This window comes from Micromonospora sp. WMMD967, assembly GCF_029626165.1.
GTDB classification, from domain to species: domain Bacteria; phylum Actinomycetota; class Actinomycetes; order Mycobacteriales; family Micromonosporaceae; genus Micromonospora; species Micromonospora taraxaci.
In genome coordinates this window covers 5914828-5972498 of record NZ_JARUBK010000001.1, presented here as the reverse complement: position 1 = coordinate 5972498, position 57671 = coordinate 5914828, and the positions used below count along the sequence as shown (strand labels likewise).

Here is a 57671-nt window from a genome sequence, read left to right as displayed (position 1 = left end):
ATCAGGGTGCTCCGGGGCGGTGCTGGTCATGATGTGGTCGCACAGTGCCTCGGCCGGCTCGGACCGCACGGCGGTGGCGAGGCGTTCGATGCCGGTGTCGATCAGTTCGGTGCGGCGTTCGATGAGCCCGTCGGTGTAGAAGACGAGCGCCGCGCCGGGCGGTAGGTCGAGAACCGTGGTGCGGCGACTGGTCGTCGGGCGGCCCACACCGAGTGGCCGGTCCACACTCACGTCGACGGGCTGGGCGGGTTGGCCGGGGGCGATCAGGAGCGGTGGCAGGTGACCTGCGCAGGATAGGTGGACCGTCGTACGGTCGGGTGCGATGAGGGCGTAGACGGCGGTGGTCAGGGTGCCGGCCTCGAAGTGGTGAATCTTGCGGTCGAGGGACGTCAACGCCTCGGCGGGGTCGTCGGCGTCGAGCGCGTAGGCGCGTAGCGCGCTGCGGATACGTCCCATGACGACGGCGGACGGCAGACCGTGGCCGGAGACGTCGCCGATGACGGCGCCCAGCCAACCTGAGGGCAACTCGAACACGTCGTACCAGTCGCCGCCGATGCCCAGGTCGTGGCCGGGTGCGTACCGGGCGGCCAGGTCCAGACCGGGAATGTCGGGTAGCCGGGGAGGCAGAAGGCTGCGTTGCAGGGCAAGCGCGGCTTGCCGGTCGAGGACCTGCGCTCGGGCTTGACCTGCCGAGCTGGCCCGATCGGCGACGAGTTGCAGCAGCCGCACATCGTCGGGACCGAACCGCCGCAGGGTCAACGAGCCGACGTGCAACACGCCGACGAGGTTTCCGTTGGAGAGCATGGGCACGCCCAGCAGGGCACGTACACCCTTGGCGAGCAGGATGGGATTGACCACGTCGTCGGGTGTGACGTCATAGATCGTGACCGGCGCACGTGTCGCCGCGACCCGGCCGGCGAAGCCGCGCCCGACCCGGACGCGGAAGCCCCGGCGCACTTCCTCCTCCAGGCCTTTCGCCGCCGTCGCGACGAGTTCGCCGGTGTGGCCTTCCAGTAGCAGGATGGTGGCGGTGTCGACGGTGAGCAGGTCCCGGACCCGTTCGAGAAGCTCGTCGAGCAACTCGGCGATGTCCAGCCCCGACAACGCGGCGTCCGTGATCGCGTCGATACGGCGCAGCCGCTCCTCGTTCGTCACCATCTCGGCACCGCTCACCACGGCAGCCTAGACGTTGGCATGCCGCCGACGGCGCGCCAGGAACGAGATCGACGGTGTCGCGTCCGCACCGTGCGGTACCTTCCCATGTCACATTGATGCCTTCGTCGTCCGGTGCACAGGTCTCGGAGGGCGCACTCCGAGGCGCGACCAGCAGGTCGTCGGAGTTGACGTCCGGACAGAGAGGGGGAGTGGTGGCGGTCCCACCTCGCGACCATGTGCCGAGCGCTGGGAAGCCCCTCTTCTCGACGTCGTTCGCCCTCACGGACCTCGCCCGCGTTCGCAACGAGGTCGAGGCCGTCAGTCGGCGGTGCGGGCTCGACCAGGACGAGATCGAGGACTGGGTGACAGCGGTCAACGAATTGTTGATCAACGTGATTCGACACGGGGGCGGCAAGGGTGCCATTCGCCTGCTCCTGGACGGCCAGCTCACCTGTGAAGTGACCGACCAGGGGCCGGGGTTCGATGCCGCCCACTACGTTGCGCGCGTCGAGCGACCGCCTCTGTCCGGCACCGGAGGGATGGGCCTGTGGGTCGTCGGGCAGATGACCGACTACCTGTTCGTCGGCAGCGGACCTCAGGGCACCACCATCCGCATCGCGGTACGCGCCCGCGACGACGGCTAGCCCGCTGTCCCTTTCCCGCCCAGCCCACGGTGTCATGGGTGTCACCTGGTACCGGACTCCCGAGTCCGGTACCGTCGACGCTATCCGGACTCGGAAGTCCGGATAATCGAAGGGACAACCCGATGACACCGGTACGCATCAGCGACGCCATCCGCGACGTGGCCTTCGAGCCGCGACTCACTCTCGAGGAGGCTCTGGACAAGTACTACGCGCCTGACCTCATCCACATCGCCGACGGTCAGACGCGCGACCGCGCCGCGTTCGGGCAGATGGTTGCCGGCATCCGCAGCAAGGTCGTCGAGGGCACTGTGACGGTGCTCGACGAGCTGTACGACGGGCTGAACTACGCCGAGCGGCACCGCTACAAGATGACCATGACGGACGGGACGGTCGTCCACCGGGAGATGTACTACTTCGCCAAGCTTGCCGAGGACGGTCGGTTCCAGCAGGTCCACGAGAGCGGCTTCGACGTCGACCTGGAACCGGACCTGCCTCAGCCCGAAGCCGACCGGCAGTGACTCCGCACCGGCGTGCGGACGCGCTGCGAAACCACGAGCGGGTGGTGGCGGCAGCCCGTGAACTGTTCGCCGAGCGCGGTCTGGATGTGACTGTGCCCGAGGTGGCGGCGCGCGCCGGAGTCGGGCGGGCGACGGTCTACCGGAGCTACCCGAGCAAAGACGACCTGGTGCTGGCGGTCGCACAGGAGGGCTTCCGCTCGCTGCGGGCGCGTACGCTGGCCGCCGTTGCCGCCGACGACGCCTACCGGGCGTTGCTCGACTACGTGCCGGACCTGCTCGACCATCTCGCCCGCGACCGCGGCCTCGCGGCGGTGTTCTTCGAAGGTCGTCTGCTGCCCGCCGCGGACCTCGTCGACCTGATCGGCCGACTCCTTGAGGCGGCGAAAGCATCCGGACCGGTCCGGCCGGACGTCGGTGTCCTCGACGTCCGCGTCGTGCTGTGCGGCGTGGTCCGCCAGCTGATCGCGTTGGACGAACGCGATCCGACCGTGTGGCGTCGCTACGCGGATCTGATCCTCGCCGCCTTCCGTCTCTGACCAGGGTCCTGGCCGCCGACAGCCCGAGCTGCGGCGAGGACACCGTCTGCTCGGCGAGCGCTACCGGTGCCAGTCGGCCGGCACGGTCTCGTCAGCTGGGGCTGATCGCACCGGGTGCGGCATCGTCGCCGTTGGTGGCCGGCGGTGCGTTGACGAGGACCACCATCAGCTCGTGCAGGTGACGCGTAAGAGTGCCCTCATCGATCCCCGCGAGGGCCGGAGTCGCGATGACCTTTCGCATCAGCCACACTCCGGCGATCAGGGCGAGAAGCAGTTCCGCGCGTGGGGCGGCATCGGGCCCGGGCAACCTGTCGGTCAGATGCCGTCCCACGTGCTTCTCGATGCCCGCACGAATGATCTCGGCTGCCCGTGGATTGGCTGCCGACCGCAACATCAGCACGAACGGGTCCAGGCTGTCCGCCTCGGGTGAGGTCCGCGCGGCCAACCTGGCCGCCGTCCGTTCGCTCAGCACGCCCGGGTCGTCGCCCACGACGGTTCGGGGAGCGAACGAGCGGTCGACCGCCTCGGCGAACAGCTGTTCCTTCGAGCCGAAGTAGCGGTTCACCAGCATTGCGGTCACTCCGGCGCCGCCGGCGACCTCGCGTACGCCGGCTCCGTCGTATCCCAGGCGGGTGAACGCCTCGATCGCTGAGTTGAGGATCGCCTCGCGGGTGGCGCTGGCGTCGCGTCGTCGCGGGCTACCACCGGATCCGTCTGTGTCTGCCGTCACGTCTACGAGTGTAGACTACTTCGTTCAGCCAAGTCTACAGTCGTAGACATAGCAGCCTGCCGCTTTGAGACGAGGGGAAGACGATGGACCTGCAACTGACCGGCAAGCGTGCCCTGGTGACCGGCTCAAGCTCCGGCCTCGGTGAGGCGATGGCGCGACTGCTCGCCGCCGAAGGCGCCCAGGTGGTCGTACACGGGCGGAGCGAGAAGCGGGCCGCAGCGGTGGCCGAAGCGATTCGCGCAGGCGGCGGGAAGGCCGACATCGCGCTCGGTGATCTCACCATGGACGAGGGTGCGGACGCGGTGGCCGCTGCCGCTCTCGCCGGAGGCCCGGTCGACATCCTGGTCAACAACGCCGGTGCCTACAAGCATCTGTCGTGGACCGACGCCACACCGGACTCCTGGCGCGAGACTTACGAGGGCAACGTCATCTCCGGCGTACGGATGATCCAGCGACTTGTGCCTTCGATGCGTGAGCGTGGCTGGGGGCGCGTCATCACCATTGGTGGCGGCCTTGCGACGCAGCCGTTGTTCCAGCACCCGCAGTACAACGCCACCCTCGCCGCCCGGCACAACCTGGCGGTGTCGCTCGCCCGGGAATTGAAGGGCACCGGTGTGACGTCCAATATCGTCGCGCCCGGAGCGATCCTCGTCGAGGCCGTCAAGGACCTGCTGATCGAGATTGCCCCCGAACGCGGGTGGGGCGAGACCTGGGAGCAGATCGAGCAGGACGCGACGAACGAGTTGGTGCCCAACGACATCGGACGACTCGGTCGGCCGGATGAGATTGCCGCGGCGGTCGCCTTTCTCGCCAGCCCGTTGGCCGGGTACATCAGTGGCGCCAACATTCGCGTCGACGGTGGCCACATCCGCAACGTCACCTGACCCCGCACCATCGCTGCCACGACGTGAGGACGTGTGGCGGTGCCGGTGGGCGTACGAAGCGTCCACGCGGCAGTTGACAACGCTGTGGGTCTGGGCTGACAGCGGCCGATCCCACAGTGGCCCCCTCGGGTCGGTGTTTGGGGTTCTGCGTGCTCCCGCAGGGCCTCCGGTAGCGGACACACTCCGGCCGCACCGACCTGCCAAAGAGCAGACCTGAAGGAAAGACGATGAGCGACGATGTCCGAGTGATCGCCGACAAGGCGTACGACGCCCTGATCGAAGGGTTCCAGACCGGTTCGTGGGAGGGCTTCTTCGACCTCTTCGACGATGAGGTCGACGTGATCCTCCCGGCCCCGCAGACCGGTCACTTCACCGGGACCGAGGGGCGCGAGAAGCTGGTTGGATTCTTCGGTGTGTTTGCACCTGGTGCCAGCCGGTTCGACCAGGTGGAGGTCATTTCCAAGACCGTTGCCGAGGATCGCGTCGTCGTCGAGGACTGGGCTCGGGGTGTCTTCTTCGGCGAGCCGTACGCGGCCCGGCACTGCATTCACCTCATGGTTCGCAACGGCAAGGTCGTCGGCTTCCACGAATACAACCGACCGCTCGACTGAGCGCGGCCGGCGGCTGCCTGTGGTCCAGTCGGGCACGTAGCCCGCTGGCGCTGGTTGAGCAGCCTTTGGGCCTGGTGCGGGTGGCCCGGCCGGGAGTTGCCGGCCCGGGCCACCCGGTCGACACGGACCGGTCGGCGGCCTTGCCCAAATCATCTTAGTCATTAAGATAAATGCATGACCATATCGATGGACTTCTCGGTGGCGATCGCCGGGGCCGGCCTCTCCGGCCTCTGCCTCGCCCAGTACCTGATGCGGGCCGGCATCGACGTGCACGTCTACGAGCGGGACCCCGGCCCCTTCGTCCGGCGGCAGGGCTACCGGATCATCCTCGACCGGTACGGGCTGGAGGCGCTGCGCGAGAGCCTGCCCCGCCAGCTGTACAACCTGGCGCTGACCACCGGCGACGAGCCCGGCGGCCACCTGCGCTTCACCGACAGCCGGCTGCGGGACGCGTTCACCATCACCTTCAAGGACGAGCCACACGCGACCCGCCAGGTCGACCGGCTGACCCTGCGGTCGATCCTGCAGTCCGGGCTCAACGGGCGCATCCACTACGGCAAGGACGCCGTCGCGGTGGAGAGCGGCGGGCCGGCAGGGCTGCGGCTGCGGTTCTCCGACGGCGGGGCCGCCGGGGCGACAGTCGTCGTGGGCGCGGACGGCGTCGGCTCGGCCCTGCGCGCGCAGCTCATGCCGGACGCGGACCCGACGAACACCCCGATGGCGGGCATCTACGGTCGCTCGCCCCTGCTGCGGAACGGCGAGAGCATCATCCCGGACGCTCTGCGTACCAGTGGGGTCCTGGCCATCGCCGACCGACCAGGCCGCGCCTTCTTCTTCACCTCCATGCGGTTCGGTGAGAGCCCGCCGGAGGCGTTCGCGCGCCTGGCCCCGGGCAGCTATGCGCCCACCGGCTACGACTACGTCATGTGGGGACTGCTGCTCCGGCAGGAGGAGGTGCCCCTCGGTGTACGCGGGGACCTGCTGGCGCTGTGGAGACTCGCCTCCCGGATGAGTGCGGACTTCCACCCCGTCATCCGGCGGTTGGTCGCCACGGCCGAGCTGGACGCCACTGTGCTCAACCTCTTCGCCACCGGCCGGCGCCCGCGACGGTGGGCGGTGCCCCGGGCGACGATGATGGGCGACGCCGTACACGTCATGCCGCCGTTCGGCGCTCATGGTGGCAACACGGCGCTCCGCGACGCCGCCCTGCTCGGCCGCAGGCTGGTCCAGGCTCGCGCGAGCGGTACGCCGGTGGAGGAGGCGATCGCCAGATATCAGGACGAGATGGTGCCCTACGCCTTCCGCGCCGTCGACACCGCCGCCGGGCTGATGCGCCGCCTGACCGGGGGCGCGACCGCACCACACTGGGTGCTGACCCGCGTGTTACCTCGGCTGCACCGGGTCACCGTGCCGGAGGCATGATTGCGGGCATGCCCCACGAGCCGGCCCGTGCGTCCGCGATCGCCGACCTCATGCGCGCCGGGCGGGAGACGTCGCGGCTGTCCATGGTGTTCCGGTACGCCATCGCGGAGCGGCTGGGCCTCACCGTGAGCGACCTGGAGTGCCTGGACTACCTGGCGGACGCCAGATCTGCCACCGCCGGGCAGGTCGCCGAACGGACCAACCTCACCACCGGGGCGGTGACCAGCATGCTTCGCCGGCTCCAGCAGGCGGGCTACGTGACGGCCGAGCGCGATCCGGCAGACCGACGGCGGGTGATCGTCACTCTGCGGCCGGAGCGGATCGCCGAGTTGAAGCGACCGTACGAGCCGTTCGCCGAGCGGGCGGAGCGGCTCATCGAGGGCTACAGCGCCGAGGAGGTCGCGCTGCTCGTCCGCCACAATGAGCGCCTACAGGCGATGTACCTCGCCGAGTTGGACCGCCTCCGCGGCGACGACACCGTACAGCGGTCTGCCTGAGGGGCGCTGCACGGGCCTGGCACTGCGCTGCTGAGGCGTGTGGGGGCCCGACCCGAGCGTTCGCTAGTGGCTACGTCGGCGCGCGGAGCGACCACCGTAGAGATGGACACGGTGGTCGACAACGCGGTCCGGTTCGCCGCGCAGGAACCGGTCGCCGGCAGCATCGCCGTTGCTGACATGGACCACCCAGTCCTCGAAGTACCAGCTGGGGTCGCACGCGCAGTCGGTGAACCGGAGCCGGAAATTGGCCTCGTACCGGCCGACCTGCCCGTACGCGAGGGTGAACAGGCGGGTCGATACTCCCGCGCGGGGAAAAGCCGCCCTGCCGGGCAGACGCTCGACGGTCACCGCCGAGCCCTCGACGGCGAGCCAGAGACCCAGGTCCCGGGCGATGCTCACGTCACCGGTCAGCACCTCGGTGCGGTGCGAGTAGTTGTCGGCCTCGTCGGCCAGGACGTCGTGAACCACGACATCACCTGTTGGCGGCGGCGCAGGAAGCTCGATCGGGCGGTTGAGTCCCCGACGGGCGTTGGCCTGGTGAGCACCGCGGCTTGCCGCGCTCCACCGCACACGTACCCGCTGGATGACGATCACCCCCAGACCATGGCCCACGGCCACAGGTCGCGCCAGCCGATATCAGCGCCCCGACACGTCGGGTCCGGCAGGTGAGCCGATCGACCGACGCACTGGCTTCCACGAGGTGCGCCGGTACCACGGGCCGACCTGTCCGCGGTGGCCCTCCCGACAAGGAAATACGACTCTCCGGAGGCGGCCGCGCACGCGCGGCGAGTGCCGCGTCGGCAGGCGGGCTCCGTCGGAAAAAGTCGTGTCGAAAGGCGGTAACCAAACTGGCCGGCCAACCCGTCAGGTAGGAGACGGGTTGCCACGCAGGGCACCCGGCCGAGGAGGGGTACGGGACATGGGTGACGTCCGTGGACGTTTCACTGACGATCTGGCCCAGCACCCCGCACCACCGTTGGGTGACCTGATCGAGCGGTCAGTGGCGCAGGGCCGCCGACTGCGCCGCCGGCGCCGCCTGGCGCAGTTCGGTGCCGGCGGATCGGCGATGGTGACGCTGGTCGTGATCGGTCTGGTCGCCGGCCCGCTCGGCGTCGGTGCGGATGACGCCGGTCAGCCCGGCGGGATGAACGTGGGTTCGCAGGGTGGGGCGGTCGACTCGGCCACACCGTCTCCGGGCGGCGCGCCAGACGACGCCCCGGGCGGGTTCGTGGACGGCGGAGACAACCCGAGAGGGGTGCCACATGGGCCCGTGTCGGCGACTCCCTCGACCAGGGTCATCGACACCGTGAGGATCGGGGCGGGGCCCGGCGGCGATCTGCTGACCACCACCCCGCAGGGCGCGCTGGAACTGTTGACCCGGCTTCTGCCCAAGGGGAAGACCGGCGGGTATGCGAACCTGCAGAGCGGCGGCGCAGGTGCCGGCATGCCGTACGTCCAGCTTCACCTCGACCGAGGCGAGGGGCCGGGCATGCTGCGGCTCTCCATCTACCGGGACCGCCTCGGTGACAACCCGGCGCCGGGGACGGTGGAGCTGACCGAGAATCCCGACGACTGCGTGCAGAACGAGATGGTCACCGTCTACCACCGCGATGGCCTCCAGGTCGATGTGATGATCTCCACCTGTGTGTCCTGGGAGGGCAAGGGAACGTTTCCGGCACCGCCCGCCCTCTCCGTGGACGAGGCGATCGCGATCGCCGCGAACCCGACGTGGGGGACGAGACTGCCGTCCGAGCTCGTCAGAAGCGGTGCCAAGAACTTCGCGTCCCTGGCCCGGTCGAATGGCTGACGAGGACTTCGTGGAGTTCGCGCAGGCGGCCGCTGGCCGCCTGCGCGACGCCGCGTTTCTGATGTGCCGCGACTGGCATTTCGCCCAGGACCTCACCCAGACGACGCTGGCCAAGGTGTACGCCAACTGGAGCCGGGTCCGCCGGGCCGACGACCCCCACGCGTACGCCCGCAAGGTACTGCTGCGCTGCATGATCGACCAGCAGCGGCGTCGTTCCAGCCGCGAATTGGCGATGTCGGCGCCGCCGGATCGGGGCGAGGAACATCCGGCCGAGCTGCGTATGACGTTGCTGGACGCGGTCGCCACCCTGCCGTTACGGGATCGGGCGATCATCGTCCTGCGCTACTGGGACGACCTGAGCGTGGAGGCAACTGCCGAGGTGGTGGGCGTCTCCACCGCCGTCGTCAAGAGCCAGAGCATGCGTTCCCTCGACCGCCTGCGTCAGTTGCTCGGCGAGACCCGTTCCGAGTTGTTCGCCGAGGAACGCCATTGACCGGTCCCGTCCGCGGCCGGGGTGCGACGGCTCCGAGGGCTCTGTGGTCGGACGGCACCCGCCGCGTCGGTGAAGCCGCGGCGAGCATGCCAGCCGACGCCGCCCGACGCGTGATCTGCGGTGGCATCTATCTGTGTTGGGGAGGTTCCGTGTCCGTATCGAGCAGCGGGGCGTGCCGGGGCCGGAGTCGCGGTTCGATGGCTGTCGTACCGGTGGTCCTGTCGGCGTTGGTGGTGATGGCCACCGGGTGTCAACGGTCGGAGCCCGGCGTCGGCCCCGATGAGCGACACACCGCGAGCGCTGAGCCGGGCGTGCTGCTGGGGGCGGGGGACCTGGGTTCCAACTGGCACGAGGACGACGTCCGTACCGGTCTGCCGCCCTGGCCGTGGGAGCAGAACGACTGCCCCGCCTACCAGAGCAGCGACTATGCGGCGAAGTCGCACCGGCTTGCCGCCTCGGAGCGCTACTACCGGCCGTCGGACGGCTCGTCGTTGGCCCACCACGTGGTGGAGACGTACGAACCGGGGTGGGCCGAGCGGAATGTGACTGACGTTCGTCGGGTCCTGCAGCGGTGCGCGAGCTACCTGGTGCAGGGGGCACGCGTTTCCTTCGAGGTCGTCGACCCACGTTATCTGGGGGACGCCGGCATCCTCGTCCGAGGCCGCATCGAGCGTGCGGGCATGCCGAACACCGTCACGTACGTCGTGATGCTAAGACGAGGCGAGACGGTCTCGACGGTCCGGGTGCCCGAGCTGGGGAGCCAGGCCGCGCTGGATTCGATCGCGGCGAAGGCGGTGGCCCGTCTTGGCTGAGCGGGGAGGTCGGCAGCTGTCACGCCGCTGGGTCGTCTCCGCGGTCACCATGTCTCTGGCGGGTGTGGCGACGGCTGCCTTCGGTGCCACACGCGCTCGCGACGGTGGGGGAGCCGGCCCGTCGCGCGGTCCTACTCCAGCGAGTCCGGTCCCCACGACACCGGCCGTCGACCGGGTCGCCGAGGCGCGGACGCGTATCGAGGCCTACGTGGAACGGTACGACGGTCACCTGGCGGTGGCGGCACTGGATCGACAGGGCACGGCTGCGGTGGCGGTCGGTGCCAAACGGTTCGAGACGGCCAGCATCGTGAAGGTCGACATCCTCGCGGCCCTGCTGCTGCGTCAGAAGCCGGCGGGCAAGGCCCTCAGTTCCAGCACCAGGCGGTTGGCCGAAGACATGATCATGTCCAGTGACAACGATGCGGCGGTGGCCCTGTGGCAGCGGATCGACGGCTCGCGGGGACTCACCGCCGCGAACCGCGCACTCGGTCTGCGGGAGACCAAGCCCAATTCGCACTGGGGCCTCACCACGACGACGGCTGCCGACCAGCTCCGTCTGCTGACCGCGTTGACATCGCCGACGGGACCGTTGACCCCGCAGGATCGTACCTTCGTCATGGGCCTCATGAAGAAGGTGATCCCGGAGCAGCGATGGGGGGTCACCGCCGCGCGGGAGTCGGGCAGTGCAGCCGTGTACGTCAAGAACGGTTGGGACACCGCCGACGTCGACGGTGGTCGCTGGCTGGTCAACAGCATCGGACGGATCGTCGAGACTCGTCATGACTGGCTGATCGCCGTCCTCTCCGACCACCACGTCAGTCAGAAGGAGGGCATCCGCGCCGTCGAGCAGGCCGCAACCTACGTGCTCAAGGAGTTGCGCGCCGCCACCGCTGGCGACGATTCGTCGCAGGGACAGCTCTCCGCCTCTGGGTAGCGCGCGCCGAGCGGCTTTCGGATTTCGCTGACGGAGGTCTCATCCGTGCTGGATATTGGTGCTGTACCGCCCTCCGAGGCCCGGATCCCAGGCCGGCGCGGGGCTGCGAGTGAGACACCCCGTCGAACGTTCCCGCCGCCGACGTACGTCTGCAGACGTCAGCGGCAGGACTTCCGAAAGGTGATGCCGAATGACCGCAGCTGACTCGCCCGGCCAGAAGGCAGGGCTGCCCACTGTTGTGTTCGTCCACGGGGCGTTCGCCGATTCGTCGAGCTGGAACGGGGTGATCGCCAACCTCAAGCGCCGCGGCTACCCGGCCATTGCCGTCGCCAACCCGCTGCGTGACGTGCAGCAGGACGCCGCCTACGTTCGTTCCGTCGTGGACAACATCGATGGTCCGGTCGTCATGGTCGCTCATTCCTATGGCGGGATCGTGATGACCGAGGCTGCGGACGGTGTCGCGAACGTGAAGGCTCTGGTGTACGTCGCCAGCGTCAGCCCGGACGTCGGCGAGAGTGTGCTCGACCTGATCATGAAATATCCCGGGAGTGAACTCGGTACCTCCATCAAGATGGTTCCGTTCCGTCTCCCCGACGGTTCGATGTCCATGGAGCAGTACATCGATCAGGACAAGTTCCCGGCGGTGTTCGCCGCCGACGTCGACCCCGACCTCGCCGCGCTGATGGCGGTCACTCAGCGGCCCGCCGCGGAAAGCGCCCAGACGGGCTCCGTGACCAAGACCGCTTGGAAGTCCATCCCGTCGTGGACCCTGATCAGCAAGCAGGACAAGGGCATTCCGCCGGACCTGCAACGCTTCCTGGCCGACCGGGCCGGGTCCACCACGATCGAGGTCGACGGGTCCCACGCCGTGGCGGTCTCCCAACCAGGCCCGGTCGCCGACTTCATCGACACCGCCGCCCGCGCGACCGCCGGCTAGGCGCGCTCTGCGCCGTAGTCCAGCCGGACGAGCGGGCGGACCCGGCATCCACGCCGAGTCCGCCCGCCCATGTCGGTCTGCCTGTTCAGGTGATCTCGTCCTCGACTGTGCCGACCCGCATGCGCTCGACCATGGTGTTCGGCGGGCGCGTCATGGTCGTCAGGCGATGGGCGTGAGCCGGAACTGCTGGTTGGTCTGGCCGTGGCAGTCGTAGAGCTGGATCTGGGCGCCGTTGGCGGTGCTCCAGACGTCCAGGCATCGTCCGGACTGCACGCCGCTGATGGTGCCGTTGGAGTTGACGTTCCACTGCTGGTTGGTCTGGCTGTGGCAGCTGTAGATCTGCACCGCCGCCCCGTTGCCGGAGCCTGCCGCGTCGAGGCACATGTTGCCGTACACCTGGAGTTGTTTGTTCGAGGTGTAGGTCCACTGCTGGTTGGTCTGCCTGTTGCAGTCGTAGAGGTGGACCCGGGTGCCGTTGGTGCGTGAGGCGTTGGGGACGTCGATGCACCGGCCGGACTGGGTGCCGACGATCTGGTTGGCCGAGCCAGGTGGGACGGTCGGGGTGGGGGTCGGCGTCGGCGGATCGGTCGGCGGCGGCGTGGTCGGTGTCGAGGGCAGCAGCGGGCACGTGCTGCGGTAGGTGACCACACCACTGTTGTCCAGCAGCGGGCAGAGGAACTGGCTGTACCGGGCGTCGTTGTCGACGAACATCTTGACGAACGGCAGCATGGTGCGGACCATCACCGGGTTCGATCGTCCGACCATGAATCCGTGATCCGCCCCCGCGACCTCCAGGTAGACGCTCTCGGTCGTGGAGGGGAGGCTGTTGTACAGACCGGTGGCGTACGACGGGGTGACCACCGTGTCCGCCTGCCCGGCGAAGATCATTGTGGGCACCCGGTCGTTGGCCAGGTTCGACGACGGCGAGTACGGGGCGATTCCGACCACTGCCTTCAGCGACGAGCGCCGGATGGCAGCGCTCAGCGCGCCACCACCGCCCATGGAGTGACCGGCGACGGCCAACCGGGTGGGGTCGACCCGGTCGCGTACCGGGCTCTGCTGGGTGAGGTAGTCCAGTGCGGCGAGCAACTGGGTGCCTCGGGCGGTGTCGAAGTCGTTGCGGCTGTTGGTCTCGATGCCGATCACGACGAAGCCGTGGGAGGCCAGCCACGGCCCCATCCAGGCCAGCTCGGCGGAGAACAACGCCGTGTATCCCGGCGAGATCGCGATGGCCCCGAAGGTGCCCTGGCTGGTGTCGGTCGGGTAGTAGATCCGGCCGCCGTTGAAGCCGTACCCGGTCGGGACACTGACCGACGTGTTGGCGAACGGGCCGTTCACGGCGGTGACGCTGGTCCGGGTGGGGTCCGGGCCGCGCTGGTACGGGTTGTCGGCGGCGGACGCCGACCCGGTAGCGACGGTGATCGTGAGCAACCCGACCGCGGCGGCGAGCCCGGCCGCGGCGAGCTTGAACAGTCGGCCCCTCAAGCCGGTCGACACTCGGTCGGCCTGGGTGTTTCCCCCTTGCGGGGGGTGGTCCGCAGGTCCTCGCATTGTCGGTACCTCCTGGTGGTGGGAGAGCGAAGGGCGGGAGGGCTCGTCATGTGCCGAGCCCGCCCGCCCCCGGTGATGTCCGAACGTCAGCGTTGCAGCGTCAGCAGACCCGGCCGGTACGGCAGGAGACCGTAGTCGCCGCCGGAGCTGGGAGAGCGACCCTGGTAGAGCAGTTGCAGGTTGCAGGCGTCGACCGTCATGGTCTGGTCGGCGTTGGTCCGCAGCAGTTCACCGTGGCTGATGTCGTTGGTCCAGGTGGCACCGCTGTTGGCCTTGCCCGCGAACGGGTTGCTCTCGGACGTGGCCTGCGGCGTCCACGAACCACCCAGGCTGCTGGCGGTGAACGACCGGAAGTAGCGCCCGTTCGCGCCGATGGCCTCGACGATCATCAGGTACTTGTTCAGGCCCTGGAGCTTGTAGACCTGGACGGCCTCGAAGAGGTTGTTCGTCGTGTCGGTCATGATCGTCGTGTAGTTGGAGCCGAAGCTGCCCGGGAAGTTCCCGATCGGCATGCTCGCCCGGTAGATCCGGCCGTTGTCACCGGCGAAGAACAGGTACATGTTCTGGTCGTCACCGATGACCGCCTGGTCGATCGGGCCGGTGTTGGAGTTGGAGATGCTGCCGGTGAACAGCGTCTGCGCCGACGACCACCCGTTCGGGTTGGTCGGGTCGCTGGAGGTCCGGTACGAGAACGCCGTGCCACCCCACTGGTAGGCCAGCACCCAGATGTTGCGCGGCGCGAAGTAGAACAGCGACGGCGCGACGGTCGCCGAGTTCATCGCGTTCTGGCTGGCCGAGCCCATCTGGTTGTAGTTGCTGAAGAGGCCGAAGTTCATCGAGCCCCACGTGGTGCCGGTGTCGTGCGTGGTGGCGTAGACGAGCTGCTGGCCGTTGTATGGCGCGACGGTGAAGTCCTTCAGCGACACCCACCCCGACCGCGGCTGCGCCAGCGCGCCGGTCGACGACCACCGGTACGACGACGGGAGATCGCACGAGGTGGTGGGCGGCGGCGTCGTCGTGGGCGGCGTCGTGGGCGTCGGGGTGGAGCCGCCGCCCAGGGCGGCGAGCCGGAACTGCTGGTTGGTCTGGCCGTGGCAGTCGTAGAGCTGGATCTGGGCGCCGTTGGCGGTGCTCCAGACGTCCAGGCATCGTCCGGACTGCACGCCGCTGATGGTGCCGTTGGAGTTGACGTTCCACTGCTGGTTGGTCTGGCTGTGGCAGCTGTAGATCTGCACCGCCGCCCCGTTGCCGGAGCCTGCCGCGTCGAGGCACATGTTGCCGTACACCTGGAGTTGTTTGTTCGAGGTGTAGGTCCATGCCTGGTTCGTCTGCTTGTTGCAGTCGTAGAGCTGCACCCTGGTGCCGTTGGTGGTTGCCGCGTTCGGCACGTCGACGCACCGGCCGGACTGCGTGCCGACGATCTCGCTGGCCGAGCCCGGTGGGACGGTGGGGGTGGGGCCCGGCGTGGTGGGCGTGGGGGTGGTGCCGGGGCCCGCGCTGTTCAGCGCGTCCAGGGTGGCCGTGTAGGCGGCCTTCTTGTTGCCGTTGCACTCGAAGAGCAGCGGGGTGCCGCCGGAGCGCCACGAGTCACAGTCCCGCACGCCCCAGACCGTGAGCCCGTTGCAGCGAGCCACGGCGAGACAGTCGTTGACCACGCTGCGGTAGGTGTTGGCCTGCGTCGTGCCCGAGCCCTCGATGTCCAACTCGGTGATCTGCACGTCCACGCCGAGGGCGGCGAAGCTCGACAGCGTCGTGCGGTAGTTGCTGTTGTACGGCGAGTTGGCGTTGAAGTGCGACTGGAACCCGACGCAGTCGATCGGCACGCCACGAGACTTGAAGTCGCGCACCATGTTGTACACCGCCTGGGTCTTGGCCCAGGTCCAGTTGTCGGTGTTGTAGTCGTTGTAGCAGAGCTTCGCGTCCGGGTCCGCCGCGTCGGCGGCACGGAACGCCGCCTCGATCCAGTCGTTGCCGGTGCGCTGGAGGTTCGAGTTACGACGGGCGCCGCTGTTGCCGTCCTCGAACGCCTCGTTCACCACGTCCCACGAGTAGATCTTGCCCTTGTAGTAGCCGGCCACCCGGCTGACGTGGTTGAGCATCGCGCTGCGCAGCGCGGAGCCCTCCATGCTCTGCATCCAGCCGGGCTGCTGCGAATACCAGGCCAGGGTGTGCCCACGCACCTTCCAGCCCCGGGAGAGGGCGTGGTTCACGATCCGGTCCGCGTTGCCGAAGGTGAAGTTGTTCTGCTGCGGCTCGGTCGCGTCGATCTTCATCTCGTTCTCGGGAGTGATGCTGTTGAACTCCCGATTCAGGATCGTGGTGTAGGCGCTGTCGTTGAGCTTGTTCGCTGCGACAGCGGCACCGAAGTACCGGCCGGACTGGGCCGCGGCGGCTCCGAGGGTGGTCTCGGCGGCCTGGGCGAGGTTGGGCAGCAGCGATACGACCAGGGCCGCAACTATCGCCGCAGTTCCGGAAAGTGTGAGCGTTCTTGTTCGGATACGTCGAGTGGGACGGGTCCGGGGAACCATAGTGATCCTCCAGTGGTGGGATGGGGGACCTCTGTCGCTGGTGGGGTGGCGGGGCCTCTCGGGCGTTGGCGGTTCCGATGTCGAGTCGGGCCGAACGGGCCGGACGTGACATTGGACGGTTGCCTCAGCTGAGTCGGCTGGAGCTACGTGACCAGCGGATAGAGGGTTGAAATGAGTGGGCCCGGTCGCCTGGGGGCAATCTGCGGCGGGTGCTGGGCGCGGCTGGAAGGTGGGTGGTTCGGTGGTCGGTGTGGCACCTCCAGCGAGAAGACGATCATGTTAACGTTCACACTCATCGATGGCCTTCAGGCTGGCAGAAAATTCCAGGGATATCAACCGGTAGTTTCGGGCCTGTTGCGAGCAGGCAGCTGTGCTGCGGGTCTCTGGCCACGCAACGACAGGGACGCCTGACCTCGGGACGTGGTCAGGCGTCGGCCCTGCTCGCCGCCGCGACGCCGGATGCGCTCCGGCCCAGGACGCCGAACGCCCTGGGCCGGAGTGGTTCCGCGTCGCTGATCAGGCGATTCTGATGTCGCTGCACCACATGTAGGTCTGGTCCATGTGGGACGCCTTCCAGATCACGAACAGGATGTGGTTCCCGCTGCGTCCGGACGCCGAGACGTTGAACGAGATGTTCTGCGCCGGCGCGTACCGCCCGGTCGTCGCGACCAGGTCGAGGTTGCCCCAGCCGAGCTGCTGCGTGGCCGGGTTGAAGCCCTGCTTGGTGACGTAGACCTGGAAGTAGTCAGCACCGTGGCTGGCCTGGTCGTACAGCTGGACCGTGAAGTTGCTGCTGACGGTCGTCGCCTTCCAGGCTCCCAGCTGGTTGAGGGAGTTGTTCCGGGAGAGGCCGTTGCTGCACAGCTGCCCGTTCGGCGTGCGGGCCTGGAACTGGCCGGCGAGGCCGTCGCGCAGCTGGCTCATCCAGTTCCACATGGTGTCGGGGTTGGACTGGAAAGCCTGGTAACACATCGGGTCCTGCTGCTGCATGGCCGGGTTCATGTGCTGGTTGCCCCAGGTCTTCCAGCACTGATAGGCCCGACTCGCCGGGTTGATGATGGTGCCGTGAGCCTGGGCGGCTCCGGTGAACGGCAGCGTGCCGACCACCATCGCGAACAGCAGGACGAGCGCTTGGAGCGACCGGCGGATGGTGGACCGGGACGGTCCGCCGGATTGACCTGACTGGTGTGAACGCACTGTTCATCCTCCGTTCGTTGGTGCGGGGGGTGGGAACGCTCCCAAGGCCACTGTTGCATCAATAAATGTAAATATCAATGTTGATCTGTCTATAGCCGGATGTGGATCGAGCTGTCCGTAATCGTCTGATCAATGACGGGTCTGCGCATGGTGGTCCGCAGCTGCGGTATCACTCGCGCACGCATCCACCACGGCGCCCGGATGGTCAGCTCGCGGCCGGGCGACTCCCCGTCCGGCGGCCGGTCGTGTGCGGGAGCGATGCCCTGCGCGGCGTGGTCAGAGGCCGGCTGCCGCGTCGTACCGGCGACGCTGGTCGGCCATCTCCGCGGCCGTCAGCGCCTCCTCCTGCGCCACCGTCGCGTACTTGGGCGGGAACATCTGCCGCAGCCGGTCGATGAACCTGACGTCCTCGGTCGCCTCGACCACCTGGATGCCCGGAGGGTCGGAGGACATGTCCATGATCACCGGACCGGCCAGCTTGACGGCCACGTCCCAGGGGCGCTTCTGCTCGGCGACCCCGCAGAGGTGGAAGCCGTAGACCGTCCGCACATCGGCGAGCGTGGTCACGTCGGCCGGCTCGTAGCCGTAGACGCGGACACCGCAGATCACCGGCGGCTTCTCCTCCCCGGCGGCCACCTGCTGAGCACCGTGCCCGGCATGGTTGTGCTGCCCCGGGTCCACCCGTTCGAGCGTCGTACGCATCCGGGCCACGATCTGCGCCTGCAGATCCGCCGGCTCCGCCTTCGAGTCTGAGCGGTTGACCAGTACGGCCACGCCGGCTGACGTCGCCAACAGGATCACCGCGACCCACACCAGGCGGTGTCGGTACCACCCCGCGAAACTCTCTCGGGAAATCATGACTGCTTCTCACCTCGTCGCCGGTTCTGGTGCGCTGGCAGGCCGAATCGGACGCGGCCGGCGGGTGGGACATCGAGCGCGTCGGCCGCCGGGGACACGTGCCGGGGGTGCTGGCGACGGGCGGTGTTGGGTTGCCTGCCGGCAGGACGCCCGTCGTGGGGGAGACGGCCCGGCGGTGCGGCAGGCGAGCGCCTGCCCAAGCGGCGCGCTGCCGGCACTGCGATGCTCCCGTGCATGCCGTTCCCAGCGCGGTTGCCCCCGCGCTGCGGCGATATGAGCCATTCCAACACGTCTGAAGGCGTTCTGGCAACATCGACCAGCATCAGTGTTGCCGTGGCCTGGCCATCCGCGCCGAGGACCGTCCGCGCGACACCGGTTCGTGGGGACCCGGTGGTGGTGGTGGCCACAGCCTCGATGTTCTGGTTGGTCGTTAGCCCGACATGCAATATATTGCATGACGCGTGCTGGGCGCTTGGCGGGGAAGCCGCTCCGGGGAGAGCGGGCGATGCGGCCCGGACCAGGTGTGCGTCGCGATGTGATCCACGTCATGAACAGCCTGTTCAGCCAAGGGTTACGCCCTTCTGATGGGTGCCGCGCCGAACGGCGGGCTCGGCGCGCACCGTCGAGATCGACGCCAGCCGTCGGTGCGCCGGGCGGCCCCGCAAGATCGCACGACATTTCCCAGGTGGACGGACGTAGGAAGGTGGAGATCGTGACCGTCACCCACGACGACGAGACACCACTGCGTTTCGGCGTGCTCGGGCCCGTGCGGGTCTGGCGCCAGGGCGAAGAGGTGGACCTCGGCCCTCGCCAACAACGTCTGATCCTGGGTCTACTGCTGGCCAATGCCGGGCAACCCGTCAGCGTCGGCGAGATCATCGAGGTGGTGTGGGGGCAGCGTCCGCCGCAGAGTGCCGTGAACGTCGTGCACCGGTACGTAGGCGCACTGCGGCGTCTGTTCGAGCCCGGACTTCCGGCGAGATCCGGTGGACGGTGGCTGCTGGGCGACGCCGCCGGATATCGGATGCAGGTCGACGCCGGCAACCTGGACCTGCTGCGACTGCGTTCCCTGGCCGACCAGGCCAGGTCGGACGAGGGCGCCGGACGGTTCGCCGAGGCGATGTCGGTCTACGAGGAGGCGCTCGCCCTGTGGCGTGGTCCGTGCGGCGGGGCGTCGAAGCTCGGCGCCAACGATCACCTCGCGTTCAGCGCCGTCGACCACGAGTGCGCGGACCTGGCCCGTGAGGCCACCTCGCTGGCACTGCGACTGGAACGAGCCCGGTCAGTCCTCCCCGTGCTGCGCTGTGTGGCGGACCACCGTCCGTGGGACGAGGCACTGCAGGCTCAGCTCCTCCTCGCGTTGTCCGCCGACGGGCAGCAGGCCGAGGCCATCGCGCTGTTCCAGAGTGTCCGCCGTCGACTCGCCGAGGAGTTGGGCGTGGACCCGGGGGAGGAGTTCCGCGAGGCGTATCAGGTGGTGCTGCGGCAGAACGCTGCCGGAACCACTGCGTCGGTCACCGGCGAGCCGTCGTCCCCGCGCCCACACCCGGGCCGCATGCAGATCGCCCGTGGGCCGTCGCTCACCGAGGTGCTGCCCGCCCAGTTGCCGGCCGACCTTCCGCACTTCACCGGCCGGGACGACGCGCAGCGCCGCACCCTCAGCCTGGTCAACGGTCACGTGTTGACGCAGACGTCGATGCCGGTGCTCGCCATCGACGGAATCCCCGGCATCGGGAAGACCTCCCTAGCCATCCACCTCGCCCACCAGCTGGCCGACGCGTACCCGGATGGGCAGTTGTACGTCGATCTCCAGGGCTTCGACCCCGACCAGTCCCTGCTGCACCCCGCCGAAGCCCTTCAGGGCTTCCTCAATGCCCTCGGCGTCGCGAACGCCGACATGCCGGCGAGCCAGCACGCCCGGTCCGGCCTGTATCGCAGTGTCCTGGCCAGTCGTCGGATCCTCGTCGTGCTGGACAACGCCCACAGCGTCGAGCAGGTACGTTCCCTGCTGCCCGGCGCTCCCGGCTGCCTGGTGCTGGTGACCAGCCGCAAGCGCCTCACCGGGCTGGCCACGGCGCACGGCGCCCACCTGATGACGCTCGACGTCCTGTCGCAGGAGGACGCGCGAAGTTTCCTGACCGCACGAATCGGGGCGGCGCGAACGTCTGCGGACCTGCCGGCCCTGGACGAGATCGTGGAACGCTGCGGGCGGCTCCCGCTGGCGCTCGCCGTGGTCGCCGGCCGGGCCCTGTCCCATCCGGATCACTCGCTGAGCGCTGTCGCCCGGGAACTACGGGACGCCCAGGGCAGCCTGGACGGCTTCTCCGACATGAGCAACGACATCCGGGCGATCTTCTCGTGGTCGTACCGGATGCTCGGTGCCCGCGCGGCCCGCATGTTCCGGCTGCTGTCGCTCCAGCCCGTTCCGGACGTCACGGTTCCCGCGATGGCCAGTCTCGCCGGTGTGCCGGTGGGCGAGGCGCGGCTGCTCGTCGGCGAACTGGTAGGGACCGGGCTGATCGTCGAACACACACCGGGTCGCTTCAGCACCCACGACCTCGTCTGGGCCTACGCGCGAGAGCTGGTCCACCTGCACGAGGACGACGAGACCAGGGACCAGGCGTCGCGCCGGCTCGTCCAGCACTACCAGCAGACGGCGTACGCGGCCAGCCGGCTGCTGGCCCCTGGGCAGATGCTGGACCCGCCGAGGGCGATGGACGCGGTGGCCGTCGGACAGGTGGACGACGCCACCGAGGCAGTCGCCTGGCTGACCGCCGACCGGCACGTCCTCAAGGCAGTGGTCCACCGCCAGATCGAAGACGGGGACGCGGCGTCGGCCCGGCAGTTGGCGATGAGCCTGCGGACCTTCTACCAGCGCGAGGGCTGGTGGCAGGACTGGGCCACTGTCGCACGGGCGTGTCTGCGGGCGGTCACCACCGCCGGGGACGCCATCGGCAGTGCGCACATGCTGCACAGCCTGGCCGGCGCCGAGCATGCGTTGGGCGACGACGACACCGCCGCGCGTCTCCTGCGGCAGGCGCTGGACCTCTACAACGGGCTGGACTGTCGGTCGGAGCAGGCGTTGGTGTACCACGACCTCGGTCAGGTCAGCTCGACGCAGGAGAACTACCGCGATGCCGTGGCCTATCACGAGCGCGCTCTGCGCCTCGTCGAGTCGTTGGACGATCTGCCCAACCAGGTGTCCGTCCTGTGTGGTCTCGCCACCGCGTACTCCGGTCTCGGCCGGCACGACGCGAGCACGGACCTCGTCGGGCGGGCCCTGTCGATCGCCGAGGCGCTCGGTGACCTCTACGGCCAGGGGTTGTGTCACGAGACCCTGGCCCAGTGCCGCCGGGTCGGAGGTGACCTTCCGGCCGCACTGGTGGGCATGAAGCGCGCGGTTGCCGTCTACCGGCAGGTCGGCTGGCGCATGAACAGGGTCGGGTGTCTGGTGCACCTCGGCGACATCGCGGTGGCGGTGGACGACCGGGTCGGCGCCCGTGAGGCGTGGCAGGAGGCACGTGAACTGGTTCGTCATCTCAGCGTGCCGCAGGTGGCCGACATCCGCGATCGCCTGGACCACCTTGATGCGGATACGGCAGCCCGCGCCCTGGTCGGGCGCTGAACTTCACGGCTGCGGTTCCGTCGTTCGAGGTATGGATGGAAGGGGTGACGGTGATGCTCGACCTTGACGACCTCGATGCCCTCGTCGAGGACGACGACGCCTCGTGGTTCGCCCTGCTGGACGTCCTGTTGCGAAGCTTCGCCGCGCCGCGGGTTCTCGCTGTCGACCGGGAGCAGGCGCGAGCCGGCCTGCGGCAGCTTCAGGTACCGGCGAACTCCTCGCTCGGTGCCATCGCCTGGAACTGCGGCGGCATCCTGCTCTACGACGGGTGGCTGCGCATCTTCGGTGGTTCACCGTCGGCGGAGGTCAGCCTTCCCAGCATCGGTCAGGTCAACGCCTTCCCGGCCGACGTGGACTGGACGTGGACGCCGACCGAGGGTCTGATCGTGGCGAACGACGTGCTGGGTGGTGTCTTCTTCCTCAACGGCCTACGGCCGGCCGCAGGGCGGCCCGGTGTGCCCGGTGAGGTCATCTACTTCGATCCACGGTCCTTGGACTGGACCAGGATGAGGCTGTCCCACCGCGAATGGCTGACCTGGTCGGTGTCCGGAGAACTGCCGCACTTCTACGACGGCCTGTTGTGGCCGCAGTGGCGCAGGGACGTGGCAGCGCTCCGTTCCGACCAGGGGATCGCCGTACTCCCGTCGCTCTGGAACGGCACGGCACCGGCAGCGGGCACGACCCGGACCGTCGTGCCCATGGCGGACATCCTGACCTTCCAGTTCGACGCCGCCCGGCGAAGGGGCCGGAGTCTTGCCGGCGCTTTCGGCCGTTTTTCCGTCGGGCGAGTGGCTGGTCACACGGTCTGAGCATGCCTTGTTGCGATACCCGGCATGCAATATACTGCACATCAGAGCCGGCGACTGCCGGTTCGCACAGGACCCCGCCCGGGGTGAGCCGGCGCGGCGACGGAAGGGGAAACCCCATGAGCACCAACGGTCGAGGAATCGAGAACGTCGTGCTCGTGCACGGCGCGTTCGCCGACGGCTCGGGCTGGCGCGGCGTGTACGACAAGCTGACGACCCTGGGCTACCGGGTCACGATCGTGCAGAACCCGCTCACCTCGCTGGAGGACGACGTCGCGGCGACCACGAGGGTGCTCGACCGGCAGGACGGCCCGACGATTCTCGTCGGCCACTCCTGGGGCGGCACTGTCATCACCGAGGCGGGGGTTCACCCGAACGTCGCCGGACTGGTCTACGTGTCCGCACTGGCACCGGACGCGGGTGAGACCACCGGCCAGCAGTACGAGGGATTCGGCCCGACACCCGACTTCGTCATCGACGTCGCCGAGGACGGTTACGGGTTCCTCAACCCCGACACGTTCAAGGCCGGGTTCGCCGCGGACGCCAGCGACGCCGACGCCGCCTTCCTGCGCGACTCGCAGGTGCCGGTCAACATGGCGGCCTTCGCGACGCCGGTGAAGAACGCCGCCTGGCGCGACAAGCCGAGCTGGGCAGTCATCGCGACCGACGACCGGGCCTTCGACCAGGCGATGCTGCAGCACATGGCCACGCGCATCAACGCGAAGATCACCAACGTCGCCGCCAGCCACGCCCTCTTCGCTACGCAGCCCGGCGTCGTCTCCGACGTGATCGTCACCGCCGCGCAGAGCGCCGGCGGCGCTCGCTGACGCACCACCATCCCCGATCCAGGGCCGGCTCGCACCTACATGGCAGCGCGAGCCGGCCCCGAGCCACCCGGAGCGTGACGCCGCATGTCCAGCACGACGTTCCAGGTGGCACTGTGGATCGAACTCCTCGCCGCGGGACTCGGCGGCCTTCAGGGTGCCCTGTTCGCGGCGGGGGAGAGGCATCGCCGCATCGACCTGCTCGGCGTCATCGTCATCGGGCTCGCCGTCGCGCTCGGAGGAAGCCTCCTGCGTGACGTCGTGCTCAACCAGCCGCCGGTCGTGATCTGGAAGAACTGGTACCTGCTGGTGGCCGGCGCCGCAGCGGTCCTGGGCATGTTGCTCCAGCCGGCGCTGGCGCGAGCCGGCTGGCTGATCACCGTGCTGGACGCGGTCGTCATGGGGCTGTTCGGCGCGATCGGAGCCTCCAAGGCGTTGTCCCTAGGCGTCGGCGAAGCCGGGGCGCTGGTCGTGGGAGTCATCGGAGCCATCGGGGGCGGCATGCTGCGCGACGTCATCCTCAGCCTGCCGATCTCCTTTCTCCAGGTCGGCACGCTCTATGCCGTCGCCGCCGGGGCCGGGGCCGGCTCACTCGTCCTGCTCACCGCGTTCGGCGCACCGATCCTGATCGCTGGTCTCGTCTGCGTGGTCGTGACCACGTCCGTCCGTCTGGCCGCCGTCCGCTTCGGCTGGACGTTCCCTGAGCAGGGCGCGGTACGCCCACGACGCCCGCAACCCGTGAAGACACCAGCTGAGTGACCGACTCACCGGCCACCGACCAGGAGACCGACCTGCCGTGACCAACCAAGACCACGTCAACGTCCTGCGCGAAACCGCACACAGGCTCCAACCCGAGCTGGTCCGTCTGCGCCGGGACCTGCACGCGTACCCCGAGACGGGTCTCCACCTGCCGCGTACGCAGGCGGCCGTCATCGAGTCGATCGACGGCCTGGGGCTGGAGGTGTCCCGCGGCGCCGGGCTGACATCGGTGACGGCGGTCCTGCGCGGCGGCCGACCCGGCCCGGCGGTCCTGCTGCGCGCGGACATGGACGCGCTGCCGCAGACCGAGGCGACCGGCCTGGAGTACGCGAGCCGCACGCCCGGCGCGATGCACGCGTGCGGGCACGACCTGCACACCGCTGCCCTGGTCGGTGCGGCCCGCACCCTCGCTGAGCACCGCGACCTGCTGGCCGGTGACGTCGTGTTCATGTTCCAGCCGGGCGAGGAGGGGTGGGACGGCGCCGCCCGCATGATCGACGAGGGGGTGCTCGACGCCGCCGGTTCCCGGGTGCGGGCCGCATACGGCCTGCACGTGCGCTCCTACGGGCCCCCGGCGGGAGTCTTCCGCAGCAGGCCAGGGACCCTCATGGGCGGCGTCGACTCGCTCACCGTGACGGTGAACGGGAAGGGCGGCCACGCGTCGATGCCGCACCTCGCCAACGATCCGATCCCGGTGGCGGCGCAGATCATCACGTCCATCCCCGCGATGCTCACCCGCACCTTCGACCCGTTCGACCCGGTCGTCGTCACGATCACGACGATGCAGGCGAGTGCCGGGTCGAACATCATTCCCGAACAGGCCGAGCTCACCGGCACGATCCGCACGTTCTCGGAGGCGAACCGCGCGCGGGTCAGAGCCGAAATCAACCGGTTGTGCGAGTCGGTGGCCCAGGCGTACGGGGCGACAGCCGAGGTCGCCTACGAGGACGGGTACCCGGTGACGGTGAACGACGCCGACGAGTACGAGTTCGCCGCCGCGGTGGTGCGGGACGCGCTGGGCGCGGACCGGTGGGCGCCGATGCCCGCGCCGATCGCCGCAGCGGAGGACTTCTCCCGCGTGCTGAACCAGGTGCCGGGGTGCTACCTCCACCTCGGGGCGAGCGCCGCCGCCGACCCGGCGACCGCAGCGACCAACCACAGCCCACACGCCGTCTTCGACGACTCGGTCCTGGCCGACGCGTCGTTCGTCCTAGCCGAACTCGCCCGACGCGCTCTCGACCGTCTCGCCGCGACCTGACCGCGGGTAGTTTGCCGGCTCGTCCGGGTGCCCGCACCCTGGCGAGCCGGCTCACTCGTTGATGAGGGCGTTGCGCAGGTACTGCGTGGCGTAGTGCGCGCGGGACTTGACGGTGCCGACCGGGACGCGCAGCCGGGCGGCGGTCTCATCGAGGGTGTGCCCCTTGACGTACAACTCCGTCAGTACGGACCGGTGGTCGGTGCTGAGTCGACCGATGGCGCGTCGCATCGTGACCGTGGCGATGGCCGTGTTCGCCGCCTCGCTCCCGCAGCCTGCGGGTTCGGTGTCGGGCAGGCTCACCTCGGCGGGTCGGGCCTGTCGCTTGCGGTGCGCGTCGATGGCCAGCCGCCGGGCCACAGCGAACAACCAGCGCCGCTGCGCCTCGGGCTCGGTCGGCATCGTGTCGAGCCTGCGCCAGGCACGCAGCATCGTCTCCTGAAGCAGATCCTCGGCGGTGTGGCCGACGCCGGGGGACACGAATCCGCGCAGAAAGTAGAGCAGGGCACTGCCGTTGTTCCGGTGGATGTCGCGCATGCGTTCCTCGGCGCGGCAGGTCGGATGTGGCGTGGCGGATTCGTCGTGCGCGCGAAGCTCGGAGCCAATGGTGCTCGCCGCTCTGGTCATGATTCTTCCCTGTAGAAATTCGGCAGGTCAGATCAGAGCGTATAGAGAGGGAGTGGAAATCTACTTCATTGCTAGTTACGTTCAAGTGGATGAATTGCGCGACACGATATCCATAGTGGGTGAAGAATGCGGCGCGAAGATATTCTGGTGGTGGGCTGATGTCCCCATTGCCTGGTGACGAGAAGAGTCGACGGGCAGGCCCAGGGGCAGCACCTACTCTCACTACATGATCGGACGTCGTCGTGAGCTCGCCGCCGTCCGACGACTGCTGGACGGTGCGGTCGCCGGTAGGGGCGGGTGCCTGATCGTCGTCGGACCGCCCGGGTCGGGAAAGACCGCGCTCGGCGACGCGGCGGCGGACCTCGCCCGGCAGCGTGGCCTGCCGGTGGACCGGACGACGGCAGCCGACTCCCCGCTGGTCGGCTCGGAGCCGGGGTCCGACGGAACCGGGCCCCGGCTGCTGATCCTGGACGACCTCGACCAGGCCGCGACGGAGGCCGACCTCGACCGGTTGGTACGCGGCGGAGCGGCGGTCCTGGCCACGACGGTCGAAGCGAGGCACCCCTGCCAGCACCTGTATCTCGCCCCACTGACCGAAGCGGAACTCGCTGCCGTCCTGCCGGGGATGCCGATCGGCACCGTGCACGCGGTCTGGTTGCTCACCGCCGGCTGGCCCGGGCCGGCTCTCGACCTCGCGGCTGCCGTGCCGCCCGGAGCCGGCGAGGAGGCTGTCGTCGAGTTTGCTCTCACGTCGCCTTCGCGCGGTCAGTTCCTCTCCCTCGACACGGGGCTGATCCGGCTGCTGGAGGACGCCGCGTCGCGGTCGCTGCCGCCGGCCACCCGGTCTCGCGTGCTGGTGCGGCTTGCCGGAGAGATGCTCGGCGACCCGTCCGCCCCGGCCCGACGGAGAGAACTCGTCGACGAGGCGCTTCGGCTCGCCAAGGACTCCGACGACCCGGGGACCCTCGCCGAGGTGTTGGACGGGCGGTTGCACGCGTTGTGGGATCCGGCCGCCGCCGCCGAGCGTCTGTCCACGGCGTCCCAGATCATCGACCTGTCCCGCCGGGTCGGGGATGCCGTCCTCGAACGACGAGGGTTGTTCTGGCGTTTCGTCGCGCTGGCTGAGGTCGGCGACCTGGACGCGGCCGAAGCCGCTCTGGTGGCGTACGCGCGGGCGGGGGAGCGGGACGGCGACCCGGAGGCCGGTGTCATCGCCCTGTCCCGGCACGCCGTTCTGGCGCTGGTCCGGGGCCGCTTCGAGCTTGCTGAGGCGCTTGCCGTCGAGGTGATCGAGACGGGACGGCGGGTCGGCCTGTCGGACGCGTACCGGCTGACCGCGTCGGTGCGGGGTCGACTGGCTCTGCTGCGCGGCGACGCGGCAGGCGAGGTCGAGACGTTGCGGGTGCTCGCGCGGCGACTGCCCGGACACTTCTTCGAGGTGACCGCCGCCCGCGCTCTGGCAGAGTCAGGCCAGGTCGCCGAGGCCCTGCTGGAGGTGGATCGCCTGCTGCCGTCGGTGCTGGCCGGCGCCGGCCCCCGCTGGTTGGGCGCGGTGGCCGACCTGGCCTTCGTCGCCTCGTTCGGCGCAGCGCCGACGGCCGCTGGGGCCCTCTACGATGCTCTCCTTCCCTACGCTGGTCGCCTGGTGGTCTGGGGCGGGGCGAACACGATCGCGGGGCCGGTCGACGACTATCTGGGTCGTCTGGCCGCCCGGCTGGGGCGGTCCGACGAAGCGCGGGCGCACTTCGACAGGGCTGTCGTCCAGGAGGAGCGGCTCGGTGCCCTGCCGTGGCTGGCAGCCACCCTCGCAGCCCGGGGGGACCGGGCGCAGGCGGCATCGATAGCGGAAGGGCTCGGCCTGCCGGTTCCCGCCGGACTCCCGGTGTCGTCCGACGAGACATCGCCCCCGAAGGCGCCGGCCAGCGCACCGGCGGCCGACGCCGAGCCCGGCGCCGACGTTTGGAGACTGGGACGCGACGGCGACGACTGGATCATCGACGCCGGTGCGGAGCATGCCCGCCTTCGTGACGTGAGGGGTCTCCACTTCCTGCGTACCCTCCTGGCCGCACCCGGTCAGGAGATCGCCGCGCTGGATCTGGCCGCCGGCGGCGCCGGCCTCGTGGCGCCCGCGCCCGAACCGGTGCTCGACACCGCAGCCCGTGCGGCGTACCGCAAACGGCTCGACGACCTCGCGCGTCAGATGGACGTGGCAGACCGCACCGGCGACGTCGAACTCGCCGCGACGTTCGCGGCCGAGCGGAGCGCGCTGCTGGCTGAACTGCGGCGGGCCGCCGGCCTGGGGGGTCGGACCCGCTCGTACAGCGCCGAAGCGGAACGGGCGCGGGTGAACACGACACGTGCCCTGCGGGCGGTGCTCACCAGGCTGGAGCCGGTCGCTCCCATCGTGGCGGCGCACCTCCGCGCGTCGGTGCACACCGGCAACTACTGTCGCTATCAGCCCGCAGCCGGTGGGCCGGTGCGCTGGCAGCTGTGACCGGGGCCACGCACGGTTCGTTCAGCGCGTGGTTACGCCGTACGGGTATGTCATCTCCCATCGTTCTGCTCCACGGACTCACCTTCGACCGGCGACACTGGGGCCCCCTGCGTCGCGAACTCGCGGTCCTCCAACCGGACCGCAAGGTCCTCGCCCTGGACCTGCCGGGCCACGGCGACGCGCCGCCCCGCACGTCGTACGACCTGCGCGAGGTTGCCGAGTTCCTGCACGGTCAGATCACCGCGGCGGGTCTGACCGCGCCGCCGACGGTGGTGGGTCACTCCGTCGGCGGTGTGATCGCCACGATCTACGCCGCTGGCTATCCCACGAGCGCTGTCGTCAACCTCGACCAGTTCCTGCTGCCGGGCCCTTTCGGCGACGTCGTACGGGCGGCGGAGCCGGAGCTGCGGGGCCCCGAATGGCGCGCGGTCTGGGACCGCATGCTGGCCGGCATGGGGATCGAGTCGCTACGAGGCGAGGCACGCGACCTCGCGGAGACCGCTACCGCACCGAGACGCGATCTGCTGCTGGGTTACTGGAACGAGCTTCTGCGGGGCGACGACGGGCAGATCGCCGTCGATCGCGAGGCGGATCTGCGGACGATCGCCGACCGGGGCGTCGGTTACCGGTGGGTGACCGGCGCGCAGCCGCCACCTCCCTATGTCGAGTGGTTGACCGCGGCCCTGCCGACGACCGTCGTCACGGTGCTGCCCGGTGGCCACCTGCCACACCTGGAACACCCGGCCCAGGTCGCCCAACTGCTGTACCAGGACGATCGGTCCTGAGCCCCACTGGTATCCCGAGACGCGCGGCGCTCTCCCTCATCGGTGACGAACCACTCGGCGGCTCGTCACGACCCCGGGGAGAGCTGACCGGCACATATGCGATGCGCGAGTGGCACGGGTGCGATCGCGCTCGGCGGGGTATGGCGTGTGACTCGTTGACACTGATGTCGACGCGGTGTGTAATATGTTGCATGCCAATCCCCGAACGTCAGGGTGTCATCCCGCGAGCCCTGCTGAGGGAAAACGCATACCTCTCGATCCGTGACGCAATTGTCGACGGCACTCTCGCGCCGGGGGAACGACTCAACGACGCGGATCTGGCTCAGTGGCTTGGTGTGAGCCGCACCCCGGTGCGCGAGGCGCTGGCCCGGCTCGAGGAAGCCGGCCTCGTCCAGACCAAGCCCGGCCGCTACACCATGGTCACACCGTTGGACGTCCAGGCCGCGAGGGCGGCCCAGTCAGTCACCGCGGCGATGCACGAGCTGGCCGTACGCCAGGCGGTGCCCCATCTGTCCGCCGACGAGATCGAAGCCATGCGCGCGGCCAACGGACGGTTCGCGGCAGCTCTACACGCCGGCGATGTCGACGCCGCTATCGCCTCGGATGACGAATTCCACGGGGTCGCGGTAACGGCCGCCGCCAATTCGGCCATCCGCTCGGTGCTGGAGCAGTTCACGCCGATGCTGCGACGGCTCGAACGTCTCCGCTTCGCGTCACTGCACGGGCGCGATTCCGTGGCACAGCACCAACGCATCATCGAATTGTGTGAGGCCCACGACGTGGAGCGAGCCGCGGTGGCCGCCCGGGACAATTGGCTGACCCTGGATCCGCTCTTCGACTTCGAGGCGCCCCCGCAGTAGAGCGCCTCCCGTCCGCCGCCACCGCCACCACCCGCCCCATCCGCCTCAGCCGGCACGCTGATCCCCACGGCTGTGTCCTGTCCTGCGGCTGGCCCCCGACCGATGTGACCTGTGCCGCGGCGTCGAACACGGGCTGCGGGATGGCGTTGTACCTGATGAGCGGCGGTACACGCGCGCGGCCACCCGCACGATCGGAGACGCCCGGTGAAGATTTGGCTCCCACACAAGCTCGGCCTGACCTACCTGCACGACCTGCCGGCGGAGGTCGACATCGAAGTGGCGGACGACCCGGCGGCCCTGCCCTCGGACCCCAAAACGGTCACCTTCTTCGTTCCGACACTGCTGGACCAGCCGCAGTTCCACGACGTCGTGCCACGGATGCGCGCACTGGAGGTCCTGCAACTGCCGAGCGCGGGTTCCGACGGGTGGCTGCACCTGACACCGCCGACAACGGTGATCTGTGACGCCCGTGGGCTGCACAGCGCGGCGACCGCCGAGTGGGTGCTGGCGGCCACCCTGGCGCAGCTCCGTCACCTTCCCGCCCTCCACTCGGCGCAGCTCGACGGCGTCTGGAAGCCGCAGCCGGGTGTCGACCTGAACGGCCGGCGCGTACTGCTGATCGGTGCGGGCTCGGTGGGCGCGGCCGTCGCCCGACGGCTGGAACCCTTCGAGGTCGACCTGACCGTCGTAGCACGGACAGCGCGGCCGGCGGAGGGCGTACACGGCGTCGCCGACCTGCCCGTGCTGCTTACCCGGGCCGATGTGGTGATCGTCGTGGTGCCGTTGACCGCCGCGACCCGGCACCTCGTCGACAGCGCGTTCCTGGCGGCCCTGCCGGACGGGGCGCTTGTGGTGAACGCCTCGCGTGGCCCGGTGGTGGACACCACGGCGCTGCTCGGGGAACTGTCGTCGGGCCGGCTGCGCGCCGCGCTCGACGTGACCGATCCCGAGCCCCTTCCGGACGGTCACCCCCTCTGGCGGGAGGCGAACGCTCTGATCACCCCACACGTCGGCGCGATCACCGAAGGGCTCACCGACCGCGTGTACCGGCTCGTGCGCGACCAGGTCGACAGGTACCTCGCCGGAGAACCCCTCGCCAACCGTGTCGACCGCTGAACCGGGCGCATCCGGCGCAGCTCATGGCCCAACCTGACCACTGCCCACCCAGGTGGGCGACGGGAGTGTGAACTGTGCCGCAGGACGTTCGAGCGGGTGGCGAGCGCGGGACGGCGCGGCGTCGCGTCCTCACCGTGACGCTGACACTGGAACTGGTGCTCGTCGCGCTCGGCTGCGGCCTGGCCTGGCAGAGCGAGGCCGGCGGTGGAAGGCGACCGGCGACAGCCACCGACCTCGTCGACATGAACCTCGTCCCGCCCGGCCCCGCCGCACCGGGGGCGGCAACCGGCAGCTACACCTGGGACTGTGGCCGAAACGAGAACGGCCACCGCAACACCGCCAACATCGTGATGGCACCCGGCTTTCCCGGGCAGCCGCACCACGTGCACGACTACGTCGGCAACCTCTCCACCGCCGTCGGCTCGACGCCGCAGACCCTCGCGGCGGCGCTGACCACCTGTCGCAACGGTGACCTGTCGACGTACTTCTGGCCGGTGCTGCGCACCGTCGACCCGGCCACCACCACGGACCACACCGGCCACGACGGCCCGATCGAGGTGCCGGTGGAGGTGACCCTCACCTTCTCCGGCAACCCCCGGGGAACGGTCGTGCCGATGCCGCGGCAGCTCGCCGGCACGGTCGGAGACGCCGTGGCCGTCACCAACGGCGGCCGGAACGTGGCCGCGACCTGGACCTGCTCAGGCACCGCGGAGCGGCGCACCACGGCGTACCCCCGATGCCCGGTGGGTGACCGGGTGCAGCGGGTGTACGACTTTCCGAGCTGTTGGGACGGCCGGCGGACGGACAGCGAGAGCCACCGTGCGCACCTCGTCTTCCCGTCCCCGGACGGCGCGTGCCCGCGCAACACCTTCCCGGTGCCCCGGCTCCGACTGACCCTCGGGTACGACATTCCGCCGGCTGCCGCGTTCCGGATCGACGCCTTCGACGGCCAGCGCAACAGCCCGCTGACCGATCACGCGTTCTTCGTCAACCTGATGCCGGAGCCGCTGATGGCGACCGTGGTCGACTGCCTCAACAGTGGACGGACCTGTCAGGGCTGACCCGGCGCACCTCACTGCGGCCGACCGACCTCGAACCGGCCGTCGGAGGACAGCACCGTGACGGTGACCGTCTTCGGCACGCCGGCCACCTGGGCGGAGCAGGAGAAGCGGCTGCCCACCTCGACCGACCGCCCCGGTGGGCAGGCGACGAGGTCCGCGTCGAGTTGGTAGTCGTCGCGCAGCACCGACAGCACCCCCTGCTGCAGGGCCGCCGTGTCGAAGACCTTCGTGACGAAGAAGCCGGGCCAGACCAGTCCGAGTACCGCGACCAGCGCCACCACTGCCACCACCGGGCCGACGACGGCGATCAGGAGTTTCCGGGAGACCCGCCGCCGACGTTCGACGGGTGGGCGCGACCCGGTCGAGTCGGGCCCCCACTGCGCCGGCGGTGCCGGCGTCCACCGAGGGGCGGGAGTCGGAAAGTCGCCGTCGGCGCCCGCGTACGGGTTCGTCATCGTCGTCTCCTGCGGGCTCAGTTGGCGGCCGCTGTGGGGGCACCGGACAGCTGCTTGGTGCGCTCGCCGGTCGGGCTGATCGCGAACCAGGTGCCCCCGACCCCCTGACCCTCGACGGCACCCGGCGCGGCGTCGTTCGCGAACAGGTAGACCGGCCAGCCACCGATGGTCACCTGGCAGGTGCCGTCGGCCCGCTCCACGTAACCGACAAGCTTCGGGTTGATCCCGCTCGGGTAGATCTGCCCCGGCGACCTGACGAGCAGCGGAGGCCACATCGTCGCGCACTCACCGTCGCAGTTCGACGTCGACGGCTTGGCCCGGTCCTTGTCGAAGCGGTACAGCGTCCGACCCTGCCCGTCCGCGACGTACGTGCCGATGTCAGTCGACGCGGTCCCGTTGAGCTGGATGACGGTGCTGCCCCGTCCCGTGTCCGGCGCGGGTGAGAGCGCGACGTCGGACGGCCCGTTGTAGATCCGTACGCGACCCTGGGTCTTCGCCACCGTCGGCGCGGCGAGCGGCGTCGCCGGAGCCTCGATCACCTCCGGCGGAGTGCCGGACTCGGCTGTCGAACTCGGCGTCGGCTGCGCGGCCGTGGGGGCCGTCGTCGGGGCAGCCGCCGTGGCCGGCGTGGCCGGCCCGGTCACCTCGTCGCCGCACGCGCCCAGGGCCGCCAGACTGGCCAGTGCGATCGCGCTCAGCGCGACCCGGCTGTGCACAAGCATCTCTGCTCCACCTCGTGTTCGGGGAGGACCGCGCCCAACCGCGCGGTCCGGCATCCACACGAAGCGGTCGGCGAACTGGTTCACCGTCGAGGTCGGACGAGTCTCCGGTCACGACGTCGAATCTCGCGCTGAACCGTTTCGGGCAACCGTCCGTGTGGGTGGCGGCGACGGCGGAAGGCGACCCAGGAGGGGCCGCCCCCCGGAGCCGGAAACGACCGACGACCTGAAGGAGCGGAACGTGGCCACCTACCACATCGTCAGCGAGGACATGCAGGAGTCTTCGACCTGGCTGAAGCAGAACATGCAGACGCTGCTGGACGGGATGAACCAGGCCAAGAGCAAGATCGACACCCTGATCCAGGGTGGCTACAACACCCCGGCCGCCCAGCAGAAGTTCGGCCCGTACTTCGACGAGTACAAGGGCAGCGTCGACCAGACCCTGAACGGCATGGAGGGCATCAGCCAGTACCTCTCGCAGGTCAGCGACGCGTTCTCCGAGACGGACAACCAGACCGGGGCCAGCCTCGGCCGCTGAACGACCGGACCGGCCCGGGGCCGCGTGGTGAGCGAATCACCACGCGGCCCCGCCCGTCTTTCCCCCACGGACCACCGACCAGGAGACCCTCGTGCGCCTGCAGCTCACCGTTGCGGATCCGTCCACCGCCGTCATCGAATACCAGGTCGAGGCGGCCCCCGAGAACACCGTGGGGGAACTCGCCGAGGCGCTCGCCAAGCGCCGGCCGGAGCCCACCGGCACACCACCGGCGATCTTCGTCGCCGGTGCGCCACTGGACCCACGGCTCACCCTCGCCGAGGCACCGTTGCGCCAGGGCACGGTGCTCGGGCTGGATCGGCCGGTGCCCGAGCCCTCGACGCAGCCGCCGGGGCTGGTGCAGGTGCGGGTGGTCAGCGGCACCGACGCCGGTGCTACCTATCAGCTCGACCTCGGTGAGCACACCATCGGCACCGCGAGCGTCAGCCGGGTCGGCCTCACGGACCCCTCGCTCGCCCCGGTGATGGCCTCGGTCCGGGTCCTTCCCGACGGCAGGTGCCGCCTGCGGCCGGAGCAACCCGGCCTCCTGCTCGACCGGGTGGAACTCGACGGGGAACAGGCGTGGCCCCCCGGCGGACAACTCGCGGTGGGCTCGTCCCTGCTGGAACTCCGCGTTCCGGTCCGGGCCGAGGCCGCGCTGCAGATCTCCGAGGACCGCACCGGATTGGACTACAACCGCCCGCCACGGCTGCTGCCGGAGGTGCGCCCGACCCAGTTCACACTGCCGTCGCCGCCGTCCCCGCCGGAGCGACGACCGCTCGTCCTGATCACCGTTCTGGCCCCTCTGGTGGTCTCCGGAGCCGCGTTCCTCATCACCGGCAACCCGCTGACTCTGCTCTTCGCCATCCTGTCGCCGGTAGCGCTGATCGCCGGTCAGATCAGCTCCCGACGCCTGGGCAAGGCCAGCCATCGCACCCGGCTCGCCGAGTACGAGGCGAAACGGACACGGATCAGCGCCGAGGCGCAGGCGGCGCTCACCGCCGAGCGGCTGGCCCGGCGGGACAACTTCCCCGACCCCGCCGCCGTACGGCTGATCGCGGTCGGGCCGGAGCGCCGCCTCTGGGAGCGACGCCGCACCGACCCCGACTTCCTCGAACTGCGGGCCGGCAGCGCCGACCTCCCGTCCGAGGTGGTGCTCCGGGATCCGAGCCAGGACGAGCATCGACGGGAGGTCCGGTGGAGTGCCCTCGACGTGCCGGCGACCGTGTCGGTGCGCAAGCACGGAGTCGTCGGCATCGCGGGCGTCGCCGTCGCCCGGGTGACCGCGCGGTGGATGGTCGCGCAGGCCGCCACCCTGCACAGCCCCGAGGACCTGCAGATGTACCTGCTCGCCGGCGCGGGAGACGAGGAGGGCTGGTCGTGGGTCGGCTGGCTACCGCACGCGGCACCGCGCGACGGCCAGGACACCGTCGCCACCGTCGGCGCCGACACCCAGACCATGGCCCGACGCGTGGCCGAACTGAGTGCCGTGATCGCGGCCCGCTCCGCCGAGCGGACCGACGGGGCGTTCCGCGACATCCTCGTGGTGCTCGACGGGGCACGCCGGCTGCGGTCCCTGCCCGGGGTGACGCAGATCCTGCGGGAAGGACCCGCCGTAGGGGTGTACGCGATCTGCGTCGATGCCGAGGAGAAGCTGCTGCCGGAGGAGTGCCAGGCCGTCGTCGCCGAGCAGACCGACGGGTCGCTGCTGGTGACCCGGACGCTCGCCGCACCAATCCCCGCTGTGCACCCGGATTTGCTCTCGACGCAGTGGCTGCGGACGGTGGCGCGTGCGCTCGCGCCGCTGCGCGACACCGGTGGCGCGGACGACGGCGCCGCCCTGCCGGACGCGAGTCGGCTGCTCGACGTGCTGGGCATGGAACCGCCGGAGCCGGACGCGGTCGCGGCCCGGTGGACCACCGGAGGCCGGACCACCGAGGCGGTGCTCGGTGTCTCGCTGGACGGGCCGTTCGCCCTGGACCTCAAGCGGGACGGTCCACACGCGCTGGTCGCCGGCACCACCGGATCGGGCAAGTCGGAGCTGTTGCAGACCCTCGTCGCCTCGCTCGCCGTCGCCAACCGGCCGGACGCGATGACGTTCGTGCTCGTGGACTACAAGGGTGGCAGCGCGTTCAAGGACTGCGTCCGGCTGCCGCACACCGTCGGCATGGTCACCGACCTCGACACCCACCTGGTGGGTCGGGCGTTGACCTCGCTCACGGCCGAGCTGAAGCGGCGGGAACACATCCTCGCCGAGGCGGGCGCGAAGGACATCGACGACTACGTCGACCTGCTGCGCCGCGAGCCGACCCGGACCTCGATGCCACGACTCCTGATCGTGATCGACGAGTTCGCGTCGATGATCCGGGACCTGCCGGACTTCGTGACCGGTCTGGTGAACATCGCGCAGCGGGGACGGTCGCTCGGCATCCACCTGGTGCTGGCCACCCAACGTCCGGGCGGAGTGGTGTCACCCGAGATCCGGGCGAACACCAACCTGCGGATCGCCCTGCGGGTGACCGACACCAGCGAGAGCCAGGACGTGCTCAACGCCCCGGACGCGGCCTCGATCCTGAAGTCGACCCCGGGTCGGGCCTTCGTACGCCTCGCCCAGTCGTCGCTGGTGCCGTTCCAGGCCGGTCGGGTCGGCGGGTTCCGTCCGGGCGCTCGCACGGAGGTCCGGCAGGCGCCCTGGCTCGCGCCGGTCTCCTGGAAGGACCTGGGTCGGCCCAGGCCCAGCCGTCCGGGTGTGCAGGCCGCGCCATCGGCCGAACTCACCGACCTCGCCGTGCTCGTGGAGGCCGTCCGGGGTGCCAGTGAGCAGCTCGCCATCGAGCCGCCGCACAGCCCGTGGCTGCCGGCGCTACCGGACACGCTGACCGTCGAGGCTCTTCCCGCGCCGCGCGGTAGCGGCTACCACCTGCCCGCGGTGGCGTACGGCCTGGTCGACCTGCCCGCCGAGCAGGAGCAGGCGCCGTTGGAGCTGGACCTGGGGACGCTGGGGCACCTGCACGTCATCGGCTCGTCGCGCAGCGGCCGTTCGCAGGCGTTGCGAACGATCGCCGGCACCGTCGCCGGCGCGCACTCGACAGCCGACGTCCATCTCTACGGCGTGGACTGCGGCAACGGCGCCCTGCTGGCCCTCACCGAGCTGCCGCACTGCGGCGCCGTGGTGCAGCGGACCGAGGCCGAACGGCTCGGTCGCCTGTTCACCCGCCTCGTCGCGGAGCTGGGGCGTCGCCAGCAGGTGCTCGCCTCCACCGGTTCGGCCGGGATGGTGGAGTACCGGGCCGGGGCGGCCGCGGCCGACCGTCCGCCGCACATCCTGGTGCTGCTCGACCGGTTCGAGGTCTTCGACAAGACGTTCGCCGACTACGACAACGGCAGCGTCATGGCGGCCCTGCTGACCCTGTTGCGCGAAGGCGCCGGGGCCGGAATCCACGTGGTGATGGCCGGTGACCGGAGCATGTTCACCACCCGGATCTCGTCGACGACCGATGACAAACTGGTGCTCCGGCTGACCGAACGCAGCGACTACAGCATGGTCGGCATCAACTACCGGCAGCTGCCGGACGAGATCGGCACGGGCCGGGCGATCCGGGCGGTCGACGGCGCGGAGGCGCAGATCGCCCTGCTCAGCCAGGACAGCTCCGGGCAGGGTCAGGCCCGCGCGCTCGCCGCGATCGCCGAGGCGGCGCGGCTGCGGGATGCCGCGGTCGATGACGTCGGACGCCCGTTCCGGATCGACGTGCTGCCGGACGAGCTGACCCTGGCGCAGGCGAGCGTCCTGGCGCGTCCGAGCGGTCCGCTGTGGACGATGCTCGGCGTCGGCGGGGACGAGCTCTCGGCCATCGGCCCGGACCTCGAGACCAACCCCTCGTTCATCCTGGCGGGGCCACCCCGGTCCGGGCGGAGCACCGCCCTGCTGACGATGGTCGCCGGTCTGCTGGCGAAGGGGACACCCGTGGTGATCGCGGCACCCCGCCGATCGCCGCTGCGGGAGTTGGCCGGGGTGCCCGGGGTGCTCGACCTGGTGACGAGCGAGAACTTCACCTCCGCCGGGCTCGCGGCCGCCCTCGCCCGGCGCACCGGGCCCGCCGTGGTCGTCCTGGACGACGCCGAGCAGCTGCTCAAGTGCGACGCCGGCAGCGACCTCGGCGAGATCGCCCGGGTCGGGGCGGAGCAGGGCCTTGGGCTGATCATGGGGGGTTCCATCGACGGTCTCTCCGGTGGCTTCGGCGGCTGGCACGTCGACGCCCGCCGCAACCGGCAGGGCGCGCTGCTCAGTCCGCAGGGCCTCGGCGACGGTGAGCTGATCGGCGTGAAGCTGTCCCGCAGCCAGCTCGGCGGCGGTCGGCCGGGTCGGGTGCACGCCCACTTCGGTGACGGCAAGCTGCACCTGGTGCAGGTGCCCCGCACCGAACCCACCGGGCTGCGGGAGTCGCTGGCCGAGATTGGTGACGCCCGCTAGGCACCACCGCGACGCAGTCCGGCTCCTGTTCGGGGCCGGACTCGACGGTGTCCGGCTGCCGCCGGCAGGGCAACGCCCCGCCGACGTAGGCCCGGGTGCCGAGAACGACGTTGGGGGGACACCCCCCAACGGTGTCCCCCCAACGCAGGTCGGCAGTTACCCCTAGCTGCCGACCTCCCCCGGGGAGGCCACCGGCGGTGTGAGCGCGGAAGCCTCCCCCTCATATGAGAAGGTCAATGTCGCGGTGATCGTGGCGAAGAGCTCGAAGATCTCCTCCGCCTCTGCGAGATTCGGGCTCGAACCGGTGACCACCAGCACGTTCGTTCCACCCGGCAGCGGTACGACGGTGTGCATCACGGCACAGCGCATGGTGACGCCGTCCTGGCTGACGTTCTGGATGCCGTGCACCCGACCGACGGTGCCGATCGCGGGGATCTGGGCGGTGCTCACCCGACGCCAGGTGCCGTCGGCGTGGGCGGGCTGCGCCACCGCGGTCAACGCCCCGATGATGTCGCCGGTCGCGGGCGGCGTGACCACGGAGACGAGCACCGTGGCGATGAGCGCGCCGTCGTCGTACACCTGGAACGTTCCGGCGGCGTGCACCGCGCCGGCGTTGCGGGCCTGCCGCACCGACCGGCGCAGCTGCTCGGCGTACTGTCCCGACTGCTCCTCGGTGAACCCACCCTCGCGGGCCCGGGTCCACACGTCGTCGGCGACGCGGTTCTCACTCGCCTCGTCGGCGACCGAGAAGTCGACCCAGTCGGGCGGCGTACGCAGCTCGAATCCGGTCGGGACAGCTACCGCCGTGCCTCCTGCGCTGGTCAACTCGTCGCTCCGTCCGACTCGAGTGAGGCCGCCGTCTGGTCGTCGGTCTCCCGGAACGCGTCGGCCACCGCCTTCGCGGCGTCGCGGACCCCTTCGAGGTCCTTGGCCACGACGTACCGGCCGTCGCCCCAGCGCATCTCGAACTCGCGGGCGGCCCCTTCCAACTCACGCTGCCCCAGCGTGTCGACGACCGGACCCATCGACCTGATCGGTGAGCTGTCCATCAGCTCCTTGGTGCGCTGCAACAGGTCGTGCACCCGCATCAGCTCCGTGCCGGGTACGTCGATCACGCTCATCGCGCCACCCCGGCGTCGAGCCTGCTCCGCTTGCCCATCCCCGCTCTCCTCCCCGGTCCGGTCAATGACTCCGCGCCGTACACGGACGGCCGGTCGGATCGGTTCAGTCCGGCTGAACCGTTTCCACGATCGCTACGTGTGCGAGTCGGCTCACGGCATTGGCCGGAGCGGGGAGCGGTCGGTGCGATGGGGAGGTTGGTCATGACGCGTCCGGGAGACGCCGAGTGGTCGGTGTTGCAGGTGGACTCCGACCCGGTACCCGGTGATCCGGAGTCCTTCGACGAGATCACGCGGGCCTACCAGGAGCTGTCCACCACCACGCGGGAGGCGTACGACCTGCTCGCCTCCGGAGGGCAGGTGCACCTTGGTCAGGGCAAGGCGATGGAGGCGTTTCGTGACCTGATCGGCAAGCTGCCCGGGCGGCTGGACCGGATGGCGAACTCCTACGCTGCGGCTGCCGACGCGTACGTGCGGTACCTGCCGTCGCTGGAGGAGGCGCAGGCGATGTCGCTGCGGGCCCTCGACCAGGCCCGGCAGGCGTCCGGCGACCAGGCCGCCGCGCAGGCGGCGGTCGCCTCGGCGCAGGCGGCGATCACCGCGCTGGGCGGCGATCCGGCGGCGGACCAGGCCGCGAAGGACAAGGCCAGTGACGACGACGCCGCCGCACAGAGCCGCGCGGCCGACGCCCAGCAGGCGATCGACCAGGCGAAGGCGTTGCTGGGCCAGGCGACGGCGTTACGTGATCAGGCCGCCCGGACGGCGGCGCAGACGTTGCGGGGGTTGGCGAAGGACGCGCCGCAGCGCTCGCTCTGGGAGAAGATCGTCGAGGCGTTCCAGGCGTTCATCGACTTCCTCCGCAGCACTGTCATCCAGTGGATCACCTTGATCCTGGACGCGCTGTCGGTGATCGCCTCGTTCATCTTCCCGCCGCTGGGTCAGGCGATCGGTTTCCTCTCCGGTGCGATCGACCTCGCGGCGGCGGCGCTCAGCGGTGATCCCGCCGCGATCGGGCTGGCCGCCGGAGGTCTGCTGCTCGGTCTGGTGCCGGGCGGGCGGCTCGTCGGTCGCATCGTCAAGATCGCTGGCAGTGCGGGCAACAAGCTGCCGGGCAGCGTCTCGGAGGGGATCAAGAACAGCATCAAGGGGCTCGGCGGCGCGCCGGGGAGTACCCGGAGCGTGGGCGGCGGCAAGGCACCCACCCCGGGGGCGGGGATCGACAGTGCCGTCACCACGGTCGGCCTCGGCAAGACCATCAAGGGCGTGTTCACGTCGATCGGCAACAAGATCGAGGACATGCGCTTCGCGCGCGACCTCAGGATCTCCAACGAGAGGCGCGCCGCCGACCCCAGCCTCCTGGCCGGGATGACCGACAAGGGCCGCCTGAAGACGTTCCGTCCCGAGGACGTCCGGTCCGTGCCCCTGCGCGACAGCGAGGGCAAGCAGATCGGCGTCATCTTCCCCAGCAGGTCGACCGACGTCGAGAACTTCACCGACTGGGGAGCGCAGAAGGCCAACCTCGCCTCCGGCAAGAACCTGGGCGGCTCGATGGGCATCGGTGGTGCGAAGGCCTTCCGACAGTTGCCCGGCAGTGAGCCCACCCTCGCCGGCAACCAGTTCCTGCCGGCTCCGTGGAGCAATCTGAGGAGCGACCCGATGTTCATCTTCGCCCACGGCAGCCCGGACAGCGCCGCCGTGACCCTGTCCAACGGCAAGGTGGTGAGCGTCCCTGGCGCCAGCATGGCCAAGATCCTCAGCAACGATCCGAACTTCAGGGCGCTCGCCGAGGCCAACCCGAAGGCAGCAATCGCCATGATCTCCTGCAACTTCGCCAACATCAGCGGCAAAGCCGGCCAGGAGTTCGCGGACGTCATGCACGACCTCGGCAACCGGCGGCAGATCTTCGCGGCGAACAACACAGTGCACGCGGCCCGGGGCGTTGATGAGGACGGCCTGCTCACCAATCCCGGTGAGACCATCGCGACCCTGGCCGTGGAGAGCACAGACGATCCGAAGGACGGCAAGGGCGAATTCCGGAAGATCATTCCGACGCAGAGGAGAAGGTCCTGATGAGCGAGCACGACGAGACCGACGTGCAGCGCAACTGGATGCTGCTGCTGGACAGCGACGACGAGCAGCCCACGGAGGCTCCGCCGGTGGAGACGATCGTCGGCGGTTGGCTGGTCGAGGACGACGGGACCATCGGACGGTTCGAGGCGAACCCGCTGTACCAGCCGCGCAACAACGACTCACCCACCAGCGCCGTGGACGCGGCGGCGAAGCTGGTCGCCACCGACCGGGCCGACGTCGGCCTGGTGCTGCGGACGCTGCGGGACAGCCTGGTCATGGTCGCGCTCGACGAGGCGGGCGAGGTGGCCGTGACGTCTGCCCCGGACGGGGTGGCCTGTGTGGTGGTCGCCTCCGGCGCACTCGACCAGGCACGCGTCGACGCGCCGCAGTGGCGGCAGGTCGGTCTGACCGAGCTGGTGGGGCTGCTCCCGGACGGGCTCGACGTGCTGGTCAACCCGGGCGGACCACGGGCCATGCGCCTACAGGCGAGCGCCCTGCGCGACTCGGTCGACGCCGACGGAGCCGCGTGAGATGTCCGCGACCAGGGCGTACGCCGGACTGGTCCTGGCGGTGGTCACCGCGTTCCTGCTGGCGACCCCGACCGGGGCGGACGCCGTCGAACCGTCGGTGCCGTACTGGGTGGTACCCGGGCAACCGGGCGCGGAGAGCGAGCTGACGCTGCCCGGGGTCGCCGACCGGGTGCTCGGCGACAGCCGGCGCTGGCCGGAGATCTTCGAGCTGAACCGGGGACGTACCCAGCCGGACGGCGGAACGCTGACGGATCCGGCGCAGCCGATCCGCGCCGGCTGGGTCTTCGTTCTCCCCGAGGGCGCGACCTCCGGTGAGATCCGCGTCGGTCCACCGCCGTCGGCCACCTCGGACCTGAGCCGGCAACCGGAGGCTCCGCCGGTCGACCAACCGGAGCAGGGACCGGCAGTGGCGCCCCCGGCTCCTCCGGTCGGCGGCGGAACCGTCGGGCTCCGACCGGTCGCGGTGACGCTGCTGGGCATCGGCGCGGTGGTGCTCGCGGTCGTCGTACCGGTGCTGATCCGGCTGGTCCGACGCCGCCGCGTGGCCGAGCCGCCGCGACCGGCGCCGGGCTCACGACAGGCGTTGGACCGCGCCCTGCGGCAGGTCGCCGCACCGGCGTCCCAGCCTCCGGTGTACGCGGCGATGGTCGGCGCGGACCGGGTGTCGCTCCGGCTGGCGCCGGCGCTGCCGGACCCGCCGCCCCCGTGGCGGGCACGGCAGCAGGGTGCGATCTGGGAAGCGCCGAGGTGGGACCTCGACCAGGCGGTGACCGCTGACGGGGGCGGGCTGCCGATGCTCGCCACCGTCGGCACCGTCGGCGGTGAACTGACAGTCGTCAACCTGGGACGAGCACCCGGGATCGTCGCGCTCACCGGCGAACCGGCAGCCGCGTACCGCCTGGCGGGCGCGTTCCTCGACGAGATCAGCCGCTACGCCGCGACGTCGGTGGCGATCAGTGTCGTCGGCCCACCACCCCCGCCCTGGCCGGTCCCGGAACGGGTGCGGGTCGTCGTCGACGTGCGCTCGGTCCTGACGTTGCCCGGCGACGACCCGCAGGACACGCACGGGTCTCCGGCGCTTCGCGACCACCTGGTGCTGGTCACCGCCCCGCTCCCGCCCGAGGAGTGGGAAGGCCTCGGCGCGCTGGCGGCGGCCTCCGACGGCACGGCGGCCGTGGTGGTCGTCGGCGACGCGCCGAACACCGTCTGGCGGTTCGACATCGACGCCGACGGGGCCCTCGATGTCGGGGTGCTCGGCCTGCATCTCGACCGTCCCACCCCGCGCGGTCGGCTCATCCCGGTCCTCGGCCGCTGATCCTCCCGCCGGAACCTCGCAAACGATTGGTGTGCCGATGAAAGCGCCCGTTCCGCACCGACTGCTCGGCGCACTGACGCTGGCTGGAGCGCTGCTCGTCAGCGGATGCACCACAGTGGTGGGCGACCCCGTCGCGCTGCCCGCCCCCGACGCCGCCGCCGACACGCGAACCGGTGCCGTGCAACAGCCGGGCGCCGCCAACCCGCGGAACGCCCTGGGGCAGCGCAGCCCGGACGGGGGCTACTGGCCCGCGTCGGTCCAGCTTGGAGAACACCCGGAACTCGGCCCGGTGGTGCTCGACGGGCAGGGCTTCACGCTCTATCGGTTCGACCAGGACAGCGCCGCACCCCCGCAGTCGAACTGCACGGAGCAGTGTCTGACCGAGTGGCTGCCGGTCCTGGTGAACGAGAAGGTCTCGTTCAAGGACCTTGATCCCGCCCGGCTGGGCGCGGTGCCCCGCACCGACGGGACCCGCCAGGTGACAGTGGGTGGGCGGCCGGTCTACCGCTTCGCGGACGACCGGGTGCCCGGCCAGGCCGCCGGGCAGGGGGCCGACGGGCTCTGGTTCGTGGTCGCTCCGGACGGAGGCAAAGCCGCAGCGCCGATCGGCCAAAAGCCCGAAAGTTCACCCAGGTGAGCCTACAAACACATTCGTTCCGCATTGCCGGTATTCGACAGTGCGGCAGGCATCCTGGGTACCCGGATGCACCGGTGGCGACCGCCGGGCCGGGGTCAACGGAGGACGGTACTCATGGCGGGTTTGCGGCCCGATCGTCGGCAGAACGTAGCGGACGAGGCCCTGATCCGATCCCTGTACGAGGAACACGGCCGCGCGATGCTCGCGTACGCGACGCAACTGACCCGCGACCGGGCCATCGCCGAGGACATCGTCCAGGAGGCCCTGGTACGCGCCTGGCGTCACCCGGACACCCTGGTCAACGGCAAGGGATCGGTGCGGGGGTGGCTGCTCACCGTGGTACGTAACCTCATCACCGACACGGTGCGCGCCCGAATGGCGCGACCGCCCGAGGTGCCGGAGAGCCCGACGGACGTCGCCGTCGAGCGGGACCACGCCGACCAGGTGGTCAACTCGATGGTGGTGGTGGACGCCCTCAACCGCCTCTCGCAGGAGCACCGCGAGGTCCTTGAGCAGGTCTACCTACTCGGGAGTACAGTCGCGGAAGCCGCGAAAGCGCTGGGTATCCCGCCGGGAACGGTCAAGTCACGCTCCTACTACGCACTCCGGGCGCTACGCGACATCGCGGCGCACTGAACCGAGTGGAACGGTCTGCCTCATGAAATCGGACAACTCGGTGCCGGCCGGTGACCACGTGGACATCGGCGGCTATCTGATGGGCGAGCTCGACCAGGAGCAGCTCCGACGGGTGGAGGAGCACCTGGCGAGTTGTGCGGAGTGCCGCACCGAGGTCGAGTCACTCCAGGAGTGGAAGCACGCGCTCGAGGCCGTACCCGAGGCGATGTTGCTCGACGGCCCTCCGGAGGGCGGCGATCTGCTGTTGCAGCGCACCCTGCGCCAGGTCCGCAGCGAATCGTCAGGGCATCGCCAACGCCGCCGGGTGCTCCTGAGCGCTGCCGCGGTGGTGGCTCTCGCCGCCGCCGCCTCCGGCGGCGTCCTGCTCGGTCGCGCCACTGACGACGCACCCGACACACGCGCCCTGCCAGCCCCGTCGACCACGGTGACCGCCGCCGACCCGGCTACCCGCAACGCCAGCACGACCGACCCGGGCACCGGTGCCCGGCTCACCGTCGCGGTGACCCCGGCCCCCGGGTGGGTACGGGTCAACGCGGCGGTGTCCGGGATCCCTCAGGGGGAGCGCTGCCGTCTGCTGGTCGTCGGCAAGGACGGCAACGCCGTCCTGAGTGGCAGTTGGCTGGTGTCCGAGGGCGGGGCGGCCGACGGCACCACGCTGGACGGCAGCGCCCTGATCGACCCCGCTCAGGTCGGCGAGGTCCGCGTGGAGAACACCGACGGCAAGGTGTACGTCACCGCGAAGCTGTAGACGGTGGCCGTTGGTCATCGCCATGGGGGCGGATGCGGTAGTGAGCGGTATACCTCAGAGTCATAAGTATGACTCTGAGGTATACCGCTCAACAGCGGCGGCCAGCCAAGCGGCTGGCGAGCGCCCTCCGTGCCCCCGCAGCATGAGGCCTTCCTCGGCCAGGACGTCGCCGCACCGACGGTGAAGCCGCCGTCGACGCGTGGGGGCACGTCGTGCCGATCGGCGCAGGACGCTACGACGACGGGTGTGCCGGTCCGGCAGAAGCCGGACCGGCACACCCGTCGGTCGGGATCGGACGGTCAGCTGAAGCGGACCGAGACGACGGCGTTGTCGAAATCGATCGTCGCGAGGTCGGCGACGTCACCGTTGATGACCTGCACCCGGCCGGTGCAGTTCGGGCCCGCCCAGATCTTCAGCGAGCCGGGGGCCGCGACCGAGGAGGGGGCACCCGGGCGGGGCAGGTTCTGACAACCGCTGCCGGACACGCCCTGGGAGGCGCCGTTGTCACTGAAGTTGGCCTCGTCGAAGAAGACGGCACTGGTGGCGGGCGGAGCGGTCGCGTCACCGGTGTCCGGGTTGTCGTCCTGTCCACCCTGCGGCGCGCCGGCCTTGCCGCCGGTCGGGGTCACACCGAACCACGTACCCCCGACGCCCTGGCCCAGGGTGTCGCCCCGCTTGGTGTCCTTGGCGAACCGGTACACCGGCCAGCCGCCGATGGTGACCTGGAGGGTGCCGTCGGCACGCTTGACCGTGCCGACCGCCGACTTCCTGACCCCCGCGATGAACACCTTGCCGCGCGGCGCGACGGTGACCGGAGGCCAGGTCTGCGCGCACTCGCCGTTGCAGGTCGCTGTGGGCGGGTTGTTGCTGTCCTTGTCGAAGCGGTAGAGCGTCAGGCCTGCGCCGTTCACCACCACGGGATCGAGGTCGCCGGCCCTGCTCGCGGTCAACTGGACCCACCGCTGCGACGACTGACGGGCCGCCGCCGACACGACGCCACCGTTCGGCACCGCCCAGTCTCCGGTGTTGGGCTCCGACCTGTTCGACTTCGCGGTGCCCGAGAGCAGCGCGAAGTCGCCGCCCGCCGCGCCGTCGGTGGGCGCGGTGGCCTCCCCACCGGCCGGGGCGGACGGCCTCGCCGGCGCGGGTGCCTCCGCTGTCGAACCGCACGCGGTCAACGCCACCGCGCCGGCAGTCATCAGTGCAACGAAGGGCACTACATACTTGCGCATCATCTCGGGGTCTCCCAGTTCCTATCCCGGCCCCCGCACGTCCGGCGGCCGTTCGGCATCCACACGGACCCCACCCGGAATCGGTTCAGCCAACCTCGGGGGCCACCCGCCTCCGCGCCGGGCCGAGTGGACCGCGTCGACGCGGGTCGTCGTGCGGCAGGTGGCAGACTCGGCGGGGTGAACGACGTGGCCGCATCGCCGATGGATGGTGAGCTGGAGAGTGTCAGCCTGGTGGACCTCGCCGTCACCCGGCTAACCCGGGACATCCTCAGCGGCAGGAGCGACCCGGGTGAGCGCCTGGTGGAGGAGCAGCTGACCCGGCGGTTGGGGATCAGTCGAGCGCCGTTGCGCGAGGCGCTGCGGCTTCTGGCCCAGCGAGGGCTGGTCGAGCACGTGCCGCGGCGGGGGGTCCGTGTCGCCACGCTCTCCGAGCGGGACGTACGGGAGCTGTACGAGCTGCGCGACGTGCTGGAGCGTTTCGCAGTGCGCGCGGGCATCCCGGTGGGCCGGGAGAGCGACCTGGTCGGCCTGCGGACGGCCCTGGACCGGATGGCGGAGGCGGTCCGTCTCGGCGATCGGATGGCGGTCGCCGAATCGCACCGCGCGTTCCACGTCGCGCTGGTGGCGCTCGCGGACAACAGCCAGTTGTCCGCGGTGTACGACTCGATTCTGGTGAAGTTGCAGCTCTACATGGCGATCAACCTGCGTCGGGAGGCGGAGTTGGCGCAGCCGCTGGACGGCGTCCACCGGCACGAGCGGCTGTTCGAGGCCGTCGCAGGGGGAGACCCCGAGGAGGTGTTGGCCGTGCTCTCCGCGCACGGCGCGCGCTCGTACCTCGGGTAGCCACCACGGGCGGCTCGACATGGGCTCGTTACGAATCGCGCCGTCGCTCGTAACAGAACTGTCGACAATCGACAGTATGTCAGAGACCGTTGGATCCTTCTCGGCGCTGCGGTCGGCGTACCTCAGCGGCGCGACGACCCCCGTCGAGCAGGCCGAACGTCTGGTGGCCGAGCTCGCCGGCCAGGACGCCGGGCCGGTCTGGATCAGCACCGTCGCGGCCGACGACCTACGGGCCCACGCCGCTTGGCTGACCCGCCACCGCGACCCCGCCGACCTGCCGCTGTACGGAATTCCCTTCGCGGTCAAGGACAACATCGACGTCGCCGGCATGGCCACCACCGCCGGTTGCCCCGACTTCGCGTACCGCGCCGCCGAGGATGCTCCGGTCGTGCGTCGACTGCTCGACGCCGGTGCCCTCCTCGTCGGCAAGACGAACCTCGACCAGTTCGCCACCGGCCTGACCGGCGCCCGATCGCCGTACGGCAGCTGCGAGAGCGTCTTCGGCGGCGGGCTCGTCTCCGGCGGGTCCAGCTCCGGCTCGGCGGTCGCCGTGGCCTCGGGCCAGGTCAGCTTCGCCCTGGGTACGGACACCGCCGGCTCCGGCCGCGTCCCGGCGGCGCTGAACGGGATCGTCGGCCTCAAGCCCACCCGGGGCCTGCTCAGCACGGCGGGTGTGGTCCCGGCCTGCCGCTCGCTGGACTGCGTATCGGTCTTCGCCACCGACGTCGCGGATGCCGTCGAGGTGCTGCAGACCGCCCGAGGTGTGTCGACGACCGACCCGTGGGGGCGCGCGCTGCCGGCCGAACGCGCGAGCGGCGGCGCACCGGGGACGCTACGCCTCGGGGTGCCTCGGGCCGAGGATCTGGAGTTCTTCGGCGACGAGGGGCAGAGCGAGCGGTTCGACACCGGCGTACGACGACTGAGCAACCTGGTCGCCGCCACGCGGCCAGTGCCACTCGACGACTTCTTCGCCGCTGGTGACCTGCTCTACCAGGGCCCCTGGGTGGCCGAGCGCCTCGTCGGCCTGGGCGAGTTCCTGCGGCGGCACCCCGACTCGGTGCTCCCGGTCACCCGGACCGTGCTGGAGACCGGGTGGCGCTACGACGCGGTCGACGCCTTCCGGGGCCAGCACCGGCTGCGCGAACTGCGCGCCCGGGTCGACCGGCGCTGGCGCGAGATCGACGTGCTGGTGGTGCCCACCGTCGGCACCACGTTCACCCTCGACGAGATCGCCGAGGACCCGATCGGGCGCAACGCCATGCTCGGCCGTTACACCCAGTTCGCCAACCTCCTCGACCTGGCCGCGGTGACCGTACCCAATGGTTTCACCGACGACGGCCGGCCGGCGAGCCTGACCCTGCTCGGCCCGGCGTTCAGCGACCTCACACTGGCCCGGCTCGCCGCCGCTCTCACCGCCGACGGTGAGGCGCCGCCGCCGCCGGCGGCGGACGACGCGCCGCCGGCAGCGGCCCAGACGCTGATCGCCGTGGTGGGCCGGCATCTGAGTGGCGAGTCCCGCAACGGCGAGCTCACCGGACGTGGGGCCACGCTCGTCGGCGCGGCACGGACCGCACCGCTGTATCGGCTGTACCGGTTGGAGACCTCGGACGGCGAAGGGCTGCCCGGCCTGGTCCGGGTGACTCCGGCCGACGCGCACGGTCAGCCGATCGACGTCGAGCTCTGGAGTCTGCCGTCGTCCACCGTCGGTGAGCTGCTGGCCGGAGTGCCGGCTCCGCTGTCGCTGGGCTGGGTCCGGCTGCACGACGGACGGGACGTGCTCGGCTTTCTGTGCGAGGCGTACGCCGCCGGCCCGCCGACTGTGGACATCAGCGCAGCCGGTGGGTGGCGGGCCTACCGTCAGGCCGCCGCAGGACGGTAGGGCGACGGGCACCAGCGACAACGACAGGAGGCGAGAAGATGGGCAGCATCGGGCCGGTACCGGCCAACCCCTACCCGTGGCCGTACGACGGTACGGCGGACACCGCGCACACCGCACTGCTCTGCATCGACTGGCAGACCGACTTCTGCGGACCGGGCGGCTACGTGGACGCCATGGGCTACGACATCGGCCTCACCCGGGCCGGCCTTCCGGCCACCGCCCGACTGTTGGAGCACGCCCGTTCACTCGGGATGCTGGTCGTGCACACCCGGGAGGGACACGACCCGGAGTTGTCCGACCTGCCGGCGAACAAGCGGTGGCGGTCGGCGCGCATCGGTGCCGAGATCGGCGCGCCCGGGCCGGCCGGGCGGATCCTGGTCCGCGGCGAGCCGGGATGGGAGATCGTGCCCGAGGTCGCACCGACCCCCGGCGAGGTGGTCATCGACAAGCCTGGCAAGGGCGCCTTCTACGCCACCAACCTCGACCTGGTGCTGCGTACCCGGGGCATCACCCACCTGATCCTCACCGGCATCACCACCGACGTCTGCGTGCACACGACCATGCGCGAGGCGAACGACCGGGGCTACGAGTGCCTGATCCTCTCCGACTGCACCGGCGCCACCGACAAGGCCAACCACGACGCGGCGCTGCACATGGTCACCATGCAGGGCGGCGTCTTCGGTTGCGTCACCACCTCCGACGACGTCATCGCCGCCACGACCATGTGAGGTGCCCATGCTGACCATCGCCGCCGCGCGGCCCACCCCGTACACCTTCGACCTCTCGACCACGGCGTTGCTCGTCATCGACATGCAGCGTGACTTCCTGGAACCCGGCGGCTTCGGGGAGAGCCTGGGCAACGACGTCGGTCAGCTTCGCCGCACCATCGCCCCTCTCGCGGCGCTGCTGACCGACGCGCGCGCCGCCGGCGTGACCGTCGTGCACACCCGCGAGGGGCACCTGCCGGACCTGTCCGACTGCCCGCCGGCCAAGCTGAGTCGCGGTACGCCCAGCAAACGGATCGGTGACCCCGGGCCGAACGGTCGGATCCTGATCCGGGGCGAGTACGGCCACGACATCGTCGACGAGCTGACGCCGCTGCCCGGCGAGCCGGTCGTCGACAAGCCGGGCAAGGGCGCCTTCCACGCCACCGATCTGGAGGCACTGCTCGCCGAGCGGGGCATCCGTAGTCTCCTGGTCACCGGGGTCACCACGGAGGTGTGCGTGCACACGACCGTCCGGGAGGCCAACGACCGCGGGTACGAGTGCCTCGTGCTCGCCGACTGCGTCGGGTCCTACTTCCCGGAGTTCCAGCGGGTCGGGCTCGACATGATCGCCGCCCAGGGCGGGATCTTCGGCTGGGTCGCCGACTCGGCGCAGGTCCGCGCCGCGCTGCCCACCACCCCCGTGTTGCAGCCCTCCTCCTGACCGGGAGCAGTCATGGCCTCCACCAGACCCTCACCCGCCCCGCTGCCCTACTGGGTACGCGGCGACACCAACGCGTTCTTCGGCTTCGGCGTCAACGTCCTGGTCAACGTGCTCACCCTGACCGGGCTCTGCCTCGCCGTGGTGAACCTCCCCGAGGGGGAGGTGTTCGGCACCATCCTGCCGGCGCTCGGCATCGCCCTGGTCGCCGGGAACATCTACTACACCTACCTGGCCCGCCGGCTGGCTCGGCGGGAGAACCGCAGCGACGTGACGGCCCTGCCGTACGGGCCGAGCGTGCCGCACATGTTCATCGTCATCTTCGTCATCATGCTCCCGATCTACCTGCGTACCCAGGACCCCGTGCGGGCCTGGGAGGCCGGGCTGGCGTGGGCCTTCATCATCGGCGTGATCGTGTTGATCGGCGCGTTCGTGGGGCCCTACATCCGCCGGTACGCGCCCCGGGCCGCGCTGCTCGGCACTCTCGCGGGGATCTCGATCACGTTCATCTCGATGAACCCGGCCGGGCAGATGTGGCGGCTGGCCTGGGTCGCCCTACCCGTCTTCGCCCTGCTGCTGATCGGCCTGCTCACCGACGTGAAGCTGCCGTTCAACTTTCCGATCGGGCTCGCCGCGCTGCTGCTCGGCACCGCGATCGGCTGGGCCGGCGGAGCGATGTCGGTGCCGGACGTCACGGCGGCAGCCCGGGACATCGCCATCGCCGTACCCTCGTTCAAGATCGACCTGCTCGCCGCCGGGCTGGCCGACATGGCACCGCTGTTGGCGACGGCGATCCCGCTCGGCGTCTACAACTTCACCGAGGGCATGACCAACGTGGAGAGCGCCGCCACTGCCGGGGACAACTACAACCTGCGCAGCGTGCTGCTCGCCGACGGCGCGGGCGCGGTGGTCGGCGCGGCTCTTGGCTCGCCGTTCCCGCCGGCGGTCTACGTCGGACACCCGGGCTGGAAGGCGGCGGGTGGGCGCAGCGGCTACTCGATGGCGACCGGCGTGGTGATCGCGGTGCTCTGCTTCCTGGGCATGTTCGGCCTGCTCGGCGCGATCTTCCCGACGGCGGCCATCGTGCCGATCCTGCTGTACATCGGACTACTGATCGGGGCGCAGGCGTTCCAGGCGACGCCTCGGGCGCACGCCGCCGCGGTGGTCGCCGCGCTGATACCGAACATCGCGGCCTGGGCGACCGGGCAGATCGACAACGCGTTGGCAGCGGCCGGTACGACGGCCGCAGCGGTCGGCGACGAGGCGCTCAACGGTGCCGGCGTGGTCTACGACGGTCTGCTGGTGCTCGGTCAGGGCGCGATCCTCGCCGGCTTGGTGCTCGGCGCGGTGGTGGTCTTCATCATCGACAAACGGTTCGTCCGGGCCGCGATCTTCGCCGGCACCGGCGCGGTGCTGTCGTTCATCGGCCTGATCCACGGTGAGCGGATCGAGTGGAACGCCAACGGCCAGGTGGCGCTCGGCTACCTCTTCGTCGCGGCGATCTGCGCGGTCTTCGCGCTCGGTCGCCCCGCTCCCCGTGAACCCGACCTTGGCGAGGACGACGTGGATCGGGCTGATCCGGCCGCTGACCGTTCCGACGGCGAGCAGCGGACGTCGGCGCTGAGCGGCTGAGCCGACGGGCCCGGTCGGGGGCGCCAGTGCTCCGACTGGGCCCACCCAGTTCCCGACCCGACGGATCGGAGGGACGAACCGCATGGATATCGACCGGACCGACGTGGTCGCCGAGGTGACGGCGGCCTTCGCCGGCTACGAGCGGGCTCTGGCCGACGGCGATGCCGACCGGATCTGCGCGTACTTCTGGGATTCCGAGCGGACCGTGCGGTTCGGCCTCGCCGACCATCAGTACGGGCTGGACGAACAGCGCAAGTGGCGGGCCGCGCAGCCACCACTGCCGGCCGGTCGCCGGCTGGTGGACCCCGTCGTCACCACCTTCGGCCCGGACCTGGCCGTCGTGACAACCCGATTCGGGTACGCCGACGCCGCCGCTACCGGGCGGCAGACCCAGACCTGGGTACGCCTGCCCGTCGGCTGGCGGATCGTCACCGCCCACGTCTCCGTCCCGGATTGCTAGGGGGTGTTCGTGGACGTGCCGCGCTGACCGGGTGGTGAGACACGTTGGCGATCATCGATGCCATGGCGGCATCGTCGAGGCATGACAGGACCGCCTTCTCGCTGAACGGCGCTCCCTGCGCCGTGGGCTGAGCGCCGCCCGTCCCGCTCCGGAAGGAGTTTCGTGAGCACCCACTCGCCCACGCCCCGTCGCCGCACCACGGCTCTGCTCGGGGTTGCCCTGGCCAGCATCCTCGCCGTCTTCAGCACACCCGCGCCCGTCTCCGCCGCGAACACGCTCAGCATGCGTGGTGCTGACGTCTCCTCGTTGCAGCGCAGCCTGGACCTGGGTGCCAGGTACTACGACGCCGGCGGTGTCGCCCGCGACCCACTGGACATCCTGAAGTCCGTCGGCGTCAACTACGTCCGGCTGCGTGTCTGGAACAACCCGGTCAGCGGCTACAACAACAAGAGCAGGGTCTTGGCCCAGGCGAGGGTGGCCAGGGCGAAGGGCCTTAAGGTGCTCATCGACTTCCACTACTCCGACACCTGGGCCGACCCCGGCAAGCAGTACAAGCCGGCGGCCTGGGTCGGCCACAGCCTGAGCCAGTTGCGCACCGACGTGTACGCGTTCACCTACGACGTCTGCTCCAGCCTCCGGGGGCAGGGCACGCCGCCGGACAGCGTGCAGATCGGCAACGAGATCAACGTCGGCATGCTGTGGGACGAGGGGAAGGTCGTCGACAACGACTTTGCCCCGCTGGCCGGCCTGCTGAAGCAGGGCTACCGGGCGACCAAGGACTGCGGCAGCGGCATCCCGGTCATGATCCACACCGCCAACGCCGACAGCAACGCCAACGCCCGTTGGTTCTACGACGGCATCCGCTCGCAGGGCGTGCAGTGGGACATCACGGCCCTGTCGTACTACTGCGTGTGGCACGGCACCCTGGCGAACCTCTACAACAACATCGTGGACCTGCGCGGCCGCTACGGTAAGCCGGTGGTGATCGCGGAGACCGCGTACCCCTTCACCCGCGACAACGCCGACAGCGAGCCGAACGCCATCGGCGACGCGACCTGTGACGGCATCAGCGCGACCTGGTCCGGGCAGGCCCAGGAGTTCGACTGGGTGCAGAACACCGCCCGCAACGCGGGCGCGATCGGTGTCTTCTACTGGGAACCGACCTGGTACGCCGTCCGCGGCAACGGGTGGGACCCGGCCAACATCAACGGCACCGGAAACCAGTGGGACAACATGGCCGTCTTCGACTGGTCCGGACGGGTGAACCCGAACGTGCGCTGGACGCCCTGACCGAACGGTGACGCGCCGCCCGGGACAGGACCCGGGCGGCGCGTCACCCAACTCGGTGCGGCAGGCCTAGGTGCGCGTGCTCCACTGCTGGTTGGCCCCGCCGTGGCAGGCCCAGAGGTGCAGCTGCGTCCCGTTGGCGGTGCCGGAGCCGACGGCGTCGAGGCAGAGCCCGGACTGGGCTCCGGTGATGGTGCCGTTGGCGTTCAGGTTCCACTGCTGGTTGGCCTGGCCGTTGCAGTCCCAGATGATGACTGCGGTGCCGTTGCTGCTGCCGCCTCCGCTGGCGTCCAGGCACTTGTTGCCGTACACGGTCAGGGTGCGGTTGGTGGTGTGGGTGAAGCGCTGGTTGGTGCCGCCGTGGCAGTCCCAGAGCTGGGGGCGGGCGCCGTTGGTCGTGCTGGAGTTGGGGATGTCGACGCATCGGCCGGACTGGGTCCCCGCGATCAGCACGTTCTGCTGGCCCGACGGCGGCGGCGTCGTCGTCGGCGGGGGAGTGGTGGGCGGCACCGTCGATCCGAACTGGCTGAAGAACCGCCACACCTCCTGCTTGACCCAGCTACGCGCGCCGCTCTCACAGCCGGCACAGCCGTCCACCGGCCCTTGCTGGTGGCCTCCGTCGAACGCGGCCCAGAGGACCGGATATCCGGGCTGGCACGAGTACGCGGTGGTGATGTGGGTGCGGCTGCCCGGCGCCGGCTCGGGCGGGTTCTGCGCCGCGCAGCCGTTGTTCCGGACGAACCTGTCCCGCAGGGACCGCCCGCTGGGGATGTTGTCGTTGATGCCGTGGATCCCCAGGTACGCGACCGGCTGGGTGCCGCCGCTGCATCCGCTGATCGCCCCGGGCGCGGCGATCGCCGCGACGGCCCGGAACACCGTGGGTCGGGAGCAGGCCAACGAGTAGCTCATCGCCCCGCCGTAGCTGAACCCGACCGAGAACCGTTGGGTCGTGTCCACACAGAGGGCGTTCTCGATGGTACGGATCATGTCGTCGGTGAAGGTGACGTCCTCACCGTTGGAGTTGCCCCAACCGTTGTTGAGGCCCTGCGGGGCGACGAAGATCGTGGTGTTGTTGGCCTGCGAGAGCATGCCGTAGTAGGCCCACGCCGCTCCGTCGGTGCCGCCCGAGGCGACCTGGGTGGCGGTGCCACCCAACCAGTGGAACCCGAAGGCCAGCCGGTGGGCGTAGGTGTTGTTGTACGTGTCGGGGAGCCGAAGGATGAAGCTGCGGCTCTTGCCGCCGCTCTGGATGGTGTGGGTGCCGCTGTTCAGCCCGGGTGCCTTGCCACAGCCGGCGGTGGTGGCCGCGGCCGCCGAGGTGACGGTCGTGAGGACGTACGCCCCGATGGCGAACAGGACCATGACCGCCATGGCCGCCCCGAGCCAGGGGGTGGACAGTCTGCGAAGTCGCATGGTTGAGCCTCCTTCTGCCTTCGCCGAACTCAACTCCGGCTCCATCGTTGACTGGCCGCGCCGTTGCAGTCCCGGATCTGGACCCGCGTGCCGTTGGCGGTGCCGTTGTTGACCGTGTCCAGGCACCGGCCCGAACCGACTCCGGTGATCGAGCCGTCGGAGTTGAGCTGCCACTTCTGGTTGGACTGGCCGTTGCAGTCCCAGATGATCACCGAGCTGCCGTTGGCGGTGGCGGCGCCGTTCACGTCGAGACACTTGCCGCCGAAGACACGTAGCTCCTGGGCCGAGGTGGACGTCCAGGTCTGGTTGCTCTGCCCGTGGCAGTCCCAGATGATCGCCGCGGAGCCGTTGGACTGCGATGCGCCGTTGACATCCAGGCACCGTCCGGAGGACGCGTTTCGCAGCGCTGACGTGCTGCCCGGCGGTGGGGTGGTCGGCGGCGGGGTGGTCGGTGGGGTGGTCGGGTCGGTGCTGCCGAACTGGGTGAAGAACCGCCAGACCTCGCCCTTGGTCCAGGTCCTGGCGCCGCTGTCTCCGCCGCCGTCCACCGGGCCGGGGGTGTGCCCGCCGTCGAAGGCGGCCCACACCACCGGGTAGCCGGACCGGCAGCCGGAGTAGGTGGTGGTGATGTGCGTCAGGCTGCCGGACCTCGGCTCGGGCGGGTTCTGGGCGGTGCAGCCGTTGTTGCGGACGAACCTGTCCCGCAGGGACCGTCCGGCGGAGATGTTGAGCACCGAGTCCCCGATGCCGTGGATGCCCATGTACGCGATCGGCTGGCTGCCGTCGCTGCAACCGCTGAGCTGCCCGCCGGCGTAGACGGCGACGGCGCGGAAGACACCGGCCCGGGAGCAGGCCAGCGAATAGCTCATGCCTCCGCCGTAGCTGAAGCCGAGCGCGAAGCGCTGCGTCGTGTCGACACAGAGGTCGGCCTCGATCAGGCTGATCATGTTGTCGACGAAGGTGACGTCCTGGCCGCCGGGGTTGGCCCAGCCGTTCCCGTTGCCCTGGGGGGCGACGAAGATGGTGCTGTTGTTCGCCTGCTGCCGCAGCCCGTAGTAGGACCAGGCCGCCCCGTCCGACCCACCGCCGTCGACGTCGCCGGCGGTGCCGCCGTTCCAGTGGAAACCGAAGATCAATCGGTACGGGTGGTTGCGGTCGTAGTTGTCCGGGATCCGCAGGATGAAACTGCGGTTCTGGCCGCTGCTCTGGATGGACCGTTGGCCGCTGGTCAACGTCGGGGCCTTGCCGCAGCCGGCGGTCGCCGCAGCCGGCGCGACGTCCGCGGCCGACGCTGTGGTGCTGAGACCACCGGTCAGTGCCGCCGCGCCGGCGGCCACGACGACAGCCGCCGTCGCCAGCGAAGCGAGGATGGGTCTACGTCTTGTCATGAGGGGGCTCCCGCCACTCGGCATGAATTGATGCAGGTAGAAGAGGCCGTGGTGGCCACACGCGTGGCTGCCGGCTGCACCCGCCGACCCACGTGGCCGTACGCGGAACCTCGGGGGTGACGCGATGTGCCACGGCGCCCGGCCGGCTCATCGGCACACGATCCCGCCAGTGGCCTCGCCGCCCGAGCGGGACCACCGGTCGTCGAATCGATTCGACCCGACGCTAGATCAGGCAGTTAAGTATGTCAATGTGGTGTCCGGCGTGTTGCGAACCCGGTGCCCAGGGGTGGGCGGGCAGGGCTCGTCCGGGCGGCAGGGTTGCGGACGCCCGGCTCCTTGACACTCATCGATGCTATCGCTAACACTGTCCGCAACGCGACGTTAACGAACAGAAAAACATGTCCACAGTCACCTGCGGCTAACATGCCACGCCCGGAAATCCCCGCCCCGGGCAGCCGGAAAAGCCCACGTGCCACAAGGGTTGATCTTGTTAACGCTAACATAGATGACCTTTCAGAACGGAGGATCCGGATGGTGGTCGCCTGGCGAAGC

53 protein-coding genes (2 of these 53 only partly in view) are annotated in these 57671 nt (G+C 70.1%); 38 read left to right on the top strand and 15 right to left on the bottom strand.

The features are described from left to right. Positions 1-1173: the 5' portion of a GAF domain-containing SpoIIE family protein phosphatase gene (locus O7631_RS26850; RefSeq protein WP_278146832.1), read on the bottom strand. Its footprint begins 81 nt before the window's first position; the window shows 1173 of its 1254 coding nt (coding positions 1-1173); it begins with the start codon at positions 1171-1173; its stop codon lies off the left edge, out of view. A gap of 194 nt (positions 1174-1367) precedes the next feature. On the opposite strand from O7631_RS26850, the gene O7631_RS26845 reads away from it, so the two are divergent. The 3 genes from O7631_RS26845 (at position 1368) to O7631_RS26835 (ending at position 2853) form a co-directional block, all read left to right on the top strand. Then, complete coding sequence (locus O7631_RS26845; protein WP_278146831.1) at positions 1368-1799, top strand: ATP-binding protein; 432 nt, start codon at positions 1368-1370, stop codon at positions 1797-1799. A gap of 122 nt (positions 1800-1921) precedes the next feature. Further along, positions 1922-2317, top strand: a complete 396-nt coding sequence (locus O7631_RS26840; protein WP_278146830.1) for a hypothetical protein — start codon at positions 1922-1924, stop codon at positions 2315-2317. After that, positions 2314-2853 carry a TetR/AcrR family transcriptional regulator gene (locus O7631_RS26835; protein ID WP_278146829.1) on the top strand — a complete coding sequence of 180 codons (540 nt, stop codon included), beginning with the start codon at positions 2314-2316 and terminating at the stop codon, positions 2851-2853. The genes O7631_RS26840 and O7631_RS26835 overlap by 4 nt, the downstream gene beginning before the upstream one ends. A 91-nt stretch (positions 2854-2944) precedes the next feature. Here the strand turns inward: O7631_RS26835 and O7631_RS26830 are convergent, their stop codons facing one another. Next, the gene (locus O7631_RS26830; RefSeq protein ID WP_278146828.1) at positions 2945-3583 is read right to left on the bottom strand and encodes a TetR/AcrR family transcriptional regulator; all 639 of its coding nucleotides are present in this window, start codon (positions 3581-3583) and stop codon (positions 2945-2947) included. Positions 3584-3666: 83 nt separating this feature from the next. On the opposite strand from O7631_RS26830, the gene O7631_RS26825 reads away from it, so the two are divergent. The 4 genes from O7631_RS26825 (at position 3667) to O7631_RS26810 (ending at position 6997) form a co-directional block, all read left to right on the top strand. Then, positions 3667-4467, top strand: coding sequence for an SDR family NAD(P)-dependent oxidoreductase (locus O7631_RS26825; RefSeq protein ID WP_278146827.1), 801 nt, complete (start codon positions 3667-3669; stop codon positions 4465-4467). A gap of 227 nt (positions 4468-4694) precedes the next feature. Then, on the top strand, positions 4695-5078 hold the full coding sequence (locus O7631_RS26820; RefSeq protein WP_278146826.1) for a nuclear transport factor 2 family protein: 384 nt from the start codon (positions 4695-4697) through the stop codon (positions 5076-5078). Positions 5079-5252: 174 nt separating this feature from the next. Further along, a complete protein-coding gene (locus O7631_RS26815) occupies positions 5253-6500 on the top strand; it encodes an NAD(P)/FAD-dependent oxidoreductase (protein WP_278146825.1) in 1248 nt (415 codons plus the stop codon). An 8-nt stretch (positions 6501-6508) separates the two neighbouring features. Then, the gene (locus O7631_RS26810; RefSeq protein WP_278146824.1) at positions 6509-6997 is read left to right on the top strand and encodes a MarR family transcriptional regulator; all 489 of its coding nucleotides are present in this window, start codon (positions 6509-6511) and stop codon (positions 6995-6997) included. Between the two features lie 63 nt (positions 6998-7060). Here the strand turns inward: O7631_RS26810 and O7631_RS26805 are convergent, their stop codons facing one another. Next, the gene (locus tag O7631_RS26805) at positions 7061-7465 is read right to left on the bottom strand and encodes a hypothetical protein (protein ID WP_278146823.1); all 405 of its coding nucleotides are present in this window, start codon (positions 7463-7465) and stop codon (positions 7061-7063) included. A gap of 451 nt (positions 7466-7916) precedes the next feature. Between O7631_RS26805 and O7631_RS26800 the strand changes: the two genes are divergently transcribed. From O7631_RS26800 to O7631_RS26780, 5 genes are all read left to right on the top strand, one after another. Beyond that, positions 7917-8804: a hypothetical protein gene (locus O7631_RS26800; protein ID WP_278146822.1), complete on the top strand. Its 888-nt coding sequence runs from the start codon at positions 7917-7919 to the stop codon at positions 8802-8804. Continuing rightward, complete coding sequence (locus O7631_RS26795; protein WP_088988818.1) at positions 8797-9297, top strand: SigE family RNA polymerase sigma factor; 501 nt, start codon at positions 8797-8799, stop codon at positions 9295-9297. The genes O7631_RS26800 and O7631_RS26795 overlap by 8 nt, the downstream gene beginning before the upstream one ends. A gap of 197 nt (positions 9298-9494) precedes the next feature. Beyond that, positions 9495-10109 carry a hypothetical protein gene (locus O7631_RS26790; RefSeq protein WP_278146821.1) on the top strand — a complete coding sequence of 205 codons (615 nt, stop codon included), beginning with the start codon at positions 9495-9497 and terminating at the stop codon, positions 10107-10109. 208 nt (positions 10110-10317) lie between these two features. Continuing rightward, on the top strand, positions 10318-11043 hold the full coding sequence (locus O7631_RS26785) for a serine hydrolase (RefSeq protein WP_278146820.1): 726 nt from the start codon (positions 10318-10320) through the stop codon (positions 11041-11043). A gap of 190 nt (positions 11044-11233) precedes the next feature. Beyond that, complete coding sequence (locus tag O7631_RS26780; RefSeq protein WP_278146819.1) at positions 11234-11980, top strand: alpha/beta hydrolase; 747 nt, start codon at positions 11234-11236, stop codon at positions 11978-11980. A gap of 159 nt (positions 11981-12139) precedes the next feature. On the opposite strand, the gene O7631_RS26775 is transcribed toward O7631_RS26780, so the two are convergent. The 4 genes from O7631_RS26775 to O7631_RS26760 all read right to left on the bottom strand — a co-directional run bounded on the left by O7631_RS26775 (position 12140) and on the right by O7631_RS26760 (position 18114). Then, a complete protein-coding gene (locus O7631_RS26775) occupies positions 12140-13531 on the bottom strand; it encodes a ricin-type beta-trefoil lectin domain protein (protein ID WP_278146818.1) in 1392 nt (463 codons plus the stop codon). Positions 13532-13617: 86 nt separating this feature from the next. Continuing rightward, the gene (locus O7631_RS26770) at positions 13618-16059 is read right to left on the bottom strand and encodes a non-reducing end alpha-L-arabinofuranosidase family hydrolase (RefSeq protein WP_278146817.1); all 2442 of its coding nucleotides are present in this window, start codon (positions 16057-16059) and stop codon (positions 13618-13620) included. A gap of 516 nt (positions 16060-16575) precedes the next feature. Then, a complete protein-coding gene (locus tag O7631_RS26765; protein ID WP_278146816.1) occupies positions 16576-17256 on the bottom strand; it encodes a lytic polysaccharide monooxygenase in 681 nt (226 codons plus the stop codon). Between the two features lie 276 nt (positions 17257-17532). Beyond that, positions 17533-18114: a hypothetical protein gene (locus O7631_RS26760; RefSeq protein ID WP_278146815.1), complete on the bottom strand. Its 582-nt coding sequence runs from the start codon at positions 18112-18114 to the stop codon at positions 17533-17535. A 712-nt stretch (positions 18115-18826) separates the two neighbouring features. On the opposite strand from O7631_RS26760, the gene O7631_RS26755 reads away from it, so the two are divergent. From O7631_RS26755 to O7631_RS26735, 5 genes are all read left to right on the top strand, one after another. Then, complete coding sequence (locus O7631_RS26755; protein WP_278146814.1) at positions 18827-21739, top strand: BTAD domain-containing putative transcriptional regulator; 2913 nt, start codon at positions 18827-18829, stop codon at positions 21737-21739. Between the two features lie 53 nt (positions 21740-21792). Further along, positions 21793-22548: a DUF2625 family protein gene (locus O7631_RS26750; RefSeq protein ID WP_278146813.1), complete on the top strand. Its 756-nt coding sequence runs from the start codon at positions 21793-21795 to the stop codon at positions 22546-22548. Between the two features lie 116 nt (positions 22549-22664). Further along, positions 22665-23372 carry an alpha/beta hydrolase gene (locus tag O7631_RS26745; protein WP_278146812.1) on the top strand — a complete coding sequence of 236 codons (708 nt, stop codon included), beginning with the start codon at positions 22665-22667 and terminating at the stop codon, positions 23370-23372. Between the two features lie 84 nt (positions 23373-23456). Continuing rightward, on the top strand, positions 23457-24128 hold the full coding sequence (locus O7631_RS26740) for a TRIC cation channel family protein (RefSeq protein WP_278146811.1): 672 nt from the start codon (positions 23457-23459) through the stop codon (positions 24126-24128). A gap of 37 nt (positions 24129-24165) precedes the next feature. Beyond that, on the top strand, positions 24166-25386 hold the full coding sequence (locus tag O7631_RS26735; RefSeq protein ID WP_278146810.1) for a M20 family metallopeptidase: 1221 nt from the start codon (positions 24166-24168) through the stop codon (positions 25384-25386). 51 nt (positions 25387-25437) lie between these two features. Here O7631_RS26735 and O7631_RS26730 read toward each other — a convergent pair whose 3' ends face one another. Next, positions 25438-26010, bottom strand: coding sequence for a sigma-70 family RNA polymerase sigma factor (locus tag O7631_RS26730; RefSeq protein WP_278146809.1), 573 nt, complete (start codon positions 26008-26010; stop codon positions 25438-25440). 226 nt (positions 26011-26236) lie between these two features. Between O7631_RS26730 and O7631_RS26725 the strand changes: the two genes are divergently transcribed. From O7631_RS26725 to O7631_RS26705, 5 genes are all read left to right on the top strand, one after another. After that, a complete protein-coding gene (locus tag O7631_RS26725) occupies positions 26237-28504 on the top strand; it encodes an ATP-binding protein (RefSeq protein WP_278146808.1) in 2268 nt (755 codons plus the stop codon). Between the two features lie 47 nt (positions 28505-28551). Next, a complete protein-coding gene (locus O7631_RS26720) occupies positions 28552-29289 on the top strand; it encodes an alpha/beta hydrolase (protein WP_278146807.1) in 738 nt (245 codons plus the stop codon). 191 nt (positions 29290-29480) lie between these two features. Next, the gene (locus tag O7631_RS26715) at positions 29481-30149 is read left to right on the top strand and encodes a GntR family transcriptional regulator (protein WP_278146806.1); all 669 of its coding nucleotides are present in this window, start codon (positions 29481-29483) and stop codon (positions 30147-30149) included. Between the two features lie 204 nt (positions 30150-30353). Beyond that, positions 30354-31265, top strand: a complete 912-nt coding sequence (locus O7631_RS26710; protein WP_278146805.1) for a 2-hydroxyacid dehydrogenase — start codon at positions 30354-30356, stop codon at positions 31263-31265. 134 nt (positions 31266-31399) lie between these two features. Then, positions 31400-32326: a DUF1996 domain-containing protein gene (locus O7631_RS26705; RefSeq protein ID WP_278146804.1), complete on the top strand. Its 927-nt coding sequence runs from the start codon at positions 31400-31402 to the stop codon at positions 32324-32326. An 11-nt stretch (positions 32327-32337) separates the two neighbouring features. Here the strand turns inward: O7631_RS26705 and O7631_RS26700 are convergent, their stop codons facing one another. Together O7631_RS26700 and O7631_RS26695 are read right to left on the bottom strand one after the other, a co-directional pair. Next, on the bottom strand, positions 32338-32781 hold the full coding sequence (locus O7631_RS26700; protein ID WP_278146803.1) for a DUF4333 domain-containing protein: 444 nt from the start codon (positions 32779-32781) through the stop codon (positions 32338-32340). Between the two features lie 17 nt (positions 32782-32798). Continuing rightward, positions 32799-33503 (bottom strand): hypothetical protein, encoded by a 705-nt coding sequence (locus tag O7631_RS26695; protein ID WP_278146802.1) that lies wholly within the window; start codon positions 33501-33503, stop codon positions 32799-32801. A 238-nt stretch (positions 33504-33741) separates the two neighbouring features. Here O7631_RS26695 and O7631_RS26690 point away from each other — a divergent pair, with 238 nt between their 5' ends. Then, the gene (locus tag O7631_RS26690) at positions 33742-34038 is read left to right on the top strand and encodes a WXG100 family type VII secretion target (RefSeq protein ID WP_145780117.1); all 297 of its coding nucleotides are present in this window, start codon (positions 33742-33744) and stop codon (positions 34036-34038) included. 91 nt (positions 34039-34129) lie between these two features. Beyond that, entirely contained in the window at positions 34130-38506 is a 4377-nt protein-coding gene (locus tag O7631_RS26685) for an FtsK/SpoIIIE domain-containing protein (RefSeq protein ID WP_278146801.1), read from the top strand. A gap of 162 nt (positions 38507-38668) precedes the next feature. Here O7631_RS26685 and O7631_RS26680 read toward each other — a convergent pair whose 3' ends face one another. Continuing rightward, the gene (locus O7631_RS26680; protein WP_278146800.1) at positions 38669-39331 is read right to left on the bottom strand and encodes a hypothetical protein; all 663 of its coding nucleotides are present in this window, start codon (positions 39329-39331) and stop codon (positions 38669-38671) included. Next, on the bottom strand, positions 39328-39627 hold the full coding sequence (locus O7631_RS26675) for a hypothetical protein (protein WP_278146799.1): 300 nt from the start codon (positions 39625-39627) through the stop codon (positions 39328-39330). Before O7631_RS26675 ends, O7631_RS26680 begins: the two co-directional genes overlap by 4 nt. A gap of 201 nt (positions 39628-39828) precedes the next feature. On the opposite strand from O7631_RS26675, the gene O7631_RS26670 reads away from it, so the two are divergent. The 6 genes from O7631_RS26670 to O7631_RS26645 all read left to right on the top strand — a co-directional run bounded on the left by O7631_RS26670 (position 39829) and on the right by O7631_RS26645 (position 45560). Further along, positions 39829-41694: a hypothetical protein gene (locus O7631_RS26670; RefSeq protein WP_278146798.1), complete on the top strand. Its 1866-nt coding sequence runs from the start codon at positions 39829-39831 to the stop codon at positions 41692-41694. After that, entirely contained in the window at positions 41694-42224 is a 531-nt protein-coding gene (locus tag O7631_RS26665; protein ID WP_278146797.1) for a type VII secretion system-associated protein, read from the top strand. The genes O7631_RS26670 and O7631_RS26665 overlap by 1 nt, the downstream gene beginning before the upstream one ends. A 1-nt stretch (position 42225) precedes the next feature. Next, on the top strand, positions 42226-43539 hold the full coding sequence (locus tag O7631_RS26660) for a hypothetical protein (protein WP_278146796.1): 1314 nt from the start codon (positions 42226-42228) through the stop codon (positions 43537-43539). 37 nt (positions 43540-43576) lie between these two features. Continuing rightward, positions 43577-44176, top strand: a complete 600-nt coding sequence (locus tag O7631_RS26655; RefSeq protein ID WP_278146795.1) for a hypothetical protein — start codon at positions 43577-43579, stop codon at positions 44174-44176. 114 nt (positions 44177-44290) lie between these two features. Then, complete coding sequence (locus O7631_RS26650) at positions 44291-44812, top strand: sigma-70 family RNA polymerase sigma factor (protein WP_278146794.1); 522 nt, start codon at positions 44291-44293, stop codon at positions 44810-44812. 22 nt (positions 44813-44834) lie between these two features. Next, positions 44835-45560 (top strand): zf-HC2 domain-containing protein, encoded by a 726-nt coding sequence (locus O7631_RS26645; protein WP_278146793.1) that lies wholly within the window; start codon positions 44835-44837, stop codon positions 45558-45560. A 299-nt stretch (positions 45561-45859) separates the two neighbouring features. On the opposite strand, the gene O7631_RS26640 is transcribed toward O7631_RS26645, so the two are convergent. Then, positions 45860-46759, bottom strand: a complete 900-nt coding sequence (locus tag O7631_RS26640) for a hypothetical protein (protein WP_278146792.1) — start codon at positions 46757-46759, stop codon at positions 45860-45862. A 210-nt stretch (positions 46760-46969) separates the two neighbouring features. Between O7631_RS26640 and O7631_RS26635 the strand changes: the two genes are divergently transcribed. The 7 genes from O7631_RS26635 (at position 46970) to O7631_RS26605 (ending at position 54321) form a co-directional block, all read left to right on the top strand. Further along, complete coding sequence (locus O7631_RS26635) at positions 46970-47635, top strand: GntR family transcriptional regulator (protein WP_278146791.1); 666 nt, start codon at positions 46970-46972, stop codon at positions 47633-47635. 76 nt (positions 47636-47711) lie between these two features. Further along, positions 47712-49514, top strand: coding sequence for an allophanate hydrolase (gene atzF, locus O7631_RS26630; protein ID WP_278146790.1), 1803 nt, complete (start codon positions 47712-47714; stop codon positions 49512-49514). A 38-nt stretch (positions 49515-49552) separates the two neighbouring features. Next, positions 49553-50242, top strand: a complete 690-nt coding sequence (locus O7631_RS26625; RefSeq protein ID WP_278146789.1) for an isochorismatase family cysteine hydrolase — start codon at positions 49553-49555, stop codon at positions 50240-50242. Positions 50243-50249: 7 nt separating this feature from the next. After that, entirely contained in the window at positions 50250-50942 is a 693-nt protein-coding gene (locus O7631_RS26620; RefSeq protein ID WP_278146788.1) for a cysteine hydrolase, read from the top strand. A gap of 12 nt (positions 50943-50954) precedes the next feature. Next, the gene (locus tag O7631_RS26615; RefSeq protein ID WP_278146787.1) at positions 50955-52571 is read left to right on the top strand and encodes a regulator; all 1617 of its coding nucleotides are present in this window, start codon (positions 50955-50957) and stop codon (positions 52569-52571) included. Positions 52572-52653: 82 nt separating this feature from the next. Then, positions 52654-53031: an AtzH-like domain-containing protein gene (locus O7631_RS26610; RefSeq protein WP_278146786.1), complete on the top strand. Its 378-nt coding sequence runs from the start codon at positions 52654-52656 to the stop codon at positions 53029-53031. Between the two features lie 204 nt (positions 53032-53235). After that, positions 53236-54321, top strand: coding sequence for a glycosyl hydrolase 53 family protein (locus tag O7631_RS26605; protein WP_278148028.1), 1086 nt, complete (start codon positions 53236-53238; stop codon positions 54319-54321). A gap of 66 nt (positions 54322-54387) precedes the next feature. Here O7631_RS26605 and O7631_RS26600 read toward each other — a convergent pair whose 3' ends face one another. Together O7631_RS26600 and O7631_RS26595 are read right to left on the bottom strand one after the other, a co-directional pair. Beyond that, positions 54388-55731, bottom strand: a complete 1344-nt coding sequence (locus O7631_RS26600; protein ID WP_278146785.1) for a ricin-type beta-trefoil lectin domain protein — start codon at positions 55729-55731, stop codon at positions 54388-54390. 29 nt (positions 55732-55760) lie between these two features. After that, entirely contained in the window at positions 55761-57119 is a 1359-nt protein-coding gene (locus O7631_RS26595; RefSeq protein ID WP_278146784.1) for a ricin-type beta-trefoil lectin domain protein, read from the bottom strand. 534 nt (positions 57120-57653) lie between these two features. On the opposite strand from O7631_RS26595, the gene O7631_RS26590 reads away from it, so the two are divergent. Next, positions 57654-57671, top strand: partial view of a family 43 glycosylhydrolase gene (locus tag O7631_RS26590; RefSeq protein ID WP_278146783.1) — the beginning only. It continues 1443 nt past the right edge of the window; the window shows 18 of its 1461 coding nt (coding positions 1-18); the start codon lies at positions 57654-57656; its stop codon lies off the right edge, out of view.

What these genes read in the sequence shown, in the direction of transcription:
- O7631_RS26840 (WP_278146830.1), top strand. Translation starts at nt 1,922, where the DNA reads ATGACACCGGTACGCATCAGCGACGCCATCCGCGACGTGGCCTTCGAG.
- O7631_RS26825 (WP_278146827.1), top strand. Translation starts at nt 3,667, where the DNA reads ATGGACCTGCAACTGACCGGCAAGCGTGCCCTGGTGACCGGCTCAAGC.
- O7631_RS26820 (WP_278146826.1), top strand. Translation starts at nt 4,695, where the DNA reads ATGAGCGACGATGTCCGAGTGATCGCCGACAAGGCGTACGACGCCCTG.
- O7631_RS26815 (WP_278146825.1), top strand. Translation starts at nt 5,253, where the DNA reads ATGACCATATCGATGGACTTCTCGGTGGCGATCGCCGGGGCCGGCCTC.
- O7631_RS26810 (WP_278146824.1), top strand. Translation starts at nt 6,509, where the DNA reads ATGCCCCACGAGCCGGCCCGTGCGTCCGCGATCGCCGACCTCATGCGC.
- O7631_RS26800 (WP_278146822.1), top strand. Translation starts at nt 7,917, where the DNA reads ATGGGTGACGTCCGTGGACGTTTCACTGACGATCTGGCCCAGCACCCC.
- O7631_RS26795 (WP_088988818.1), top strand. Translation starts at nt 8,797, where the DNA reads ATGGCTGACGAGGACTTCGTGGAGTTCGCGCAGGCGGCCGCTGGCCGC.
- O7631_RS26790 (WP_278146821.1), top strand. Translation starts at nt 9,495, where the DNA reads ATGGCTGTCGTACCGGTGGTCCTGTCGGCGTTGGTGGTGATGGCCACC.
- O7631_RS26780 (WP_278146819.1), top strand. Translation starts at nt 11,234, where the DNA reads ATGACCGCAGCTGACTCGCCCGGCCAGAAGGCAGGGCTGCCCACTGTT.
- O7631_RS26775 (WP_278146818.1), bottom strand. Translation starts at nt 13,531, where the DNA reads ATGCGAGGACCTGCGGACCACCCCCCGCAAGGGGGAAACACCCAGGCC.
- O7631_RS26770 (WP_278146817.1), bottom strand. Translation starts at nt 16,059, where the DNA reads ATGGTTCCCCGGACCCGTCCCACTCGACGTATCCGAACAAGAACGCTC.
- O7631_RS26760 (WP_278146815.1), bottom strand. Translation starts at nt 18,114, where the DNA reads ATGATTTCCCGAGAGAGTTTCGCGGGGTGGTACCGACACCGCCTGGTG.
- O7631_RS26750 (WP_278146813.1), top strand. Translation starts at nt 21,793, where the DNA reads ATGCTCGACCTTGACGACCTCGATGCCCTCGTCGAGGACGACGACGCC.
- O7631_RS26745 (WP_278146812.1), top strand. Translation starts at nt 22,665, where the DNA reads ATGAGCACCAACGGTCGAGGAATCGAGAACGTCGTGCTCGTGCACGGC.
- O7631_RS26740 (WP_278146811.1), top strand. Translation starts at nt 23,457, where the DNA reads ATGTCCAGCACGACGTTCCAGGTGGCACTGTGGATCGAACTCCTCGCC.
- O7631_RS26730 (WP_278146809.1), bottom strand. Translation starts at nt 26,010, where the DNA reads ATGACCAGAGCGGCGAGCACCATTGGCTCCGAGCTTCGCGCGCACGAC.
- O7631_RS26725 (WP_278146808.1), top strand. Translation starts at nt 26,237, where the DNA reads ATGATCGGACGTCGTCGTGAGCTCGCCGCCGTCCGACGACTGCTGGAC.
- O7631_RS26720 (WP_278146807.1), top strand. Translation starts at nt 28,552, where the DNA reads ATGTCATCTCCCATCGTTCTGCTCCACGGACTCACCTTCGACCGGCGA.
- O7631_RS26715 (WP_278146806.1), top strand. Translation starts at nt 29,481, where the DNA reads ATGCCAATCCCCGAACGTCAGGGTGTCATCCCGCGAGCCCTGCTGAGG.
- O7631_RS26700 (WP_278146803.1), bottom strand. Translation starts at nt 32,781, where the DNA reads ATGACGAACCCGTACGCGGGCGCCGACGGCGACTTTCCGACTCCCGCC.
- O7631_RS26695 (WP_278146802.1), bottom strand. Translation starts at nt 33,503, where the DNA reads ATGCTTGTGCACAGCCGGGTCGCGCTGAGCGCGATCGCACTGGCCAGT.
- O7631_RS26675 (WP_278146799.1), bottom strand. Translation starts at nt 39,627, where the DNA reads ATGAGCGTGATCGACGTACCCGGCACGGAGCTGATGCGGGTGCACGAC.
- O7631_RS26670 (WP_278146798.1), top strand. Translation starts at nt 39,829, where the DNA reads ATGACGCGTCCGGGAGACGCCGAGTGGTCGGTGTTGCAGGTGGACTCC.
- O7631_RS26665 (WP_278146797.1), top strand. Translation starts at nt 41,694, where the DNA reads ATGAGCGAGCACGACGAGACCGACGTGCAGCGCAACTGGATGCTGCTG.
- O7631_RS26660 (WP_278146796.1), top strand. Translation starts at nt 42,226, where the DNA reads ATGTCCGCGACCAGGGCGTACGCCGGACTGGTCCTGGCGGTGGTCACC.
- O7631_RS26655 (WP_278146795.1), top strand. Translation starts at nt 43,577, where the DNA reads ATGAAAGCGCCCGTTCCGCACCGACTGCTCGGCGCACTGACGCTGGCT.
- O7631_RS26650 (WP_278146794.1), top strand. Translation starts at nt 44,291, where the DNA reads ATGGCGGGTTTGCGGCCCGATCGTCGGCAGAACGTAGCGGACGAGGCC.
- O7631_RS26645 (WP_278146793.1), top strand. Translation starts at nt 44,835, where the DNA reads ATGAAATCGGACAACTCGGTGCCGGCCGGTGACCACGTGGACATCGGC.
- O7631_RS26640 (WP_278146792.1), bottom strand. Translation starts at nt 46,759, where the DNA reads ATGACTGCCGGCGCGGTGGCGTTGACCGCGTGCGGTTCGACAGCGGAG.
- atzF (WP_278146790.1), top strand. Translation starts at nt 47,712, where the DNA reads ATGTCAGAGACCGTTGGATCCTTCTCGGCGCTGCGGTCGGCGTACCTC.
- O7631_RS26625 (WP_278146789.1), top strand. Translation starts at nt 49,553, where the DNA reads ATGGGCAGCATCGGGCCGGTACCGGCCAACCCCTACCCGTGGCCGTAC.
- O7631_RS26620 (WP_278146788.1), top strand. Translation starts at nt 50,250, where the DNA reads ATGCTGACCATCGCCGCCGCGCGGCCCACCCCGTACACCTTCGACCTC.
- O7631_RS26615 (WP_278146787.1), top strand. Translation starts at nt 50,955, where the DNA reads ATGGCCTCCACCAGACCCTCACCCGCCCCGCTGCCCTACTGGGTACGC.
- O7631_RS26610 (WP_278146786.1), top strand. Translation starts at nt 52,654, where the DNA reads ATGGATATCGACCGGACCGACGTGGTCGCCGAGGTGACGGCGGCCTTC.
- O7631_RS26600 (WP_278146785.1), bottom strand. Translation starts at nt 55,731, where the DNA reads ATGCGACTTCGCAGACTGTCCACCCCCTGGCTCGGGGCGGCCATGGCG.
- O7631_RS26595 (WP_278146784.1), bottom strand. Translation starts at nt 57,119, where the DNA reads ATGACAAGACGTAGACCCATCCTCGCTTCGCTGGCGACGGCGGCTGTC.